Annotated in this window: 53 protein-coding genes (1 of these 53 running past the window's edge); 30 read left to right on the top strand and 23 right to left on the bottom strand. The window is 73.9% G+C overall.

Going from position 1 to position 49597, the window contains the following annotated elements; genetic code table 11:
* Positions 1–305: 305 nt before the first annotated feature.
* Positions 306–2453 (bottom strand): restriction endonuclease, encoded by a 2148-nt coding sequence (locus ACIO5E_RS32885; protein WP_400674961.1) that lies wholly within the window; start codon positions 2451–2453, stop codon positions 306–308.
* Positions 2454–2862: 409 nt separating this feature from the next.
* Between ACIO5E_RS32885 and ACIO5E_RS32880 the strand changes: the two genes are divergently transcribed.
* Both ACIO5E_RS32880 and ACIO5E_RS32875 read left to right on the top strand, forming a co-directional pair.
* Positions 2863–3798, top strand: a complete 936-nt coding sequence (locus ACIO5E_RS32880) for a DUF2797 domain-containing protein (RefSeq protein WP_400674958.1) — start codon at positions 2863–2865, stop codon at positions 3796–3798.
* A gap of 52 nt (positions 3799–3850) precedes the next feature.
* Positions 3851–4432: an alpha/beta fold hydrolase gene (locus ACIO5E_RS32875; RefSeq protein WP_400674955.1), complete on the top strand. Its 582-nt coding sequence runs from the start codon at positions 3851–3853 to the stop codon at positions 4430–4432.
* Between the two features lie 37 nt (positions 4433–4469).
* Here the strand turns inward: ACIO5E_RS32875 and ACIO5E_RS32870 are convergent, their stop codons facing one another.
* The 4 genes from ACIO5E_RS32870 to ACIO5E_RS32855 form a co-directional block, all read right to left on the bottom strand.
* Positions 4470–4772, bottom strand: coding sequence for a hypothetical protein (locus ACIO5E_RS32870; protein WP_400674953.1), 303 nt, complete (start codon positions 4770–4772; stop codon positions 4470–4472).
* A 379-nt stretch (positions 4773–5151) separates the two neighbouring features.
* Positions 5152–5889: a succinate dehydrogenase/fumarate reductase iron-sulfur subunit gene (locus ACIO5E_RS32865; protein ID WP_280686227.1), complete on the bottom strand. Its 738-nt coding sequence runs from the start codon at positions 5887–5889 to the stop codon at positions 5152–5154.
* Positions 5886–7829 (bottom strand): fumarate reductase/succinate dehydrogenase flavoprotein subunit, encoded by a 1944-nt coding sequence (locus ACIO5E_RS32860; RefSeq protein ID WP_400674949.1) that lies wholly within the window; start codon positions 7827–7829, stop codon positions 5886–5888. Before ACIO5E_RS32860 ends, ACIO5E_RS32865 begins: the two co-directional genes overlap by 4 nt.
* Positions 7826–8530, bottom strand: coding sequence for a succinate dehydrogenase cytochrome b subunit (locus tag ACIO5E_RS32855; RefSeq protein ID WP_400674946.1), 705 nt, complete (start codon positions 8528–8530; stop codon positions 7826–7828). The genes ACIO5E_RS32860 and ACIO5E_RS32855 overlap by 4 nt, the downstream gene beginning before the upstream one ends.
* A gap of 96 nt (positions 8531–8626) precedes the next feature.
* Between ACIO5E_RS32855 and ACIO5E_RS32850 the strand changes: the two genes are divergently transcribed.
* Positions 8627–9547 carry a LysR family transcriptional regulator gene (locus tag ACIO5E_RS32850; protein WP_400674944.1) on the top strand — a complete coding sequence of 307 codons (921 nt, stop codon included), beginning with the start codon at positions 8627–8629 and terminating at the stop codon, positions 9545–9547.
* A gap of 249 nt (positions 9548–9796) precedes the next feature.
* Here ACIO5E_RS32850 and ACIO5E_RS32845 read toward each other — a convergent pair whose 3' ends face one another.
* From ACIO5E_RS32845 to ACIO5E_RS32835, 3 genes are read right to left on the bottom strand one after another with little or no spacing between them, the layout of a single operon-like run.
* Complete coding sequence (locus ACIO5E_RS32845) at positions 9797–10414, bottom strand: methylated-DNA--[protein]-cysteine S-methyltransferase (RefSeq protein ID WP_400674942.1); 618 nt, start codon at positions 10412–10414, stop codon at positions 9797–9799.
* Positions 10411–10896, bottom strand: a complete 486-nt coding sequence (locus tag ACIO5E_RS32840) for an RNA polymerase sigma factor (protein ID WP_400674939.1) — start codon at positions 10894–10896, stop codon at positions 10411–10413. Before ACIO5E_RS32840 ends, ACIO5E_RS32845 begins: the two co-directional genes overlap by 4 nt.
* 23 nt (positions 10897–10919) lie before the next feature.
* The gene (locus ACIO5E_RS32835; RefSeq protein WP_400674937.1) at positions 10920–11435 is read right to left on the bottom strand and encodes a methylated-DNA--[protein]-cysteine S-methyltransferase; all 516 of its coding nucleotides are present in this window, start codon (positions 11433–11435) and stop codon (positions 10920–10922) included.
* Positions 11436–11784: 349 nt separating this feature from the next.
* Between ACIO5E_RS32835 and ACIO5E_RS32830 the strand changes: the two genes are divergently transcribed.
* The 5 genes from ACIO5E_RS32830 to ACIO5E_RS32810 all read left to right on the top strand — a co-directional run bounded on the left by ACIO5E_RS32830 (position 11785) and on the right by ACIO5E_RS32810 (position 15049).
* Positions 11785–12540, top strand: coding sequence for a 2OG-Fe(II) oxygenase (locus ACIO5E_RS32830; protein ID WP_400674935.1), 756 nt, complete (start codon positions 11785–11787; stop codon positions 12538–12540).
* A 186-nt stretch (positions 12541–12726) separates the two neighbouring features.
* Entirely contained in the window at positions 12727–13452 is a 726-nt protein-coding gene (locus tag ACIO5E_RS32825) for a 2OG-Fe(II) oxygenase (protein WP_400674932.1), read from the top strand.
* Between the two features lie 12 nt (positions 13453–13464).
* On the top strand, positions 13465–13782 hold the full coding sequence (locus ACIO5E_RS32820; protein WP_400674929.1) for an Ada metal-binding domain-containing protein: 318 nt from the start codon (positions 13465–13467) through the stop codon (positions 13780–13782).
* Positions 13779–14339 (top strand): hypothetical protein, encoded by a 561-nt coding sequence (locus ACIO5E_RS32815; protein ID WP_400674927.1) that lies wholly within the window; start codon positions 13779–13781, stop codon positions 14337–14339. The genes ACIO5E_RS32820 and ACIO5E_RS32815 overlap by 4 nt, the downstream gene beginning before the upstream one ends.
* Complete coding sequence (locus tag ACIO5E_RS32810) at positions 14336–15049, top strand: alpha-ketoglutarate-dependent dioxygenase AlkB family protein (protein WP_400674924.1); 714 nt, start codon at positions 14336–14338, stop codon at positions 15047–15049. The genes ACIO5E_RS32815 and ACIO5E_RS32810 overlap by 4 nt, the downstream gene beginning before the upstream one ends.
* Positions 15050–15559: 510 nt before the next feature.
* Here the strand turns inward: ACIO5E_RS32810 and ACIO5E_RS32805 are convergent.
* Both ACIO5E_RS32805 and gcl read right to left on the bottom strand, forming a co-directional pair.
* Positions 15560–16048, bottom strand: coding sequence for a glutathione peroxidase (locus ACIO5E_RS32805; protein ID WP_400674923.1), 489 nt, complete (start codon positions 16046–16048; stop codon positions 15560–15562).
* Between the two features lie 144 nt (positions 16049–16192).
* Complete coding sequence (gene gcl, locus ACIO5E_RS32800) at positions 16193–17965, bottom strand: glyoxylate carboligase (RefSeq protein ID WP_400674984.1); 1773 nt, start codon at positions 17963–17965, stop codon at positions 16193–16195.
* Positions 17966–18989: 1024 nt separating this feature from the next.
* Here gcl and ACIO5E_RS32795 point away from each other — a divergent pair.
* Together ACIO5E_RS32795 and ACIO5E_RS32790 are read left to right on the top strand one after the other, a co-directional pair.
* Positions 18990–20471 (top strand): SulP family inorganic anion transporter, encoded by a 1482-nt coding sequence (locus tag ACIO5E_RS32795; protein WP_400674982.1) that lies wholly within the window; start codon positions 18990–18992, stop codon positions 20469–20471.
* Positions 20472–20722: 251 nt separating this feature from the next.
* Positions 20723–21019, top strand: coding sequence for an MTH1187 family thiamine-binding protein (locus ACIO5E_RS32790; RefSeq protein ID WP_280686235.1), 297 nt, complete (start codon positions 20723–20725; stop codon positions 21017–21019).
* A 51-nt stretch (positions 21020–21070) separates the two neighbouring features.
* Here ACIO5E_RS32790 and ACIO5E_RS32785 read toward each other — a convergent pair whose 3' ends face one another.
* Complete coding sequence (locus tag ACIO5E_RS32785) at positions 21071–21568, bottom strand: DoxX family protein (RefSeq protein ID WP_400674920.1); 498 nt, start codon at positions 21566–21568, stop codon at positions 21071–21073.
* 149 nt (positions 21569–21717) lie between these two features.
* Here ACIO5E_RS32785 and ACIO5E_RS32780 point away from each other — a divergent pair, with 149 nt between their 5' ends.
* The 3 genes from ACIO5E_RS32780 to ACIO5E_RS32770 all read left to right on the top strand — a co-directional run bounded on the left by ACIO5E_RS32780 (position 21718) and on the right by ACIO5E_RS32770 (position 24592).
* Positions 21718–22299, top strand: a complete 582-nt coding sequence (locus ACIO5E_RS32780) for a TetR/AcrR family transcriptional regulator (protein ID WP_400674917.1) — start codon at positions 21718–21720, stop codon at positions 22297–22299.
* 83 nt (positions 22300–22382) lie between these two features.
* Entirely contained in the window at positions 22383–23834 is a 1452-nt protein-coding gene (locus ACIO5E_RS32775; protein ID WP_400674915.1) for an MFS transporter, read from the top strand.
* Positions 23831–24592 carry an SDR family NAD(P)-dependent oxidoreductase gene (locus ACIO5E_RS32770; RefSeq protein ID WP_400674913.1) on the top strand — a complete coding sequence of 254 codons (762 nt, stop codon included), beginning with the start codon at positions 23831–23833 and terminating at the stop codon, positions 24590–24592. Before ACIO5E_RS32775 ends, ACIO5E_RS32770 begins: the two co-directional genes overlap by 4 nt.
* Positions 24593–24643: 51 nt before the next feature.
* Here the strand turns inward: ACIO5E_RS32770 and ACIO5E_RS32765 are convergent, their stop codons facing one another.
* The gene (locus ACIO5E_RS32765) at positions 24644–25318 is read right to left on the bottom strand and encodes an SMI1/KNR4 family protein (protein ID WP_400674911.1); all 675 of its coding nucleotides are present in this window, start codon (positions 25316–25318) and stop codon (positions 24644–24646) included.
* Positions 25319–25557: 239 nt separating this feature from the next.
* Between ACIO5E_RS32765 and ACIO5E_RS32760 the strand changes: the two genes are divergently transcribed.
* From ACIO5E_RS32760 to ACIO5E_RS32750, 3 genes are all read left to right on the top strand, one after another.
* Positions 25558–26478 carry a carbohydrate ABC transporter permease gene (locus ACIO5E_RS32760; RefSeq protein WP_400674908.1) on the top strand — a complete coding sequence of 307 codons (921 nt, stop codon included), beginning with the start codon at positions 25558–25560 and terminating at the stop codon, positions 26476–26478.
* Positions 26475–27386, top strand: coding sequence for a carbohydrate ABC transporter permease (locus tag ACIO5E_RS32755; protein ID WP_400674905.1), 912 nt, complete (start codon positions 26475–26477; stop codon positions 27384–27386). The genes ACIO5E_RS32760 and ACIO5E_RS32755 overlap by 4 nt, the downstream gene beginning before the upstream one ends.
* Positions 27387–27472: 86 nt before the next feature.
* Positions 27473–28870 (top strand): ABC transporter substrate-binding protein, encoded by a 1398-nt coding sequence (locus ACIO5E_RS32750; protein ID WP_400674902.1) that lies wholly within the window; start codon positions 27473–27475, stop codon positions 28868–28870.
* Between the two features lie 82 nt (positions 28871–28952).
* Here the strand turns inward: ACIO5E_RS32750 and ACIO5E_RS32745 are convergent, their stop codons facing one another.
* Complete coding sequence (locus ACIO5E_RS32745) at positions 28953–29222, bottom strand: helix-turn-helix domain-containing protein (RefSeq protein ID WP_400674900.1); 270 nt, start codon at positions 29220–29222, stop codon at positions 28953–28955.
* A gap of 224 nt (positions 29223–29446) precedes the next feature.
* Here ACIO5E_RS32745 and map point away from each other — a divergent pair, with 224 nt between their 5' ends.
* The 4 genes from map (at position 29447) to ACIO5E_RS32725 (ending at position 35089) form a co-directional block, all read left to right on the top strand.
* Positions 29447–30214, top strand: coding sequence for a type I methionyl aminopeptidase (map, locus tag ACIO5E_RS32740; protein ID WP_400674898.1), 768 nt, complete (start codon positions 29447–29449; stop codon positions 30212–30214).
* A gap of 68 nt (positions 30215–30282) precedes the next feature.
* Positions 30283–30975: an HAD-IA family hydrolase gene (locus ACIO5E_RS32735; protein ID WP_400674895.1), complete on the top strand. Its 693-nt coding sequence runs from the start codon at positions 30283–30285 to the stop codon at positions 30973–30975.
* 152 nt (positions 30976–31127) lie between these two features.
* The gene (locus ACIO5E_RS32730; protein WP_400674893.1) at positions 31128–32624 is read left to right on the top strand and encodes an alpha/beta hydrolase; all 1497 of its coding nucleotides are present in this window, start codon (positions 31128–31130) and stop codon (positions 32622–32624) included.
* A 176-nt stretch (positions 32625–32800) separates the two neighbouring features.
* Positions 32801–35089: a transglycosylase domain-containing protein gene (locus ACIO5E_RS32725; protein WP_400674890.1), complete on the top strand. Its 2289-nt coding sequence runs from the start codon at positions 32801–32803 to the stop codon at positions 35087–35089.
* A gap of 124 nt (positions 35090–35213) precedes the next feature.
* Here ACIO5E_RS32725 and ACIO5E_RS32720 read toward each other — a convergent pair whose 3' ends face one another.
* Together ACIO5E_RS32720 and ACIO5E_RS32715 are read right to left on the bottom strand one after the other, a co-directional pair.
* Entirely contained in the window at positions 35214–35798 is a 585-nt protein-coding gene (locus ACIO5E_RS32720; RefSeq protein ID WP_400674887.1) for a hypothetical protein, read from the bottom strand.
* 31 nt (positions 35799–35829) lie between these two features.
* Positions 35830–36378, bottom strand: a complete 549-nt coding sequence (locus tag ACIO5E_RS32715) for an RBBP9/YdeN family alpha/beta hydrolase (RefSeq protein WP_400674885.1) — start codon at positions 36376–36378, stop codon at positions 35830–35832.
* A gap of 258 nt (positions 36379–36636) precedes the next feature.
* Here ACIO5E_RS32715 and ACIO5E_RS32710 point away from each other — a divergent pair, with 258 nt between their 5' ends.
* Together ACIO5E_RS32710 and ACIO5E_RS32705 are read left to right on the top strand one after the other, a co-directional pair.
* Positions 36637–37203, top strand: coding sequence for a DJ-1/PfpI family protein (locus ACIO5E_RS32710; RefSeq protein WP_400674883.1), 567 nt, complete (start codon positions 36637–36639; stop codon positions 37201–37203).
* A 206-nt stretch (positions 37204–37409) separates the two neighbouring features.
* Entirely contained in the window at positions 37410–37943 is a 534-nt protein-coding gene (locus ACIO5E_RS32705) for a gamma carbonic anhydrase family protein (RefSeq protein ID WP_400674881.1), read from the top strand.
* Here ACIO5E_RS32705 and ACIO5E_RS32700 read toward each other — a convergent pair.
* A complete protein-coding gene (locus tag ACIO5E_RS32700; protein ID WP_400674879.1) occupies positions 37940–39163 on the bottom strand; it encodes an MFS transporter in 1224 nt (407 codons plus the stop codon). The two genes, ACIO5E_RS32705 and ACIO5E_RS32700, sit on opposite strands and share 4 nt — an antisense overlap.
* 153 nt (positions 39164–39316) lie before the next feature.
* Between ACIO5E_RS32700 and ACIO5E_RS32695 the strand changes: the two genes are divergently transcribed.
* The 4 genes from ACIO5E_RS32695 to ACIO5E_RS32680 all read left to right on the top strand — a co-directional run bounded on the left by ACIO5E_RS32695 (position 39317) and on the right by ACIO5E_RS32680 (position 41220).
* Positions 39317–39553, top strand: a complete 237-nt coding sequence (locus ACIO5E_RS32695; protein WP_400674876.1) for a DUF2277 domain-containing protein — start codon at positions 39317–39319, stop codon at positions 39551–39553.
* A 73-nt stretch (positions 39554–39626) separates the two neighbouring features.
* Positions 39627–39863, top strand: coding sequence for a DUF6296 family protein (locus ACIO5E_RS32690; protein WP_400674873.1), 237 nt, complete (start codon positions 39627–39629; stop codon positions 39861–39863).
* 136 nt (positions 39864–39999) lie between these two features.
* Positions 40000–40284 carry a DUF427 domain-containing protein gene (locus ACIO5E_RS32685; RefSeq protein ID WP_400674871.1) on the top strand — a complete coding sequence of 95 codons (285 nt, stop codon included), beginning with the start codon at positions 40000–40002 and terminating at the stop codon, positions 40282–40284.
* 36 nt (positions 40285–40320) lie between these two features.
* On the top strand, positions 40321–41220 hold the full coding sequence (locus tag ACIO5E_RS32680; RefSeq protein WP_400674868.1) for a hypothetical protein: 900 nt from the start codon (positions 40321–40323) through the stop codon (positions 41218–41220).
* 53 nt (positions 41221–41273) lie between these two features.
* Here the strand turns inward: ACIO5E_RS32680 and ACIO5E_RS32675 are convergent, their stop codons facing one another.
* From ACIO5E_RS32675 to ACIO5E_RS32655, 5 genes are all read right to left on the bottom strand, one after another.
* On the bottom strand, positions 41274–41612 hold the full coding sequence (locus tag ACIO5E_RS32675; RefSeq protein WP_400674866.1) for a hypothetical protein: 339 nt from the start codon (positions 41610–41612) through the stop codon (positions 41274–41276).
* Positions 41613–41712: 100 nt separating this feature from the next.
* The gene (locus ACIO5E_RS32670) at positions 41713–41877 is read right to left on the bottom strand and encodes a hypothetical protein (protein ID WP_280683469.1); all 165 of its coding nucleotides are present in this window, start codon (positions 41875–41877) and stop codon (positions 41713–41715) included.
* A 161-nt stretch (positions 41878–42038) separates the two neighbouring features.
* Positions 42039–43253 (bottom strand): cytochrome P450, encoded by a 1215-nt coding sequence (locus ACIO5E_RS32665; RefSeq protein ID WP_400674864.1) that lies wholly within the window; start codon positions 43251–43253, stop codon positions 42039–42041.
* 115 nt (positions 43254–43368) lie between these two features.
* Positions 43369–43602, bottom strand: a complete 234-nt coding sequence (locus tag ACIO5E_RS32660; protein ID WP_400674862.1) for a ferredoxin — start codon at positions 43600–43602, stop codon at positions 43369–43371.
* A gap of 196 nt (positions 43603–43798) precedes the next feature.
* Positions 43799–44104: a hypothetical protein gene (locus ACIO5E_RS32655; RefSeq protein WP_400674859.1), complete on the bottom strand. Its 306-nt coding sequence runs from the start codon at positions 44102–44104 to the stop codon at positions 43799–43801.
* 58 nt (positions 44105–44162) lie between these two features.
* On the opposite strand from ACIO5E_RS32655, the gene ACIO5E_RS32650 reads away from it, so the two are divergent.
* From ACIO5E_RS32650 to ACIO5E_RS32640, 3 genes are all read left to right on the top strand, one after another.
* Positions 44163–44630 carry a GNAT family N-acetyltransferase gene (locus ACIO5E_RS32650; protein ID WP_400674856.1) on the top strand — a complete coding sequence of 156 codons (468 nt, stop codon included), beginning with the start codon at positions 44163–44165 and terminating at the stop codon, positions 44628–44630.
* A 140-nt stretch (positions 44631–44770) separates the two neighbouring features.
* Positions 44771–45784, top strand: a complete 1014-nt coding sequence (locus ACIO5E_RS32645; protein ID WP_400674853.1) for a CAP domain-containing protein — start codon at positions 44771–44773, stop codon at positions 45782–45784.
* Between the two features lie 118 nt (positions 45785–45902).
* On the top strand, positions 45903–47423 hold the full coding sequence (locus ACIO5E_RS32640; protein ID WP_400674850.1) for a sigma-70 family RNA polymerase sigma factor: 1521 nt from the start codon (positions 45903–45905) through the stop codon (positions 47421–47423).
* A 28-nt stretch (positions 47424–47451) separates the two neighbouring features.
* Here the strand turns inward: ACIO5E_RS32640 and ACIO5E_RS32635 are convergent, their stop codons facing one another.
* Entirely contained in the window at positions 47452–47688 is a 237-nt protein-coding gene (locus ACIO5E_RS32635; RefSeq protein WP_400674848.1) for a hypothetical protein, read from the bottom strand.
* 188 nt (positions 47689–47876) lie between these two features.
* Here ACIO5E_RS32635 and ACIO5E_RS32630 point away from each other — a divergent pair, with 188 nt between their 5' ends.
* The gene (locus ACIO5E_RS32630) at positions 47877–48977 is read left to right on the top strand and encodes a chemotaxis protein (protein WP_400674845.1); all 1101 of its coding nucleotides are present in this window, start codon (positions 47877–47879) and stop codon (positions 48975–48977) included.
* 75 nt (positions 48978–49052) lie between these two features.
* Here the strand turns inward: ACIO5E_RS32630 and ACIO5E_RS32625 are convergent, their stop codons facing one another.
* Positions 49053–49597, bottom strand: the 3' portion of a protein-coding gene (locus ACIO5E_RS32625; RefSeq protein ID WP_400674842.1) for a hypothetical protein. It continues 295 nt past the right edge of the window; only the last 545 of its 840 coding nucleotides appear in the window; the start codon falls outside the window, past its right edge — the gene reads right to left on this strand; it ends in the stop codon at positions 49053–49055.

Below are 49597 nucleotides of genomic sequence, written 5' to 3'. Positions count from 1 at the left end.
GCCCTGGGGGAAGGTCACGGTGACGTTGTCGAGGGCGACGACGCGGGTCTCCCCGTCCCCGTAGACCTTGTTCAGGCCGGTGGCGCGGGCGGCCGTCAGGCCGGTACGGGCGGCGGTTGCGGGGATCGTCACGGAGGTGCTCCTGAGGGCGGGAACGGACATTCGGGTTCCGTTCCATCCTCCCAATCCGTTCGAACGCGATGCGTATGTCCCGAGGAGGGTCGACCCCCGCCGTCCCGGCGGCGCGGCGGGGGCCTTCTCCTTCTCAGGTATGACACCGATCCCTGAGGACCATGGTCCCCGCGCTACTCCACCGCGACGCCGAACGCGCCCGCCAGCCCGAGCAGACCGTTCGTCACCGCCCGGCCCGACGGGCTGAACTGCCAGCCCCCGCCGGCGCGTTGGAACGAGCCGACGAGCATCGCGCTGTCCGGCACGCCGCCGGTGCCGGCCGCCCACTGCGCCGGCCCGGCCGCGCCCGGACCGTACGTCGCCGCCAGGGCGACGCCGTGCACGTAGCCGAGCGGCAGGGCCGGCGGCTCCTCCTCCTCGGTGGAGACGGCGACCACCACCTCGTCGACCTTCGGGGTCAACCGCTCCAGGTCCAGGGTCAGCCGGACCGCCCGGGAGGGCTCGCCCGGCACCGAGTGGGTGGGGTGCAGCCGTACGGCGCCGTCCGGGTCCTGCGGGTTGTTGAAGAACACGAAGTGCTCGTCGCTCAGCACCCGCCCGGCGGCGCAGAGGAACGCGGTGACGTCCAGCTCCACCGCGTCCCCGCCGGCCGTCCGGCTCTGCCAGCTGACCGTCAGGCTGCTGTGACGGTCCGTCGGCGCGGCGGCCGCCGCCGCGGGCTTGCCGTCGTTCGCGGCGCCCCCGCCGAGCCGCCCGCGCAGCCCCTGTTCGGCCAGCAGATCGACCAGCTCCGGCCCGCTGACCAGCGTCAGCGGCTTGCCCTCGATGTAGCTGTACGAGCCCCGGCCGAAGCCGGCGGTGGTCACCAGGATGCCCTTGTTCGCCCCGTGGTGGCGGACCGTCGACTCCAGGTCGCGCACCGCCGTCGGGGGGACCGTCTTCCGGTAGCGCTTGGCCTGGATCACGATCTTGCCGCCGGTCACCGGGTCCAGGTCCTCGGCCACCACGTCCACCCCGACGTCGCCGCTGCGGGCGGTGGTCATCACCCGGAAGCCGCGCAGCCGGAACAGCTCGGCGATCAGCTCCTCGAACTCGATCGGGTCCATCTCGAACAGGTCCGGGTCCTCCTCGCCGCCGTGCCCGGCCAGGCTTCCGCCGACCGCCTCCGGCAGCCGGTCCGGCCGCACCTCGTCCAGCCGCTCCGGGCGCGCGGACAGCTTGCCGCCCAGGCCCTGGAAGCACTCCACCGGCACCACCCGGTCCAGCGCCAGCCCGGCGAACTCGGCCCGGGAGGCGGTCAGGGTGGACAGGAAGCGCTCCGCCTCCCGGCCGGTCGCCGGGTCGATGCCGAGGACGAAGCCGTTCAGCACCACCGAGTCCAGCATCCCGTCCCGGTCCGCCCGGAACAGCTCCGCCGCCAGGCGCAGCGCGGACTGTGCCAGCACCTCCCGGTACAGCGCCTTGCGCTCCGTCGCCGGGCGGGCCACCTCGGCCTCGCGGTCGTCCGTCTTCACGTACCGCACCCGGGAGGCGGCCGGCACCACGTCCGGGCCGGGCAGCTCCCAGTTCACCACCAGCTGCCGGGCCGACGCCTCCCAGGCCGCCACCAGCCGGTGCGGGAAGCCCTCCGGCCAGGCCGCCGAGGCGTACAGGCCGGCGGTGAAGTACTCCTGCACCGCCTCCGGCTCGCCCGCGCGCAGCCGGCGCAGCAACTCCTCGGTCCGGGCGGCGCGTTCCTCGTCCTGGCGGCGGAACTGCGCCGCCCAGGCCAGGTACTCCTGGTGGTAGACGGCCAGTCGGCGCTGCCGGTCCGCCTCCTGCGCCTGGGCGGCGTACCAGTCCTGCTCGAACCGGGCCCGGGCCTGCGCCAGGTACTGCTCGTACTGCCGCCGCACCCCCGGATTGCGCGCCTGCACCTGGTCCGGCGGCGGCACGTGGTACTTCGGGCCGCCCTGATCGGGCATCGCCACCGCCTGGCCCAGCGGGCCCGGGTCGAACGGCGGCACCGGGCGCGGTGCCAGCAGCGCCTGCGGGCCGAACGCCGGCGCCCGCAGCCCGGCGGCCAGCAGCCCGCGCAACTCCTCGACCCGGGAGTCCAGTTCGGCCGTCAGCCGGGCCGCCTCCGCCTCCCGGGACTGCTGGTACGCCCGCTGGGCCTCCCGCTCGTTGCGGGCCGCCGCCCGCTGCGCCTCGCGCTGTTCGCGCTCCCGCTGGCGCTCCTGCGCCGCCTCGGCCCGCCAGCGGGCCTCCTCCCGGCGCTGCTGCTGCCGCTGCGCCTCCGCCCAGATCGCCAGCACTCCGTCGTTCCGCCGCCCCGCCACCGTCCACCCCTTCATTGCACGCCGGACCGGTCGCGCCGCCCGCCTCCCGGCCGTGGCGCCCACCGCGCCCGCAACAATAGAACGTGAACACCCCACCGGGCCAAGCCCCGGCGACCTGCACCGCGGCCGGATTTCGGCCGGCGCGGCCGGGGGCGGCCCTGGGGCCCGTCCTCGAACCCCCGTCCGCATGGCGATGCTCCCCCAGCCTTCGGCCGGGAGGTATCCCCATCCCACGCACCGAACCGCCGCGAGGCCCGCCCGCCGGGCGGACGGCGGGGGTTCGAAGACCGGCCCTCGGGGCTCCCGCGGCGCCCGCCCCGGGGCCCGGCGGGAGTGCGGTGAGGCGGCCGGGGCGGGCGTTGTCGGTGGGGGCGGGTACCCTCGCTGGTTCGAGAGGGAGGGTTTGCCCGTGACGATCGCACCGCAGCACCCGGACCGGCCCGGCGGCTGGGTCTCCACCGGGCTGAGCTGGCACGAGGGCCGCGCCCTGCTCGGCGCCGTACGCGGCGGCCGGGCGCACGAGCGGGCCGTCACGCCCGGCGCGGAGGTCGGCTGGCTGCTGGGCGGGCCGCGCCGCTGCACCGGCGCCTGGCTCGCCGGGGCGACGGAGCGCACCCCGTGCCCGCACCGCGCGGAGATCGCCCCGGACGGCGGCGCGGTGCAGTGCCCGGCCTGCCAGAGCGTCGACCGGGGCCTCGCCCTCGCCCGGGACCAGATCCTCGACGACGGCCGGACGTACCTGCTCTACCTCGCCTGGTTCGGCGACGGCCTGCTGAAGGTCGGCCTGACCGCCGAGCAGCGCGGTGACAGCCGGTTGCTCGAACAGGGGGCGCTGGCCTATGCGTTCACCGCCCGGGGTGGTCTCCCGGCGATCCGGCGCGCCGAACTGACCGTCGCCGCCTCGGGGTTGGCCCGCGAGCGGTTCAAGGTCCGGCTCAAGACGGAGCACTGGTGGGCGCACGGCGATGAGCCGCACCGCCGGGCCGTGCTCGCCGAGGCCCGGGCCCGGGCACACCGCCTGCTGGACGGCCACGCCCTGGAGCTGCTCGCCGACCGTCCGGTGGTCGACCACGTGGTGCGGTTCGGGCTGTCCGGCGGAGCCCCGGAGGCGTACCGGCAGATCGGCGGCCTGGCTGCCGGGGCGGTGATCGCGGGCATCCTGCGGGCGCCGGTCGGCCGTCACCTCTTCCTGGACCAGGCCGACGGCTCCGGCCCGCTGCTGCTGGACACCCGACTGCTCACCGGCTGGACGCTCACCGCGGTCACGGGGCGCGCCACGGCGGGCGTCGCCCTGGAGGAGCGGGTCCGCCCGCCGGAGCCGGACACCCAGGAGGCGCTGTTCTGACCTCAGCCGGTTGCTTGTTGAAACCATAGGGCTTAATCTCGGCCCGGTCGGCATGGGTCTGGCCGCCCGTCACCCCGAGCTGATCGCCCGGGTGGTCAGCCTCAACGGGCCGACGCCGTTCGGCCAGCCCGGCCTCGGCGACGCGCTGGCGGCCAACGCCGCCGAGTCCCCGTGGTTCCGCTGGATCGTCCGGGCGCACGCCGACGGCACCCTCGACGCCGTCCTCGGCGAACTCGGCTACACGATCCTGAGCATCCTGAAGCTCAACGGCTTCCAGAACAACGCCCTGATCACCGACACCTGGCTGACCGCCTACGGTTCGGCCTTCCCCACCCGGGCGGAGGCGGCCGGGGCGCTCGGCTGGGCGAAGGGCTTCGCGGTCGGGGCGCACGCGTTCGAGACCCCGACCGTCGAGGCCCGGACCGCCCTGGCGGCGCTGCCCGCCCTCGCGCTCTGGGGTGCGGCCGACCGGACGCTGGCCGCCCGGCACTTCCTGCCGCTGTTCACCGAGGCGTTCCCGCGCGGCCGGGCCGTCGAGCTGCCGGGCGTCGGGCACTACAGCCCCGAGGACGCCCCGGACACCGTCGCGGCCGTGCTGGAGCAGTTCCTCGCGACCACGTCCAGCCGGGGCTGACGCCTACGCGGAGCCGACGCCGGCTCGGCGTCGACGTTCAGCCCAGCCTGCTGCGGACCCCGCCCGGGCCGGACCGGGCCCGGCGGGACAGCGGCGGCCGGGACGGGCGGACGTCGCCGCGCGCGGTCGGCTCGCCGTCCGCCGCCCGGCGGGCCAGCGCGGCCCGGGCGGCGGCCAGGGCGACACGGGCGAGCAGCGGGTCCTCCTGGACACCGGCGGCGTGCTTGGCCGACTGGCAGCGCGAGCACCAGACCGGCGAGGCCGGTCCGTCCGGGTAGGCCATGCTCTCGGGCGGCAGGTAGTGCCCGCCGCACTCGACGCACTCGAAGACCAACCTCATCCGACGATCACCGTCCCGGATCCGTGGCACCGACCGCAGGGCGACCAGAAGGTGTGGATCCTCGGCACCGTGTTTCCTTCCTCGTCCCGCTCGACCGTGGCTTCGGTCTTCTCGGTCCCCCCGGACCCTCCGCACCCGGAACAGGACTGAACCTCGGGCATATGCCGTCCTTCCGTGATGGAGGACCACCGTAGCGCGATTCTCCGGACGGGAGCGCCGGTCCTGACGATCCGCCACTCCGATGGGGAGCGCGCGAACGCCCCGCGCGCCCCGTCACGCGCCGTCGGCCCCGCGCCTGAGGACGCGGGGCCGGGGACACGGGGCCGGGGACACGGGGCCAGGGTCGGGGACGAGCGGCCGGGGACGTGGGGCAGGCCGGTCAGCCGCGTGCGGCCCGCAGGAACTCCCGGTTCATCGCGGCGATGCTGGGGAGCGGGATGCCCTTGGGGCAGGCGGTGGCGCACTCACCGGTGTTGGTGCAGCCGCCGAAGCCCTCGGCGTCCATCGCCGTGACCATGTTCCGCACCCGGGACGCGCGCTCCGGCGCGCCCTGGGGGAGCACGTTGAGGTGGACCACCTTGGCGGAGGTGAACAGCATCGCCGAGCCGTTCGGGCAGGCCGCCACGCAGGCGCCGCAGCCGATGCACTCGGCGTGCTCGAAGGCGGTGTCGGCGGCCTCCTTGGGGACGGGCGTGGCGTGCGCGTCGGGGGCGCTGCCGGTGGGGGCGGAGATGTAGCCGCCGGAGCCGATGATCCGGTCGAAGGCGGAGCGGTCCACCACCAGGTCCTTGACCACCGGGAAGGCCGCCGCCCGCCACGGCTCGACGTCGATGGTGTCGCCGTCCTGGAAGTGCCGCATGTGCAGCTGGCAGGTGGTGGTCCGCTCGGGGCCGTGGGCCTGGCCGTTGATGACCATGCCGCAGGCGCCGCAGATGCCCTCGCGGCAGTCGTGGTCGAAGGCGACGGGCTGGTCCCCGAGGGTGATCAGCTCCTCGTTGAGGGTGTCGAGCATCTCCAGGAAGGACATGTCGGGGCTGATGCCGCCGACCTGGTAGGTGGTCATCGACCCGGGTGCGTCCGGGCCCGCCTGGCGCCAGATGCGCAGGGTGAGGTTCATGCGTAGCTCCGCTGGGTGGGGTGGACGTGCTCGAAGTCGAGGGCCTCGCGGTGGAGGACGGGGGCGGCGCCGGTGCCGGTGAACTCCCAGGCGGCGGCGTAGCCGTACTCCTCGTCGCGCCGGGCGGCCTCGCCGTCGGGGGTCTGGCTCTCGGTGCGGAAGTGGCCGCCGCAGGACTCGGCGCGGTGCAGGGCGTCCAGGCACATGAGTTCGGCGAGCTCGAAGTAGTCGACGAGCCGGTTGGCCTTCTCCAGCGCCTGGTTGAGCTCCTGCCCGGTGCCGGGCACCTTGATCCGGCGCCAGAACTCCTCGCGCAGCTGCGGGATGCGCGCCAGCGCGCGGCGCAGCCCCGCCTCGTCGCGGGCCATGCCGCACTCGTCCCAGAGGAGTTCGCCCAGCTCGCGGTGGAAGGAGTCGGGAGTGCGGTCGCCGTCCACCGAGAGGATGAGGTTGAGGCGGTCCTCGACCTCGGCCTCGGCCTCGGTGACCGACGGGTGGTCGGTGGGCACGGCGGGCAGCGGGTTGCGGGCCAGGTAGTCGTTGAGGGTGGGCGGCAGCACGAAGTAGCCGTCGGCGAGGCCCTGCATGAGCGCGCTGGCGCCGAGTCGGTTGGCGCCGTGGTCGGAGAAGTTGGCCTCCCCGACGGCGAACAGGCCGGGGACGGTGGTCTGCAGGTCGTAGTCGACCCAGAGTCCGCCCATCGTGTAGTGGATCGCGGGGTAGATCCGCATCGGCACCCGGTACGGGTCCTCGGCGGTGATCCGCTCGTACATGTCGAACAGGTTGCCGTACTTGGCGGCGACGGCGTCCCGGCCCAGCCGGCGGATGGCGTCGGCGAAATCGAGGTAGACGCCCTGCCCGCCGGGGCCGACGCCGCGGCCCTCGTCGCAGACGTTCTTGGCGGCGCGGGAGGCGATGTCGCGCGGCACCAGGTTGCCGAAGGCGGGGTAGATCCGCTCCAGGTAGTAGTCCCGCTCGTCCTCGGGGATCTCGGTCGGCGGCCGGGTGTCGCCCTGGGCCTTGGGCACCCAGATCCGGCCGTCGTTGCGCAGCGACTCGCTCATCAGGGTGAGCTTGGACTGGTGGTCGCCGGAGCGCGGGATGCAGGTGGGGTGGATCTGGGTGAAGCACGGGTTGGCGAAGTAGGCGCCGCGCCGGTGGGCCCGCCAGATCGCGGTGGCGTTGGAGTTCTTGGCGTTGGTGGAGAGGTAGAAGACGTTGCCGTAGCCGCCGGTGGCGAGCACCACGGCGTCCGCGGTGTAGGTGCTGATCGCGCCGGTGACCAGGTCGCGGGCGACGATGCCCCGGGCCCGGCCGTCGACCACGAGCAGGTCGAGCATCTCGGTGCGCGGGTGGATCTCCACGTTCCCGGCGGCGATCTGCCGGGACAGCGCCTGGTAGGCGCCGAGCAGCAGCTGCTGGCCGGTCTGGCCCCGGGCGTAGAAGGTGCGGGAGACCTGCACGCCGCCGAAGGAGCGGGTGTCCAGCAGACCGCCGTACTCGCGGGCGAACGGGACGCCCTGGGCCACGCACTGGTCGATGATCTCCACCGACACCTGGGCGAGCCGGTGCACGTTGGACTCGCGGGCGCGGAAGTCGCCGCCCTTGACGGTGTCGTAGAACAGCCGGCGGATCGAGTCGCCGTCGTTGCGGTAGTTCTTGGCCGCGTTGATGCCGCCCTGGGCGGCGATCGAGTGGGCGCGCCGGGGGGAGTCCTGGAAGCAGAACTGGACGACGTGGTAGCCCTGTTCGGCCAGCGTGGCGCCGGCCGCGCCGCCGGCCAGGCCGGTGCCGACCACGATCACGGTGTGCTTGCGCCGGTTGGCCGGGTTGACCAGCTTGGCGTCGAACCGCCGCTGGTCCCAGCGCTGTTCGATCGGCCCGGTGGGGGCCTTGGTGTCGGCGATCGGCTGGCCGACGGTGTACTCCAGGTAGCTCACTTCACCACTCCGGTCATCACGGCCACGGGGACGGACAGGAAGCCGGCGGTCAGCACGAGCGCCAGGCCGTTGGCGGTCAGCTTCAGCACGCGGTCGCGGCGGGCGTTGTTGGCGCCGAGGGTCTGCGCGGCGCTCCAGAAGCCGTGCCGGATGTGGAAGCCGAGGGCCAGCATCGCGACGATGTAGAACACGTCGACGTACCAGCGGCCGAAGGAGGCCACGATGTTCTGGTACGGGTGGCCCTCCTCGGCGGCCGGGTTCACGGTCAGCGTGGTGAGGTCGAGGACGTGCCAGACGATGAACAGCGCCAGGATCACCCCGCCCCAGCGCATCGTCCGGGTCGCGTAGCTCGCGCGCCGGCGCCGGTGCACGTACTTGCTGGGCCGGGCGGCGAGGTCGCGGCGGCTGAGCTGGTACGCCGAGACGCCGTGCAGCACGACGGAGGCCAGCAGGGCGGTCCGGGCGATCCAGAGGAACCACTCGTGGCCCAGGAACGGCTGGCCGATGGTGCGCAGCCAGGCCGCGTAGCCGTTGATGTCGTCGGGGCCGGAGAACACCTTGAGGTTGCCCAGCATGTGCGCGACCAGGTACAGCAGCATGACCAGTCCGGTGACGGCCATGACCGCCTTCTTGCCGACGGTCGACCGCCACAGCGTCGCCAGGGTGGACGGATGCCGGGCCGTCCGAGTCGCGGTTGTCATGGCTGCAACGGTAGGGACGGACGCCAGGGTGCGTCCAAGACATGCTGCGGCTCATGACGATAGGCACCGGCTATCGTCCCGGCCTATCCTGGGTGTGTGCAGCTCCAGCAACTCCGCTACTTCCTCGCCGTCGCCGAGACCCGCCACTTCACCCGGGCGGCCGAGGCGGCACACGTGGCGCAGCCGTCCCTCTCGCAACAGATCCGGTCGCTGGAGAGGGAGTTGGGGGCCGAGCTGTTCCACCGCACCCGGGGAAACATCGCCCTGACCGACGCCGGGGACGCCCTGCTGCCGCTGGCCCGGCGCATCCTCGTGGACACCGAGAGCGCCCGCCTGGCCGTCCAGGAGACGGTGCAGCTGCGCCGCGGCCGGGTCCGGCTGGGCGCGCCGCCGAGCCTGTGCACCAGCCTGGTGCCGGACGTGCTGCGGGTGTTCCGGGACCGCTACCCGGGGGTGGCGCTGGTGGTCCGCGAGGGCGGCTCGCGCGATCTGGTCCGCTCGCTGGCGGCGGGGGAGCTGGACCTCGCGCTGATCATCACCCCGCCGAGCGGCGAGCAGGCGCCCGCCCTCGCCGTCACCGAGCTGCTGCACGAGGAGCTGGTGCTGGTCTCCGCCGAGCGGCGGGCCCGGCGCAAGGTCCGGGTGGCGGAGCTGCGGGGGCGGCCGCTGGTGATGTTCCGGGAGGGCTACGACCTGCGGGAGGCGACCCTCGCGGCCTGCCGGGCGGCCGGGTTCGAGCCGGAGTTCGCGGTGGAGGGCGGCGAGATGGACGCGGTGCTGGGCTTCGTCCGGGCCGGACTCGGCCCGGCCGTGCTGCCCGGCATGGTGGCGGCCCGCTCGGGCCTGTCCGTCACCCCGTTCGCCAAACCGGGCCTGGGCCGCACCATCGCCGTCGCCCACGGCCACGAGGTGCCGCTCACCCGCGCCGCCGAGGCGCTGCACACCACCCTGCTGGCGCACCTGCGCGACGCCGCCGAGGACGGCGAACTCCCGCCGGGGACACGGCTGTTGCTGTGACGATGAGGGTGGGTCTGCGTGATTGTCGCCCGTCGAGGCGATTTCTCCGGGTGCGAACCCCATCGTGCGAACCGGCTTGATTGTCCATCGATAAGCGTGCGCGGCTGGTGGGGTCGGCATGCCGCTCTGGACCGTTTCCGGATGTTTTGCGGTGTTTCTGATCCTGGCGCGGGCTCCGGCCGGGTGCTGGCGGTATTCGGACCGGACGTTCACGGCTGCGGGAGCGTCCGTCCGGCTGGATCGCGGTGGTCAGGCCGCTGCTTCGAGGTCGAGTAGGGCGGTCTTGGCGTCGAGGCCGCCGATGTAGCCGCCGAGGGTGCCGTCGGTGCGCAGGACGCGGTGGCAGGGGATGACGACGGGCAGCGGGTTGGTGGCGCAGGCGGTGCCGACGGCGCGGACGGCCTTGGGGTTGCCGACGAGTTCGGCGACCTGCCGGTAGCTGCGGGTCTGGCCGTAGGCGATCTCGGGGAGGTGCTGCTGGACGGTGCGGCGGAAGCCGTGGGAGAGGGAGAGGTCGAGGGGGAGGTCGAAGGTCTTGCGGCGGCGGGTGAAGTACTCGTCGAGTTCGCGGGCGGCGGCGTCCAGGCGGCTGGGGGCGCGCAGGATGCGGGGGCTGAGCTTGTGGCCGAGGGTGTCCAGGACGCGGTCGTGGTCCTCGCTGGCGTAGGCGACGCGGACCAGGCCCTTGGGGGTGGCGGCGAGCAGCAGGCTGCCGAGCGGGGAGTCGACGGTGGTGTAGGCGACGTCGACGAGGCCGGCGCTGTCGGCCTCGTTCTCGAGGCGGCGGTGCAGCCGTTCCAGGATGGCGGTGTCCCCGGGGGTGGAGAGCATGGCGATGACGTTGTCGCCGGTGCGGGTGCCGCTCATGGTGCTTCTCCTTCTTTCCCGTTCTTCGGGTAACGCTTTCTGAGGGTCTTGATCCCGTCGGCGGCGGCTCTGCGGGCCGCTTCGACGGTACCGCCGAGGATCTGCGCGATCTCGGCGTAGGGCAGGCCGACGACGTAGCGGTAGGCGAAGGCTCGGCGCTGTTTGGGCGGCAGGAGCCTGACCGCCGCCCACAGGTTGTCGCCGGTGCCGGGGGCGGTGGCGGGCGGCGGTTCCGGTACCTCGTCGACGGGCAGGGGGTTGCGTCCGGCGGCGCGGTGGACGTCGATGGCCTTGCGGTGGGCGATGGTCACCAGCCATGCCTCGACGTTGGCGTCGTCGGGGAGGTCGGGGTAGGCGCGCATCGCGGCCAGGAAGGTCTCCGACCAGGCGTCCTCGGCGTCCTGCGGGCCGAGGACGGCCCGGCAGACGCGGAGCACGGTGGGGCCGTGCTCGGCGACGATCTTCTCGAAGGGCTGTTTCACGGGGGTCTCTCGCTGGTGGCGGGTCAGAACAGGCGCGAGGCGGAGACCTCGGCCGGCTCCTCGAGTTCGAGGAGTTCCTGCTTGCGCCGCAGGCCGCCGGCGTAGCCGGTGAGGGAGCCGTCGGCGCCGACCACGCGGTGGCAGGGCACGAGGATGCACAGCGGGTTCGCGCCGACGGCTTGACCGACCTTCTGCGCGAGGCTGCGGTCGCCGAGCTGTTCGGCCAGGCGCCCGTAGGTGGTGGTGGTTCCGTAGGGGATGGCCTTCAGCGCGGCCCAGACCTTCTCCTGGAAGTCGTCGCCGCCGGTACGCAGCGGCAGGTCGAAGCCGGTGCGGCGGCGGTCGAGGTAGTCGTGGAGCTGTTCGGCGGCCTCGGCCAGCAGCGGGTCCTCGGCCGGCTCGACCGCGGGGCCGAAGGTCTGCTGGTCGGGGCGGCGGACGTGGTGGCGGAAGTACAGGCCGGTGACGGCGCCGCCGTCGGTGACGAGGGTGATCGCGCCGAGCCGGGTGCCGGCGACGGTGTGCCGGGTGGTGTCCATGGTCGCTTCTCCTGTCCGTTCCTTCTTCCTCACCCCGTAGACGGTCCGGGTCGGCGGAACGTGAGATCCGGTCCGGAAAAACCTTCCGGCCGTCCTCGTGCGACCCCCGTCCCGGACGCGGCAGCGGGCCCTGGTGGGGCCCGTGTGCGGAAAGCAGCCTTGTCTGCGCCCCGCTCCGGAGTCGCTGAGCTTCTCCGGCCAGAGCTGCGCTCCCGCCTGACACCGCCCCGCCCGGACGCGACGTCCGAATGCCGCCAGCACCCGGCCCCCGGCCGGGCGACGATCGAAACCCTCGAGCAGTCCGCCACCCTGCCCCTGCACATCCCCCCGCACGCCGAAGGACCCTCCAGTGAACGACACCCTCTTCGCCCCCGCCCCGGCCCCCGTCGTCCCGGCCCCCGTCGTGCTGCCCGCGCTCGCCGCGGTCGACTGGCAGGACGTGCAGGAGCAACTGGACCGGGACGGCGTCGCGCTGACCGGCCCGCTGCTGTCGCCCGAGCAGTGCCGCCAGGTTGCCGACACCATCGACGACGACGGCCTGTTCCGCTCCACCGTGGTGATGCAGCGCCACGGCTTCGGCCGGGGCACCTACCGGTACTACGCCGACCCGGCGGCGGTGCCGGCGGTCCGGGAGCTGCGCGAGCTGCTGTACCCGCCGCTGGCGCGGATCGCCAATGAGTGGGCGCGGCGCCTGGGCGAACGGACCTTCCCCGCGACGCTCGCCGAACTGCACGCCCAGTGCGCGGCGGCCGGGCAGCACCGGCCGACCCCGCTGGTGCTGCGCTACGGGCCGGGCGACTACGCCTGCCTGCACCAGGACGTGTACGGCGACCTGGTGTTCCCGCTGCAGGCGACGATCATGCTGGAGCAGCCGGGTACGGACTTCACCGGCGGCGAGAACGTCTTCGTCGAGCAGCGGCCCCGATCCCAGTCCCGCGCGAGCGTGGTGCGCCCGCAGCTGGGCCAGGCCGTCATCTTCCCCGTCCAGCACCGCCCGGCCCAGGGCAGCCGCGGCTACCGGCGCCACCCGATGCGCCACGGCACCAACGCCGTCGAGGCGGGACGGCGCACCACCCTCGGCGTGATCTTCCACAACGCCCGCTGACCGAAGCGCCCCTTCCCCGCCCGAACCCCTCCTCCACCGATAGACGCCGTGAACACCGTGATGACCGAGGACAGCCGCCACCAGGCGGTGTGCAGCCGCGACGCGAACCGACGCCGAGCAGTGGCTCCTCGGCCACGAACACACCCACGCCCGCGCCGCCGCCTGACCCGCACCCGAGGACACCCCGTGACCACAGCCACCGCCCCGACCGCCGCCGAGCGCGCACTCGACACCGCCGACTGGAACGCCCTGACCGGCGAACTCGACGCCCACGGATGCGCCCTGACACCCCGCCTGCTCGACCCCGACCAGTGCCGCGAGATCGCCGCCCTCCACGAGCGGCCCGAACTGTTCCGCACCACCGTCGACATGGCCCGCCACCGCTTCGGCTCCGGCCAGTACCGCTACTTCACCCACGACCTGCCCGAGCCCGTCGCCGCCCTGCGCGAGGCCCTCTACCCCCGCCTGCTGACCGTCGCCCGCACCTGGGCCGACAGGCTCGGCCGTCCCGCGCCCTGGCCCGACACCCTCGCCGAGTGGACCGCCATGTGCCACGCCGCCGGTCAGGACAAGAGCTCCCAGATCCTGCTGCGCTACGGTCCGGGCGACTGGAACGCCCTGCACCGCGACGTCTTCGGCGACCTCCTCTTCCCGCTCCAGGTCGTCATCGGCCTCGACGCCCACGGCACCGACTACACCGGCGGCGAGTTCCTCCTCGTCGAACAGCGCCCCCGCGCCCAGTCCCGCGGCACCACCACCGTCCTGCCCCAGGGCCACGGCCTGATCTTCACCACCCGCGACCGGCCCGTCCCCTCCGCCCGCGGCCACTACGCCGCACCCGTGCGCCACGGCGTCAGCACCGTGCGCACCGGCCGCCGCCACGCCCTCGGCCTCGTCTTCCACGACGCCTGACACACCGGCACCGTGATCACCGACGGCATACCCGCCCCCGCCGACAGCACCACCCCGGCGCCGCCGCGCACCTACACCCTCACCGGACCCGACAACCGCCCCTACCCCAGCACCACCCCCGGTACCCTCGGCGGCCACCGCCCCGGCCGCCTCTACGGCCGCCTCGACTGCCCCTCTGCCCTGCGCGCCATCGCCGCCGGCCACTACGTCCGCCACCGCGTCTTCTTCCCGGACGAAACCACCGCGATCGCCGCCGGCTACCGGCCCTGCGCCGTGTGCCTGCCCGAGAAGTACCGGCAGTGGAAAACCCGAAGGACCACCACCCCGTGAACACCCGCCCTGTCCCCTCCCCTTTGCTCCCCGCCCCCGCGGCCACCGCCTACGGGCCCCTGCCCGCGCCCGCCCCGCACACCGCCGCCGAACTCGCCTCCCTGCTGCGCCTGCTCACCGACCACCGCCGCCCGCGCCTGCACAGCGTCACGATCGGACACAGCCGCGACACCGCCTCCCGCGACGCCGCCACCGCGTTCGCCGACGCCTGGCGCACCGCCGGCCACACCGTCCTCGCCGTCGTCGACTGGCCCGAGCAGGCCGCCTCCTGGCTGCGCCCCGCCCACCGCCTCACCGACCGCGAACCCGACGCCCTCGTGATCGCCGCCGCCCCGCTCGGCTGGGCGCAGCTCGCCCGCCGCCTCGCCCACAGCACGCCCTGGCGCCCCGACCGCACCTTCGGCTTCGCCTCTCTCGCCGAGCCGGCCGCCGTCGCGCTCGCCGGGGACGGCGTCCTGGACGGCGTGCGCGGCGCGAGCGCGGACGGCGGCACCTGGCGCATCGAACGCGGCTGGACCGACTCCTTCCCGCCCATCGAGCCCGGCGGCGCCGCGTGAACACCACCCCCGCCCTGTTCGGCCCGCCGCCCGCCGACTACGAACGCCGCGAGATCGCGCCGGGCGCCGTCCACCTGCCCGGCTGGCTCACCCCCGACCAGCAGCGCGAGTTGGTCACCGCCTGCCGTGCCTGGGCCACCGGGCCGGTCCCGATCCGGCACACCCGGCTGCCGCGCGGCGGCGTCATGTCCGTACAGACGGTGTGCCTGGGCTGGCACTGGCAGCCCTACGCCTACACCCGCACCGCCGACGACGTGAACGGCCGCCGCGTCGCCCCGTTCCCCAGCTGGCTCGCCGACCTCGGACGGCGGGCCGTCGCCGACGCCTACCGGGACCCCGAGCAGGGCGCCGCGTACGAACCCGACGCCGCGCTGGTCAACTTCTACGACGCCGACGCCCGGCTCGGCATGCACCAGGACAAGGACGAGAAGTCCCTCGCCCCGGTGGTCTCCCTCAGCATCGGCGACTCCTGCGTCTTCCGCCTCGGCAACACCGACCACCGCAACCGGCCCTGGACCGACCTCACCCTCGCCTCCGGCGACCTGCTGGTCTTCGGCGGCCCCTCCCGCCTCGTGTACCACGCCGTGCCGAAAGTCCTGCCCGGCACCGGCGACCCCGCCACCGGCCTCACCGCCGGCCGCCTCAACCTCACCCTGCGCGTCACCGGCCTCACCGACCCCACGCCCGAACCGCCCGGAGCCACCCGATGACCGCCCTGCCCGCCGCCGGCCTCGGCACCGTCACCGAGCCCCGCACCGCTGCCGACATCCCCACCGCCACCGACGACTCCCGCGCCCTCGCCGCCGCCCTCCGCGCCCAAGGCTTCACCTGCACCGGCCCCACCGGCATGTTTCGCCCTCATGGAAGCCACCGGCATGACCGACACCCACCTCGCCGCCTGCCACCGCCGCGGCACGGCCCCCGCACCCTGGAAGCAGCGCGAGTTGGTGATGTCGGCCGGGCCGGGCGCGGTCGGTGGGCGGCCAGGCCTGTGAAGCCGCTGCTGCCGCACCGGCACCAGCAGCTCGGGTTTTTCCACGGCCCTTTCGACGGTCCGGTCGACGAACCCCCCATGCGAACGGACATGAGTGGTGCGCAGGTCTGTCGGCTCCGTTCAGTCGAAGACCGACTCGGCAATCGAGAGGGGCTGCTCGACGGACCCTGGGAATGACGGACCGGCCCCAGGGCGGGTGCCCGGGGCCGGTCCGTCGGCGGTCGGGTCAGGCCGGCAGCACGGCCTCGATCGCGGCGGTCAGCTCGTCCGCCTCCGGGTCGACCCGCGGCCGGATCCGGGCCGCCACGGTGCCGTCCGGGGAGACCAGGAACTTCTCGAAGTTCCAGGCGACGTCGCCGGCCTGGCCCTCGGCGTCGGCGACCTGCGTCAGCTGCTGGTACAGCGGGTGCCGGTCCTCGCCGTTGACGTCGATCTTCTCGAACAGCGGGAAGGTCACGCCGTAGGTGGTGGAGCAGAAGGTCTGGATCTCCTCGGCGCTGCCCGGCTCCTGCCCGGCGAACTGGTTGCAGGGGAAGCCCAGCACGGTGAAGCCGCGCCCGGCGTAGCGCTCCTGGAGCCGCTCAAGACCGGCGTACTGCGGGGTCAGGCCGCATTTGGAGGCGACGTTGACGATCAGCAGGGCCTTGCCCTTGTGGTCGGCCAGCGAGGTGGGCTCGCCGGCGAGGGTGCGCAGCGGGATGTCGTACAGGCTCACGGTGGTGGTCCTTTCGGCAGGTTGGCAGCGGGTTTTCGCCCGGGCACACGGTAGCGGCCCCGGACGGCTCAACCGTGCCGGCGCCGCCGGTGTTCCGGGTGCGAGGGGGCGTACGGAGCGGCTCGTACGCTCCCTCGCAGCCGGTCAGAGCGCCAGCGGCTTGATGGCGGTCGGCGCGTGCTCGGGGAGGGCGGCGACCTCCTCCCACTCGTTGACCTTGTCGATGTCGGCCGCAGCCATCGAGATGTTGGTGACCCGCTCCAGGATCGCCTCGACGACGACCGGGACGCGGAACTCGGCGGCCAGCTTCTTGGCCTCCTCGAAGGCCGGCAGCAGGCCCTCGGGCTCGGTGACCCGGATCGCCTTGCAGCCCAGGCCCTCGGCGACCTTGACGTGGTCCACGCCGTAGACGCCCAGCTCCGGCGTGTTGATGTTCTCGAACTCCAGCTTGACCTGGAAGTCGATGTCGAAGTTGCGCTGCGCCTGGCGGATCAGGCCCAGGTACGAGTTGTTCACCAGCACGTGGACGTACGGGATCCGGTGCTGGGCGCCGACCGCCAGCTCCTCGACCATGAACTGGAAGTCGTAGTCGCCGGAGAGCGCGACGATCTGGCCCTCGGGGTCGGCGGTGGCGACGCCCAGCGCGGCCGGGATGGTCCAGCCGAGCGGGCCGGCCTGGCCGCAGTTGATCCAGTGCCGCGGCTGGTAGACGTGCAGCATCTGCGCGCCGGCGATCTGGGAGAGGCCGATCGTGGTGACGTAGCGGGTCTCCGGGCCGAAGGCCCTGTTCATCTCCTCGTAGACGCGCTGCGGCTTGATCGGCACGTTGTCGAAGTGGGTGCGGCGCTGCAGCTGCGCCTTGCGGGCCTGGGTGGAGGCGGCCCACTCGCTGCGGTCCTTGAGTCGGCCGGCGGCCTTGAGCTCCCCGGCCACCTGGACGAAGAGCTCCAGCGCGGCCTTGGCGTCGGAGGCGATGCCGAGGTCGGGCGCGAAGATCTTGCCGATCTGGGTGGGCTCGACGTCGACGTGGACGAACTTCCGGCCCGCGGTGTAGACGTCCAGGCCGCCGGTGTGGCGGTTGGCCCAGCGGTTGCCGATGCCCAGGACGAAGTCCGAGGCGAGGAAGTTCTCGTTCCCGTAGCGGTGCGAGGTCTGCAGGCCGACCATGCCGGCGTTCAGCTCGTGGTCGTCGGGGACGATGCCCCAGCCCATCAGGGTCGGGACGACCGGGACGCCGGTCAGCTCGGCGAACTCCCGCAGCAGGTCGGCGGCGTCGGCGTTGATGACGCCGCCGCCGGCGACGATCAGCGGGCGCTCGGACTCCTGGAGCAGCGCGAGGGCCTTCTCGATCTGGATCCGGTTGGCGGTCGGCTTGTAGACCGGGAGCGGCTGGTAGGCCTCGGGGTCGAAGTCGATCTCGGTCAGCTGGACGTCGATCGGCAGGTCGATCAGAACCGGGCCCGGACGGCCGGAGCGCATCAGGTGGAAGGCCTGCTGGAACACGCCGGGGACCTGCGCGGCCTCCAGCACGGTGGTGGCGGCCTTGGTGACGGGCTTGGCGATCGAGGCGATGTCGACGGCCTGGAAGTCCTCCTTGTGCAGGCGGGCGACCGGGGCCTGACCGGTGATGCACAGGATCGGGACGGAGTCGGCGATCGCCGAGTACAGGCCGGTGATCATGTCGGTGCCGGCCGGGCCCGAGGTGCCGATGCAGACGCCGATGTTGCCGGCCTTGGCGCGGGTGTAGCCCTCGGCCATGTGGGAGGCGCCCTCGACGTGCCGGGCCAGCGTGTGCCTGATCCCGCCGGAGGCCTTGAGCGCGGCGTAGAACGGGTTGATGGCCGCGCCCGGCACGCCGAACGCGACGTCAACGCCTTCGAGCTTGAGGATCTCCACTGCCGCGCGGGCGGCTGTCATACGAGGCATCGGGTTTCTCCTGCGTCGGCCCGCAGTGGGTCGGAGGGCTCATCTCCAGAATTCCACCATACGGAAGAACGGTTTCTGTATGCGGAAACACGGTACGGCGGGGCCTGCCAGGGCGTCAAGGGGAGCTTCAACAGAATGTGGAAGTCGACTCCGGGGCGCGAAACCGCAGGTCGCCGCGGGTGCGGGGGTGCGGCGTCCGGGTATCGGGCCGGGCTGCCACGGTGGCTCCGGCCGGGCCATGGCCGCTTCCTCCAGTGCCGGGCGCCCTCCGGGTCGGCCGGCTCGTCGCTTGCTGCAAACGGTGCTGCGCGGGCCTGCTTCGTACACCTGGCCGCCGATCGTGCTGGTGTGCCCGGGGAAGCGGCCGTTCCGGGCCGGAAAGCGCGGCCGGTGTGCAGTGCGGGTGAAGGGACGGTGTTCGAGGTCGGCTCGCCCCGCGCCGCTGGGTACCGTCGGTGCCACGCCGGGCCCGTGACGTCCAACTGAGGCCGCGGCAGGGGGATTTGGGGGCGTCCGGGAGCGGGGGAGCTCCAGCGGCCGGTCCCGTCCAGGACCAGCGCGCCCGGTCCGCCGCACCCGAGCGAGGGACGCACCCCCTGACCGCACCGACCCGACACCCGCCGCCGTCGTCCGGTCCGTCCGGACCCGCGGTCGTACCGCTGTCGCCTGCACCGTGCGGTCCACCGCCCGCTCCGCCGCGCCCGCCCTGCCACACCCCGCTACCTCCGCCCGGCCGCCGCCGATCCGGTGGCCCGCCGGTGACCGCCCGCCGCCGGTGCCCCCTGCCGTCGGCGACCCTCTGCCTCCGGAGATACCCCCTGCCCAGCGACCTCCTGCCCAGCGACAGCGCGCCCGCAGCGGCGGGCGCGCGAAAGGAACGTGTCCCCATGTGCTGTCTCCCTGCCCGCCCCCCGGTGGTGACCGGGTGAGCCGACCGCCCCGCCGCCGCAAGGACCCACCCGGCCGCCCCCGCGGGGCCGCCCCGCCGGGCCGCCGCCGGCTCCCGCTCGCCGCGCTGCGCGCCGTCCCCTGGCGCCACGACCTGCCCGCCTCGGTGGTGGTGTTCCTGGTCGCCCTGCCGCTCTGCGTCGGGGTGGCGGTCGCCTCCGGTGTCCCGGCCGAGCTGGGGCTGGTCACCGGCATCGTCGGCGGCCTGGCGGTCGGACTCCTGCCCGGCAGCAGCCTGCAGGTCAGCGGTCCGGCCGCCGGCCTGACCGTCCTGGTCTACGACGCCGTCCAGCGCTTCGGTGTCGGCGCGCTCGGCCTGCTCGTCCTCGGCACCGGGCTGCTCCAGATCGCGATGGGGGCCTTACGGCTCGGCCGCTGGTTCCGGGCGATGTCCGCCTCGGTGGTGCACGGCATGCTGGCCGGCATCGGACTGACGCTGCTGTTCGGCCAGGTGTACGCGCTCGCCGACCGCCGCGCCCCGGCCACCGGGCCGGAGAAGATCGCCGGACTGCCCGCCCTGCTGGCGGACGCGGTCACCGGCGCGGCCACTCCGAGCGCGGTCGCCCTGGGGCTGGCCACCCTGCTGGTGCTGGTCGCCTGGAAGTACCTGCCCGGGCGCGTCGCCCGCAGCGTCCCCGCACCGCTGGCCGCGGTCGGGTTGGCCGCCGCCGTCACGGCCCTCGCCGACCTGCCGGTGGCGAGGGTCCGAGTGTCCGGCCTGCTCGACGTCGTCCACCTGCCGGACCGCGCCGCACTGGGTGCGCTGGTCGGCACCGCCGGCCTCGGCACGGTCGTCGCCTTCACCCTGATCGCCTCCGCCGAGACGCTGTTCAGCGCCGCCGCCGTCGACCGGATGCACCACGGCCGGCGCACCGACTACGACCGCGAGCTGACCGCGCAGGGCGTCGGCAACACCGTCTGCGGGCTGTTCGGCGCCCTGCCGATGACCGCGGTGATCGTCCGCAGCGCGGCCAACGTCCAGGCGGGGGCGCGGACCAAGGCCTCGCGCACCCTGCACGGGGCCTGGCTGCTGCTGTTCACCGCGCTGCTGCCCGGCGTGCTCGGGCTCGTCCCGCTCACCGCGCTGGCCGCCGTCCTGGTCCACGCCGGCGCGAAGCTCGTCCCGTTGCGGCGGATCGCCGCGCTCTGCCGCGGCCACCGGGGTGAGGCGCTGGTGCTCGGGGTGACGGCGACCGCCGTCATCGCCACCGACCTGTTCGAGGGGGTGCTGATCGGCATCGGCCTGGCCGTGGTCAAGTCCGCCTGGCAGACCTCGCACCTGCAGATCGGCGTGGAGGAGCCGGTCCTGCCGTCCGGCGAGGAACTGCTGCGCGTCCGGCTGAGCGGGAACGCGACCTTCCTGCGGCTGCCCCGGCTGCTGGACACCCTGGAGCGGCTGCCGGCCGACCGGCCGGTGGAGCTCGACTGGTCCGGGCTGCGCCACCTGGACCACGCCTGCACGCTGGCCCTCACCTCGTGGGCCGCCCAGCACCGGGCCCGCTCCACCGCCCCGCTCGCGGTCGAGCCGCCGCTGCCGACCGTCGTGTGAACGCCCGCGTGTGGTTAGCCTGGTGGGGGGGGGGGGGCGGGGGGGCCCCGCCCCCGGGGGGGGGGGGGGGGGGGGGGGGGGGGGGGGGGGGCGGGGGGGGGGGGGGCGGCCCCCCCCCCGCGGGGGGCCGCCCCCCGGCCCCCCCCGGGGGTGTCACCGCCGGGGTGGGTTTCGCGGGGGCGGGGCCGGCCCGGGCCCGCCCCGCGACCAGTGCCGCCGGCGAGGGCCGTCGGCGGAAGGAGCGCAGAGTCGTGATCGCAGCCTTTTCGGTGACCCCGCTGGGGATCGGCGAGGACGTGGGGGAGGCGGTGGCCGCCGCCGTCCGGGTGGTCCGGGCGAGCGGGCTGCCCAACCGGACCGACGCGATGTTCACCAGCATCGAGGGGGAGTGGGACGAGGTGATGCCGGTGATCCGGGAGGCGATCGAGGCGGTGAAGGCCTACAGCGGCCGGGTGAGCACGGTCATCAAGATCGACGACCGGGCCGGGGTCACCGACGGGCTCACCGCCAAGGTCGCCTCGGTGGAGCGGCACCTGTCCGAGCACTGACCCCGCACAGTCGGTCGCTCGGCCGGGGGCCGCCTGGGGCCTGCGGGCCGATCAGCCGGTCGGGCCGGGCTGCACGCCGGCCGGTGCGGGTTCCGTCGCCGGCTCGGTCACCGGCTCGGCCGCGGCGCGCCGGACCAGCAGCCGGTCCAGGGCGTACGGGCCGGAGCCGAGCACCGCGATGGCGAGGAAGGCCCAGCAGAACATGACGGAGGGCTCGCCGCCGTTCTGCAGCGGCAGCAGCGAGTGCTCCTGGTGGACGGTGAAGTAGGCGTACGCCATCGAGCCGGAGCAGAGTAGGGCGGCCGTCCGGGTGCCGATGCCGAGCAGCACCAGGGCGCCGCCGAGCAGCTGGATCAGTGCGGCCCACCAGCCGGGCCACTGGCCGAGCGGGACGGTGCCGCCGCCCTTGGCCCCGCCGAGGACGCCGAAGAGCGAGGCGGCGCCGTGGCAGGCGAAGAGCAGGCCGACGACGACCCGGAAGGCCGTCAGGACGAGGGGGCGCGCGGCGTCGGCCGCCTGCCGGGGGATGGTGGGAAGGTTCGCGGGCACGGGGAAACGCCTCCTGTGGGGGAAGGAGGTACGGGGGCGGCAAGGGTAGCTTTGGTCTAGTCCACTTGGCAATGCTCCGTCAGTTTTCTCGGCGTCAACCCCTGGGGCATTTCTTGACCGTTCGGTCTGGAAAGGGTTAGCGTTCTCTCATGGCGCGAACGAAGGAATTCGACCCGGACGCCGTGCTCCAGGCGGCGCTTGAGCTGTTCTGGCGGCGCGGCTACGAGGCCACCTCGATGGCCGACTTGGTCGAGGAGCTCGGGATCGCCCGGGCGAGCATCTACGCCACCTTCGGCAGCAAGCACGAACTGTTCCTGCGGGCGCTGGAGCGGTATGGCGAGCAGGCCGACCCGAGGCTGCTGGTCGAGCTGTCCCAGCCCGGCCCGGTGCTGCCGGCCGTGCGCGCGGTGGTCCGCCGGTACGCGGAGGGTTCGGCCCAGGACGGGCTGAAGCGCGGCTGCTTCGTCACCAACACCGCGGTCGAACTCGCCCCGCACGACCCCGCGGCGGCTCGTCGGGTGGAGGCCAGTCTCAGTCACGTGGAGACGGCGCTGACCGCGGCCCTGGTGCGCGCCGAAGCCCAGGGCGAACTGCCCGCCGGGCGGGACCCGAGGGCGCTGGCCCGGATGCTGCTGGTGCTGATGCAGGGCATGCGGGTGCTGGGCCGGACCGCCGACGGCGCGGCCCGGGTGCGGGACGCCGCCGAGCAGGCGCTGGTGCTGCTCGACTGACGCATCGAAAGGCGGTGGGGGTGTCGCCGTCTTTTGCTGTCCTGATACTGGACCGAACGGTCAATTTAGGGAGGGGGGTTTCCATGAGCGTCGCCACGGCGGACCGGCCAGGCTTCGCCCTGCTCGGTGGCGTGCAGGCCACGCTGATCTTCACGATCATGATCCTGTCCGTGCCGCTGCCCCTGGTGGCCCGGGAGTTCGGGCTCGGCCCGTCCGGCGTCCTGCTGCTGAGCGCCGCGTACGGGCTCTCCTTCAGCGCCCTGTTGCTCCTCGGTGGCCGGCTCACCGACCGCCACGGCGGCCGGCGGATGCTGCGGGTCGGGCTGGTCCTGCTCGCCGCCGCCTCGCTCGCCTGCGCTCTCGCGCCCGGTTACCCCGTCCTGCTGGCGAGCCGCTTCGCCCAGGGCGTCGGCGCGGCCCTGGCCGCCCCGGCGGCGGTCGCCGTGGTCCGGGCGCTGCATCCCGAACCCGCGCACTACCGGCGGGCGATGGCCACCTGGGGAGGCCTCTCGGTGCTCGGTGCCACCGCCGGGAACCTGCTCTCCGGGGCGGTCGCCGCCTGCGTCTCCTGGCGCTGGCTGTTCGCCGTCCCCGTCCTGGTCGCCCTCGTCGGCCTCGCCCGCTCCGGCTCGCTGCCGACCGCCGAACCGGCGGGCCGCCGCCGCCCGGGCCTGGACCTGCCCGGCGCCGCCCTGGCCACCGCCGGTGTCTGCGCGGCCAGTTACGGCCTGGTGGCATCCACCGAGCACGGCTGGCGAGGCCCCGAGGCGGTCGCGCCGCTGGCCGCCGGGCTGTTCCTGTTGCTCGCCTTCGCCGCCGCCGAGCGGCGCACCGCAGACCCGCTGCTGCCACCCGGCTTCCTCGCCGACCGGCACCGGGCCACCGCGCTCGCCGCCGTCACGGCGACCGCCGCCGGCACCGCGCTGACCTCCCTGCTGCTCGCGCTGTACCTCCAACAGGTCCGTGGCTGGGGAGTGTTGGCCACCTCCGCGGCCTTCCTGCCGTACGCGGGGGCGCTGCTGGCGGCCGGCCGCCTGGCCGGGCCGTTGACCGCCCGGTACGGCCCCGTCGCGGTCACCGCCGGCGGGCTCGCCGTGGCGGGCGCCGGGCTCGGCCTGCTGGCCCGGCTCGCACCCGGGAGCGGGTACGTCGGCGGGCTGCTGCCCGGGCTGCTCCTGCTGCCCGCCGGGGCCGCGGCGGCCTTCGCCGGCGCGGCCGTGCTCGCCACCGGCGGCGTGCCGCCCGAGCGGACCGGCCTCGCCGCAGGCGTGCTCAACACCGCCATGGAGCTCGGCCCCACCGCCGGCGTCGCCGCCCTGATGGCGCTCGCCGCCACCCGTCCGACCGTGGTCGGCGGCTATGCCGCGGCCTTCACGGCGGCCGCCGTCGGGCTGGCGCTCACCGCCCTCGCGGTCGCCACCCTCGCCCGCCGATCGAACGGGCCCGTCGAGGCCGGGAGCACCGAGGGCGCCGACACCACCAAGACCACCTCCGCACCAGCACGCACCAACCGAACCGAGGAGTACTCATCATGACCACGCGTTTCGCCGACACGTCCGTCCTGGTCACCGGCGGCGGCAGCGGCATCGGCCGGGCCATCGCCCTCGCCTTCGCCGGGGAGGGCGCGCGGGTCGCGGTGGCCGGCCGCAGCGCCGGCCCGCTCGCCGAGACGGTCGAGCTGATCGAGCGGGCCGGCGGCAAGGCCGTCGCGCTCGCCGGCGACGTGACGAACGGTCAGGACGCCGCCCGGCTGGTCCGGGAGACCGTCGAGCTGTTCGGCGGGCTGGACGTCGCCGTCAACAACGCCGGGGTGCTCGGCGCCCTCGGCCCGGTCGCCGACATCGACGAGGACGAGTGGCACCGGGTCATCGGCAACAACGTGACCGGCACCTTGCTCGCCATGAAGCACCAGATCTCCCACATGCGGGCCCACGGCGGCGGCGCGATCGTCAACGTCTCCTCGAACCTGGGCGCCCACGTGCGGATCGGGGGCCTCGGCGCCTACTCGGCCAGCAAGGCCGCCGTCACCGCGCTGACCCGCAGCGCCGCCCGCGACCACATCGCCGACGGCGTCCGGATCAACACGGTGAGCCCCGGCCCGGTGGACACCGCCATGTCCTCCCGGCCGGGCGAGGACGGCTCCGGCAAGGCCGAGCGGATGAAGGACACCGTGCCGGTCGGCCGGGCCGGTGCGGTGGAGGAGATCGCGGCCGCCGTGCTGTACCTCGCCTCGCCCGAGGCGGGCTTCACCGTCGGCGCCGACCTCGTCCTGGACGGCGGCATCGGCGCCTGACCGTCCTTCGCCGGGAATGACTCGACGGCCGTGTCCAGCACGGCCGTCGAGTCATTCCCCGGGCTCCTCCCCGTGCAGCGCGTCCAGTGCCTCCGCGCTGCGGCCCCGGGCCAGCATCCAGGCGCCGTCGACCCGCACCACCAGCACGCCCGGCCCCTCGAACCAGCGGCAGCCCCGGCCGATGGCGGGCAACTCCCGGAGGGCCGAGGGGAGTTCGTCCTCCGGCTCCAGGAAGTCGGTCAGCTCGTGGTCCTCCAGCAGTTTCTCCATCATCGCCATCACCACGGCGGCCGTCGAGAAGCGCTCCTCCCACGGCTCCCACCGCTCCTGCGACTTGTCCGCGAGGTCCGGCCGGATCACCGTCGGCGGGTCCTCCTGGTCGAGGTCGGCCAGCAGGACGCCCCAGTGCGCGCAGGCCTGGTTCTCCGCCCGGTACGCCAGCGCGCCGTCCTGGACGAACAACTCCTCCGGCGTCAGCAGCACGTCCTGGTTGCTGGTGAGGTCCGCCCGGCGGCCGAACAGCCGGTACGCCTCGCGCAGCGCGACGGGCAGCCGCAGGCCGAGCCGCCGCTCCGCCGCGTCGAGCTCGGCGTCGGTGAAGCCGTCGCCGGGTCGCAGCGGCTCGCCCCAGAGCGCCGCGAAGCCCTCGACGAGTGCCCAGGCGCCCGCACGGCCCCGCAGGGATTCGGCCATGGCGGCCCGCAGATCGAAGTCGGTGTCGTTCACCCGGGAACCGTACGACGCCCCACTGACACCTCGTGACACGCCCGTCCATCACCCCGGGACGAGCCCCCGACGCGCTTTCGAGACCTGCCCCAACGCCCGTCCGCGCACGACCGGCCGAATATGACGCGAACGCGTAAGCCCGCCGACACTCACTGCTCACCGTGGGGTTTCCAGCCCGTCGTGTGGGCAGGACACGGTTTCGGCCGGAACCGACGCAACGAAAGGCGGACGCGCACCCCATGCCGACCGCACCGCACGCCGCGCCCCCACCGGGTCGCCGAAACCGCTGGGGCGAGCACGGGCTCGCCTGGGCCTTCCTGCTGCCCTCCCTGGTGGTGTTCGTCCTCTTCATCGGCTACCCGCTGGGACGGACGATCTACCTGAGCGGGCACGCGAACGACCTGTTCGGCGCGCCCTCCCGCTACGTCGGGATGAAGCACTACACCGACCTGCTGACCTCGGCGGACTTCCGGCGCACCCTCGTCACCACCGCCCTGTTCACGGTGCTGACGGTGGTGCCCGGCGTCCTCGGCGCGCTGGCGCTGGTGCTGCTCCTGGAGAACCGGATCCGGGGCGTGCGGTTGCTGCGCTCCGCCTTCGCGCTGCCCTTCGCCTTCTCGGTGGCCAGCGCGTCCGTGGTCTTCGCGGTGTTCTTCAACCCCGCCAGCGGGGTGCTCAACGGCCTGCTCTCGCACCTCGGGCTCGGCCCGATCGGCTGGCTGACCGACTCCCGCTACGCGCTGCTCTCGGTCGCCGTCACCACGATCTGGATGAGTCTCGGCTACAACGTCCTGGTGCTCTCCGCCGGCATCGGCTCGATCCCCGCCGAGATCCTGGAGGCGGCCAGGATCGACGGCGCCTCAGGCCTGCGGCTGGCCCGCTCGATCACCGTGCCGATGCTCGGCCCGAACCTGTTCTTCCTGACCGTGGTCTCCACCGTCCACGCGCTGCAGAGTTTCGGCCAGATCCACATCCTCACCAAGGGCGGCCCGGACGGTGCCACCCGGACCCTCGTCTACTCCGTCTACGAGAAGGCCTTCGCCTACGGCTCCAGCGACTTCGGCACCGCGAGTGCCCAGGCCGTGGTGCTGCTCGTGGTCGTCCTCGCCTGCACGGCCGTCCAGTTCGGCGTCCTGGAGCGGAAGGTGCACTACGCATGACCGTGACCGCCACCGAGGCCGGAACCGGGCCCCAGGGCGGGGCCGAGGCACCACGCCGCCCGCGCACCCGCATCCTGGCCGGACGCTCGCCACGCGACCTGCTCGGCCGCGCCGCCGTCTACCTGCTGCTCGCCGTCGCCGTCGTCACCGTGGCCTTCCCGGTGTACTACGCGATCGCCGGCGCCTTCATGGGCCCGTCCGAACTCTCCTCCTACCCGCCGGCGTTGGTGCCCCACTCGGTCACCGGTCGGAACTTCGCCGGCGCCGTCGACACCATCCCGCTGGCCCGGCAGTACGCCAACTCGGCGATCGTGGCGACCGTCATCACGTTCGCCCAGCTGTTCACCTCGATCCTGGCCGCGTACGCCTTCGTCTTCCTGCCGCTCAGGGCGCGGGCCGTGGTGTTCGGGGTGTTCCTGGCGACGCTGATGGTCCCGTGGGAGGCCATCATCATCCCCAACTACCTGACGCTGTCGGGCTGGGGGCTCGGAAACACCTACTTCGGCCTGGTGCTGCCCTTCCTCGCCTCCGGCTTCGGCACCTTCATGCTGCGGCAGTCCTTCCGGCAACTTCCCGGCGAACTGCGCGACGCCGCGCGGATCGACGGCGCGGGCCACTGGCGGTTCCTGTGGCGGATCGTGGTCCCGCTCAACAAGCCCGCCCTGGCGGCACTGTCGATCTACGTCTTCCTGTCCGCCTGGAACCAGTACTTCTGGCCGCTCATCATCACCCGCACGGCGAACATGCAGACCCTGCAGATCGGTCTGACCTCGCTGCGCGACTCCGAGATGGCCGACCCGGGCCTGATCCTGGCCGGTGTCGTGCTCTCGCTGCTGCCCACCCTCGCCCTGGTGGTCTTCGGCCAGCGCTTCATCGTCCGCGGCCTCACCGCGGGCGCCGTCCGCTGACCGGCTCCGCTGACCGGCTCCGCGCCCTCCGCTCCGCTCCTCCCGCTCTCCCGAGCACGTCCCTCCCGACAGAGAGAGAACCTCCCGTGAAGAAGAGTGCCCGCGCGCTCGCGGCCCTGCTGGTGGCCGGCCTGTCCCTGACCGCCTGTAGCTCCGGCGGTTCCAGCTCCAGCTCCGGCTCCGGCGGCTCCTCCGACGCCGCCCCCGGCGCCCAGGCGCTCGACCAGGCCTCCGGCGTCACCGGCGTCGAGTTCTGGCACTCGATGACCGGCAAGAACGCCGAGGTCCTGACCGGGCTGGTCAACCAGTTCAACGCCGCCCACCAGGGCAAGATCGAGGTCAAGCCGCAGTTCCAGGGCAAGTACGACGACCTGGTCGCCAAGTACAAGGCCGCGGTGCAGCAGAAGGGCACCCCCGCCCTGGTGCAGGTCTACGACATCGGCACCCGGTTCATGATCGACTCCAAGCAGACCGTCCCGGCCCAGGCCTTCGCCGACAAGGACGGCTACGCGCTCGACGACCTCGACCCGAACATCCGCAACTACTACTCCGTCGGCGGCAAGCTCGCCTCGATGCCGTTCAACTCCTCGATGCCGCTGCTCTACCTCAACACCGACGCCTTCAAGGAGGCCGGTGTCGACCCGGCCCGGCCGCCCAAGGACCTCGCCGAACTCGGCGAACTGGCGAAGAAGCTGACCAAGAAGGACGCCGACGGCAAGACCGTCCGCTACGGCTTCGGCGCCGCCATCTACGGCTGGTTCGTCGAGCAGCTGCTCGCCGAGTCCGGCACCATGTACTGCGACCAGGACAACGGCCGCAGCAACAAGGCCGGCAAGGCCGTCTTCGACTCCGCCCAGGGCGCGCAGATCGTCCAGTGGTGGGCCGACCTGGTCAAGGGCGGCTACGCGGCCAACACCGGCCGTAACACCGACGACGCCCAGGCCGCGTTCAAGGCCGGCACCGTCGCCATGCACCTGGAGTCCACCGGCGTGCTGCGCGGCTACACCGAGGCCGCCAAGTTCACCGTCGGCACCGCGGCCTTCCCCAAGGTCGCCGCCGCGGACCAGGGCGGCCCCGTCATCGGCGGCGCCTCGCTGTGGATCAGCGGCCCGGGCCACTCCGATGCCGAGAAGCGCGCGGCCTGGGAGTTCGAGAAGTTCGTCACCGCCCCCGAGCAGCAGGCCGTCTGGCACACCGGCACCGGCTACTTCCCGGTCAACCGCAAGTCCCTGGACGACCCCAAGGACAAGGAGTGGGTGGCCCAGTACCCGCAGTTCCAGACCGCCATCGACCAGCTCAAGGCCACCAAGCCGTCCCCGGCCACCGCGGGCTGCCTGCTCGGCGTGATGCCGCAGGCCCGTAAGGGTGTGGAGACCGCCATCGAGCAGACCATCGCCGGCTCCAAGGCCGCTCAGCAGGCCCTCGCCGACGCGGCCAAGGAGCTCCAGCCCGCGATCGAGAGCTACAACAGCTCCGTGAGCTGACCCGCCCGCTCCACGACGGCCCGCCCGGCGCAGCACCGCCCGGGCGGGCCGTCGTGCGTCACGCCGAGCGTCATCCGGAGCGTCACGCCGAGAGCGCTTCGCCGTCCTCGGGAAGCACGCAGGCGGCCGCCAGCTCGTCCAGCGAGAGATCCAGCGCGAACGCCAGCGCCGCGATGGTGAAGAACGACGGCGTCGGCGCCCGCCCCGTCTCGATCTTGCGCAACGTCTCCGCCGAGACACCGGCCACCGCCGCCACCTCGACCATGCTGCGCTCGCCACGCGCCTCGCGCAGCAGCGCCCCGAAGCGCTCCCCACGCTCGCGCTCCCACGGGGTCAGCGGAGTCCTCACCATGAGGTCGATACTACGGCCTGCCCCGTACGGTCCGGGCGCCATCGCCATCCCCGGCCGACCGGCCACCCCGGGGCCCAGCTCCGAGGCCGCGCCGCCCGCCCCGCCCTCCCCGTCGTCCGGCCGACGCGGGGCCGCGCTCCTCCGCTCGGCCCGGCGGCCTCCCCATCCCGCAGACCGTGATACAAATACCGGTATAAGAATTGGATCGAGGGAGACGAGTCACCATGGTCGAGATCAAGTCGGACGCCGCACTGGACGCGATGCGCGAGGCCGGGCGGGTGGTGGCGGACGCGCTGGCCGCCGTGCGCGACGCGGCGGCGGTGGGGGTGAGCCTGCTGGAACTGGATGAGGTGGCGCGCGGCGTGCTGCGGGCGGCCGGGGCCACCTCGCCGTTCCTCGGCTACCGCCCGTCCTTCGCCCCCGTGCCGTTCCCGGCCGTCATCTGCGCCTCCGTGAACGACGCCGTCGTGCACGGCATCCCGAACGGCTACCGGCTGTGCGACGGCGATCTGGTGAGCATCGACTGCGGCGCCGTCCTGGACGGCTGGGCCGGCGACTCCGCCGTGAGCTTCATCGTCGGTACCGCCCGGCCCGAGGACACGGCCCTGATCGACGCCACCCGGCGCGCCCTGGAGGCCGGCATCGCCGCCGCGGTGGTCGGCAACCGGATCGGTGACATCGCCCACGCCGTCGGCAGCGCCGCCCGCGCCGGGCGCTACGGCCTGCTCGAGGGCTTCGGCGGACACGGCATCGGGCGCCGCATGCACGAGGACCCGCACCTGCCCAACGAGGGCCGGCCGGGCCGGGGTTACCGGCTACGGCCGGGCCTGGTGCTGGCGATCGAGCCGATGCTCATCGCCGGCGGCCGGGACGACTACGACACCGATCCGGACGGCTGGACGCTGCGCACCACCGACGGCAGCCGCGCCGCGCACATCGAGCACACCGTCGCGATCACCGAGGACGGCCCGCGCATCCTGACCCTGCGGTAGGGCCCGTCCGGCCGGTGGCATGCCGGCCCCCACCCTGGTGTTCACCTCGGCCCGGTACGCTCGGCGGTGTGACCAAAGGCGTGATGTTCGACTTCTCCGGCACCCTCTTCCGGGTCGCCTCGACCGCCCAGTGGCTGGACGCCTTCGCGGCGTCCACCGGCCTCGGCCTGCCCGCTTCCGAGCGGGCCGAACTGGTCCGGAGGCTGGAGGAGTTCGGTGCCCTGCCGGGCGGCGTGCCGCCCCGCCGCATCCCGGCGGACGTGCAGGAGGCCTGGCAGGAGCGGGACTTGACCCCGCAGCTGCACCGGACGGCGTACACCGCGCTGGCGCGCGCGGCCGAGCCGCCCGCCGCCCTCGACGTGGACGCCCTCTACGACACGCACACGGCACCCGCGAGCTGGCGGCCGTACCCGGACGCCGGGCCGGTGCTGCGGGAGCTGCGCCGCCGGGGCGTGCCCGTGGCGGTGGTGAGCAACATCGGCTGGGACCTGCGGCCGATCTTCCGGGAGCACGGGCTCGACGAGCTCGTCGACGCCTACGTGCTGTCCTTCGAGCTCGGCGCGCAGAAGCCCGACCCGGTGATCTTCGAGGCGGCCTGCGAGCGGCTGGGCCTGCCCCCGGCCGACGTGCTGATGGTCGGCGACGACCGGACCTGCGACGGCGGGGCGACGGCCCTGGGCTGCGCCTTCCACCCGGTGGACCACCTGCCGGTCGAGCAGCGCCCCGCCGCCCTGACGCCCCTGCTCGACCTGCTGTCCTGACCGCCCGGCGCTCGCCACCGGCCCCGAACCAGCCGGAGCTGCCAGGATTGTGACCTCCCATCAGTAACGGCCGGGAGTGGGGGTTTACCCCACCCCCGGTCGACCCGCTGCCCGGATGGGACCACGTCCCCGGCGCCAGCAGACTTCTGGGCATGCCGAACCCCAACCGCACCCTCGCCGCCGCGACCGCGGCCGCCGCGCTCGCCGTCACCGTCCTCGCCGCCCAGCCCGCCGCAGCGGCGGGCCCGGGCGCCGCCGGGAAGAGCCGCCTCGCCTGGTCGGCCTGCCCGGGCCAGGCAGACACCCGCCAGCAGTGCACCACCCTCGCCATCCCGCTCGACTACGCGGACCCGGACGGACCGCAGATCACCCTCGCCGTCTCCCGGATCGCGGCCGCCAAACCGGGTCTGCGCCACGGTGTCCTGCTGATCATCCCCGGCGGGCCCGGCGACAACGGCCTCGACCGGCCCGCCGGCGCGGCCAAACGGCTTCCGCAGTCCGTCCTGGACCGCTACGACCTGGTCGGCTTCGACCCGCGCGGTGTCGGTCGTTCGACGCCGGTCAGCTGCGGTCTGGAGAAGTCGGACCTGGCGATGGTCAAGCTCCGGCCCTGGCCCGCCGCCGACGGCTCGATCGATGAGAACCTCGCCACCGCCCGCCGGGTCGCCGAGACCTGCGCCCGCAACGGCGGCCCGGTGCTGCGCAGCCTCAGTACCCGCAACGAGGCCCGTGACATCGACCGGATCCGCCAGGCCCTCGGCGAGCGCCGCCTCTCGGCCTGGGGCACCTCGTACGGCACGTACGCGGGCGCCGTCTACGCCACGATGTTCCCCCGGCAGACCGACCGGATCGTGCTCGACAGCAACGACGATCCGGACCCGTCGCGGGTGGGGCGCGGCTGGCTCGCCGCCTTCGGCCAGGGCGCCGAGGACCGCTTCCCGGACTTCGCCGAGTGGGCCGCGGCGCCCGGCAATCCGGACCGGGTCGCGGACACCCCGGAGGAGGTCCGCCCGCTCTTCCTGGACCTCGCCGCCCGTCTGGACGCCGCGCCGCTGCCCTGGCCGGGCGCCAACCCGGCGGAGCTGAGCGGCAACGTGCTGCGCGAGTCCATGCTGCAGAGCCTGTACGCGGACGGCGCGTTCCCCGATCTCGCCCGGTTGATGCTGGCCGGCCTCGGCCGCCGCCCGCTGCCCGCGCCGGTGGTGCCGCCGGAGGAGGTGCTGCAGAACCACATCGCGGCCTCCGCCGGCACCCTCTGCAACGACGTCGCCTGGCCCGCCGATCCGGCCGCCTACGGGAAGGACGTCGCCGCCGAGCGTGCCGCCCGTCCGCTCACCGCGGGCATGCCGGTGAACGTGATGCCGTGCGCCTTCTGGCCGTTCGCGCCGGCCGAGCCGCCGGTCCGGGTTACCGGCCGCGGCCCGGCGAACATCCTGCTGGCGCAGAACCTGCGCGACCCCGCCACCCCGTACCCGGGCGCGCTCAAGCTCCGCGCGGCGCTGGGGGATCGGGCCCGGATGGTCACGGTGGACTCCGGCGGGCACGACGTCTACCTGGCCAACGGGAACGCCTGCGGCGACGCGGTGGTGACGGACTTCCTGGTCACCGGCCGCCGACCGGCCGAGGACGTCCGCTGCCCGGCCGGCTGAGCCGGGTCGAACGGGCCCGACCGGCGAGGGGGCAACGGGCCGTGGACGAACGGTCCTTGCCCTCGAACGGGCACCCGTTTGACCCGACGGAATGAGCCGAATCTGTGGCGGATTTGTGACAAAGCTTCGCCAACACCCTGCCCTGGCAGGGCATTCGCGGCCTTAGTGTTCCAGCTATGTCACCGAAGAGCCGCATACCTGCCCCGGACGCGGGCGACACCTGGGTGCCGCGCCCGCGGCGCCGTGAGACCCCGCTCGGATTCCTGGGTCACACGGTCACGTTCCTCGGCTGCTGCACTCTCGGCGGCGTCCTGCTGGCCGGCCTCGTCCTTCCCGCGGCGGGCGCCGTCGGGCTCGGGGCGAAGAGCGGCGCCGAGGGCTTCGAGAGCATCCCCGACGACTTCAAGACCCCGCCGCTGACGCAGGCGACGCAGATCTTCGACGCCAAGGGCGGCCTGATCGCCAAGGTCTACGAGCGGGACCGCACGGTGATACCCGCCGAGCAGATGTCGCCCCTGATGCGCCAGGCGCAGGTGGACATCGAGGACGCGCGGTTCTACGAGCACGGCGCCGTCGACCTCAAGGGCATCCTGCGGGCGATCACCAAGAACGCGGAGAGCGGCGCCGCCGTCCAGGGCGCGTCCACCCTGACCCAGCAGTACGTGAAGAACGTCAACGTCGAGAAGGCCGGCGACGACCCGGCGGCCGTCCTGGAGGCGCAGCGCAAGACGCTCGGCCGCAAGATCCAGGAACTCCGGTACGCCATCAAGCTGGAGGAGGATCTGACGAAGGATCAGATCCTCACCAACTACCTGAACATCACCTTCTACGGCCACCAGGCGTACGGCATACAGGCGGCCGCGCAGCGGTACTTCAGCAAGGACGCCAAGGACCTCGCCCTCCCCGAGGCGGCCATGCTCGCCGGGCTGGTGCAGAACCCCTCCCAGTACGACCCGAAGCTGCACCCGGTGGCCGCGCAGAAGCGCCGGGACACCGTCATCGACAAGATGGTCGAGAACAAGCACATCACCGCCGACCAGGCCAAGGAGGCCAAAGCCGCCCCGCTGGGCCTGAAGTACAAGGACCCGCAGAACGGCTGCATCACCGCCCAGGCCGGCATGGGCTTCTTCTGCGACTACGTGCGCCACGTGGTCAAGCAGGACCCGGTGTTCGGCAAGAGCGCCGCCGAGCGCAAGAAGCTGTGGGACACCGGCGGTCTGAACATCTACACCACGCTGGATCCGGACAAGCAGGCCGCCGCGCAGAACGCCGTCTCCCGGCAGGTGTACGTCACCGACCCGGTCTCGGCGGCGATGACGATGGTCGAGCCCGGCACCGGCAAGATCCTGGCGATGGCGCAGACCCGCCCCTACGGTCTGGCGAAGGAGAAGAACGAGACCGTCGTCAACTACAACGTGGACGCGGCGATGGGCGGCGGCATCGGCTTCCAGCCCGGCTCCAACTTCAAGCCGATCGTGGCCGCCGCGGGCCTGGAGGCCGGTCTGTCGCCCACCCAGCGGTACGACTCGCCCAACCGCATGGACTGGCCGACGATGAAGACCTGCGACGGCACCTGGAGGAACCTGAGCAAGGGCAAGAAGGAGGGCAGCGTCCCCAACGAGAGCGCGTCCGAGGTCGGCCCGTACGAGCTCAAGGAGGCGATGGCCCGCTCGGTCAACACCTACTTCGTGCAGATGGAGCAGGAGATCGGCCTCTGCGCCGTCAAGCAGATGGCCAACAAGCTGGGCGTGACCGGCAAGGCGAGCGGCGACCCGCTCCAGGAGCTGCCCGCCCTCGGCCTCGGTACCCAGGAGGTGAGCCCGCTGACCATGGCCAACGTGTACGCGAGCTTCGCCGCCCGGGGCACCTACTGCGCGCCGCTGGCGATCAACAAGATCTCCACGGTGGACGGCAAGGACGTCCCGGTGAGCCCGGCCAAGTGCGGCGAGGTGATGTCCGAGAGCACCGCGGACGTGATCAACAGCGTGCTGCTGGGGGTGACCGAGAAGGGCACCGCGAAGGAACTCGGCCTGGACGACGGCCGCCAGATCGCCGGCAAGACCGGGACCACGGACGAGAAGAAGTCGGCCTGGTTCACCGGTTACACGGGCAACCTGGCCGCCTCGGTCTGGCTGGGCAGCCCGGGCATCAAGGTGCCGATGAAGAACATCCGGATCGGCGGCCACTACCAGAAGGAGGTGTTCGGGGCGACCGGCCCCGGGCCGATCTGGCAGGAGGCGATGAACGACGCCGTCCGGAACCTGCCCGAGCAGGACTTCCGGACCGTCTACATCCCGGACCCGCCCAAGCGCGACCCGGGTTGCGCCACCCCCAGCGGCTCGCCGAGCGCCTCCTGCACCGGCGGCGCCGGTCCGGGCAAGCAGCGGCCGAGCAGTCCGGGTAGCCCGAGCAGCCCGGTCGGCCGCTCCGAGCCCTCCGCCCCGGCCGACAACCAGGACCAGTGAGCCGCCCGGCCCCGCCTGAGTACCCGTGCTCAGGCGGGGCCGGGGCCCGGCGGCGGACGACGACGCCATGCCACCCGGCATCCTCGGCGTCCCCGCCGTGGGCCCAGGGCTTGTCTGACAATTCCTAGCGCGCCTCGACCGGCTCGCCGCTGTCCTGGTCGAGGTTGAAGACCCGCCGGTAGGAGTCGGTGACCACGGTGATCTGGTCCCGGCCCGTCCAACTCGCCTCCACCAGCCGGGCGTCGTCCGGAGCCCGGCCGATCTGGGCCAGCGACCAGCGCCGCGCGGACCAGCCCGCACCGGCCTCCAGCAGCACCTGCCAGTCGTCGCCGCTCTTCGGTCCGACGCCGTACGAGCGGTGCACCACGACCAGGGCCCGCTCGGGCTGAGCCGGGGCGGTCTCCCGGCTGCGGGTCTCGGCGGCCGCGACCTTGTGCGCGGCCAGTACGCCGAGCAGGAACACCACGCCGGCGGTCACCGTGACCGCGCGGGTGGCCGTCCGTACGGCGGTGCGCCGGTCGCCCAGCCAGGCGGCGGCGATCAGCGCGGCCAGCGCCGCACCGAGCAGCAGCTCGGGCTGGTTCAGCAGGTCGGCGACCAGCATCAGCCCGCCCGAACGGCTCTCCCACTGCCCCTCGGTGTAGAGCAGCACGGCGGTCACCCCGGCCGCCAGCAGCAGCCGGACCAGGACGCGCCTGGCCTTCGGCATCCGGTTCCTCATCGTCCCCCCGTCCGATGTGTCACAGCTCAGCGAGCAGCTTGCGGCCCTCCGGCCAGTCGCCCAGCCCGGAGTCCGAGTTGAGGTGTCCGTGCGCGCCCGGTTCGACGTACCGGGCGCCCCAGGCCCCGGCGAACAGCCGGGACCGCTCGGGGGTGGCCCACGGGTCGTCGGTGCTGGCGACGACCACGGTCGGGAACGGGAAGGGAGCCAGGGCCACCGGGCGGAAGCCGGCCAGCTCCGGGACCTCGGCGGTGTCGATGTCGGCGGGGGCGACCAGCAACGCGCCGCGCACCGCGGCGGTCCGCTCGGCGGGCGCGGTGGCCACCCAGCGGGCCACCGTGATGCAGCCGAGGCTGTGGGCGACCAGCACCACCGACCCGTCGGCGGCGGCCTCGGCCACCGCCGCGTCCACCCCGGCCACCCAGTCCGGCTGGTCGGGGTGGTCCCAGTCGGCCTGCTGCACCCGGCGGAACGCGTCCGGCTCGGCGCTCTCCCAGCGGGTCTGCCAGTGCTCGGGGCCCGAGTTCTGGTAGCCGGGCAGGACGAGGTAGGTGGTGCGGTCCGGCATGGGCTCCTCCGGGAGTGCGGTCGTGGCGGCAGCAGGAGTCTAGGACGCGCGCCGCCGCCGCCCGCCGCCGGGCGGTGACCCGGCGCACACGGCCGGCAGCGGGCTCGCACCGACGGTCACGCGCCGCAGTCCGGCCGGTGCGCCCTGTTGCCAACGGCCCGGCCGGTGCGGGAGGTTGGACCGGGCCCGCGCCGCCGGTGGCCACCGGACCGGGCCCGCGCCATGTCGGACGCTCGACCATGTGGAGGGATGTCGGCGATGACATCGAAGATCCTGCTCGTCACCGGGGACGCCGCCGAGTCGCTGGAGGTGTTCTACCCCTACCAACGGCTGCGCGAGGAGGGCTACCAGGTCGACATCGCCGCCCCGACCAAGAAGCGCCTCCAGTTCGTCGTCCACGACTTCGTCGACGGCTACGACACCTACACCGAGAAGCCCGGCTATACCTGGCCCGCCGACCTCGCCTTCGCCGACGTCGACCCGGCCGACTACGTCGCGCTGGTCATCCCCGGCGGTCGCGCCCCCGAGTACCTGCGGAACAACGCCGACCTGCAGCGGATCGTCCAGCACTTCTTCGCCGGCGACAAGCCGGTCGCGCAGATCTGCCACGGCCCGCTGATCACCGCCGCGGCCGGGGTGCTGTCCGGCCGCCGCAGCTCCGCCTATCCGGCGCTGGAGCCGGACGTGCAGGCGGCGGGGGCCGAGTTCGTCGACGGCGAGGCGGTGGTGGACGGCGTCGTCGTCTCGGCCCGTGCCTGGCCCGACCACCCGGCCTGGCTGCGCGCGTTCATCGAGATCCTGCGCACCAAGGCCCCGGCCTCCTGACTCTCCCCGGCCCGCCGCGCCCCCGACCCGTCTCAGGGGCGCGGCTCCACCACGGCGGACCCGGCGACGTTCAGCCGCGCCCCGCTCGGCGGCCGACTGCTGCGCCCCGCAGGGCCAGGGTCCGGCTGCGGACGGCCACCCCCTACGCTGACCGGCGACACGTAACGGCCCACCGTCACGAGGAACCGTCACCAGGAGGACGAGACATGGCAGAGCCGCTGATCGCCGCAGTCGGGGGCAAGGTGCCCGCCGTCGACCCGAGCGCCTTCCTCGCACCGAACGCCGTCGTGGTCGGGGACGTGACGATCGGCCGGGGCGCGGGCGTCTGGTACGGGGCGGTGCTGCGCGGCGACGCCGAGTCCATCACCGTCGGCCCGGACAGCAACATCCAGGACAACTGCACCCTGCACGCCGACCCAGGCTTCCCGCTGGTGGTCGGCCAGCGGATCTCGGTCGGGCACAACGCGGTGCTGCACGGCTGCGTGGTCGAGGACGACGCCCTGGTCGGGATGAACGCCACCGTGCTGAACGGCGCCCGGATCGGCGCCGGGTCGCTGGTCGCGGCCGGCGCGGTGGTGCCGCAGGGGATGCGGGTGCCGCCCGGCTCGCTGGTCGCGGGCGTCCCGGCCAAGGTCCGCCGCGAGCTGACCGAGGACGAGAAGGCCGGCATCAAGGCCAACGGCGAGGGCTACCTGCTGCTGGCCGCCGCCCACCGCGAGATCGAGCCCCTCGGGCCTTAGAGCTTGTGGGACAAGCCCTGGCCCCCGACGCCGAGAGGCGTCACGGCCGCGGCCGGCTCCGGTGCGACGGGGGCCGGTCGGCGCCGGTCGGCGGCCCAGGCGAGCACCGCGATCAGCGCGCCCGACCCGGCCAGGCCGGCACCCACCAGGGTCGGTGCGGTCCAGCCGAGCCGGGCGTCCAGCGCCAGCCCGCCGAAGTAGGCCCCCTGTGCGTTGGCCAGGTTGAACGCGCCCTGCACCGTCGCCGAGGCCAGCGTCGGCGCGCTGCGCGCCTGCTGCAGGACCAGGGTCTGCACCGCCGGCACGATCGCGAAGCCGAACAGCCCGATCAGCACCACCGTGACGGCGGCCGACCAGCGGGCGTGCGCGGTCACGGCGAACAGCGCCAGGGTGGCGGCCAGCAGCACGAAGGCCGTGCAGACCGTCGGGCGCAGCGCCCGGTCGGCCGCGAACCCGCCGAGCACGTTGCCGATCGTCATCCCGACCCCGAACAGCGCCAGCACCAGCGTCACCGAGCCGGTCGCGTACCCGGAGACCTCGGTGAGCAGCGGCGCGATGTAGCTGTAGCAGGCGAAGAAGCCGCCGCAGCCGAACACCACGGTGGCCAGGGCCAGCCACAGCTGCCCGTTGCGGAAGGCCCGCAGCTCGTGCCGGAGCCCGGCCTGCCCGGGGGAGGGCAGCGGCGGCACCAGCCGCGCGATGGCGAGTGTCCCGGCGGCGGCGATCAGGACGACCACCAGCATGGTCGCCCGCCAGCCCAGGTGTTGGCCGAGCAGGGTGGCGGCCGGTACGCCGACGATGTTGGCGACGGTCAGGCCGGAGAACATCACGGCCACCGCCCGGGCCCGCCGGTTCGGGGCGACGAGCTCGGCCGCGGCCACCGCACCGGCCCCGAAGAACGCGCCGTGCGGAAGCCCGGTGACCAGCCGGGCGGCGGCCAGCGTCCAGAAGTCCGGCGCGAGCGCGCACAGCAGGTTTCCGGTGGCGAACAGCCCGGCGAGCGCCACCAGCACCGTCTTGCGCGGACGCCGGGCGGCCAGCGCGGTCAGCAGCGGGGCGCCGACGACCACGCCCAGCGCGTACGCCGAGATCAGCCAGCCCGCCTGCGAGATGGAGACCCGCAGGTCGTCGGCGACCTGGGGGAGCAGCCCCATGGCGGCGAATTCGGTGGTGCCGATGGCGAACGCGGTGACGGCCAGCGCGAGCAGCGCGAGAGGCAAGGGGGTGACTCCGGGGTGACGCCCGCACACGGGGAGGCGGCGGGAAGGGGGATTCGTTCGTCCGGCATCCTCATCCGGCCGGATGACGCCGCCGTGAGGTCCGTGTGACGGGCGGAGGTCGCCAGAGCGGCGTCCACGCGCGAGACTGGGTGCATGTGCCGCAACATCAAGACGCTGCGACCGCCGGTGACGCCCGACGCCGACGAGGACGACTTCCGCGCCGCCGCGCTGCAGTACGTCCGGAAGGTGTCCGGCTTCCGTGCCCCGGCGGCGCACAACCGCGAGGCCTTCGAGCGGGCGGTGGACGCGGTCGCCGAGGCGACCGCCCGGCTGCTCGCCGAACTCGAGGTCCGCGGCACGCCCGCCTGGGCCACCGAGGCCACCGCGTAGGCACTCCCGCCGCGGGACGGGCCTATCGGTCGGCCCGGCACCGGGGCCACGAGACCGGGATCAGGAGACGGAGATGAACCCAGCCAACCGTTACGTGCTCACCTTCCCCGGCACCCCCGGAACCCAGGCCCCGCAGGACGTGGTCGTGGTCACCCGCACCAGCGGGACGGGCCCCGGTGGACACCCCGTGTACGAGGACGCCAGCGGCATCGTCCGGGCCGAGATCAGCGACGCCGGCGAGGTTCGGATGCTCGCCAGCGGCGGCCACCAGTCCCCGCACCTGCCCGTCCACGCCGAGCCGCTGCCCTGACCGCCCGGCTGCCGCCCGGCCCGACCGCCCGCTCCGGCCGCCGGATCTCCGCTCAGCCCGGCCCGACCGCCGCTCCGACCGCCCGATTTCCGTGAACCGCCCGGTCACCGCCCGTCCCTGGGGCAGAATCGCGGGCATGACCACAGCACGCTGGCAGGGCACCGTCATCGCCGAGAGCGACGAGACCGTCGTCGTCGAGGGCAACCACTACTTTCCGGCCGATTCGGTCCGGACCGAGTTCCTGCGCCCGTCCGGGACCACCACCGTGTGCAGCTGGAAGGGCACCGCCGGCTACTACACGCTGGACGTGGACGGGCAGACCAACCCCGACGCGGCCTGGTTCTACGCCGACCCGAAGCCGGAGGCCGAGGAGATCCGCGACCGGGTGGCGTTCTGGCGCGGGGTGGAGATCGCCGACTAGCGCGTACCGCCGGGGCCGAGGGGGTACCGGATATCCATGGCAGTCTTCCGTAAACGCGGACATTCCAGACGCGCCCCCGCCCCCACCCCGGCCCCGGCCCCCACCCCGGCCCCCGCCCCCGACGTCGGCCTGGCCGGCGAGCTCGCCGAACTGGTCGAGGAGGCCGAGCAGCCCGTCGGGGACTGGCAGGTCGCCGAGTACCGCGCCGAGCGCGTCCGGGGCCGGGCCCTGGTGGGGAACGCGGCCCGCCTGCTCGGCGCCGGCGGCCGGGCCGCCGCCCGGGGCGCCGCGTTCGGCGGCCGGGCCCTGACCGAGCAGCTGGTGCAGACCGCGCCCCGGATCCCGGTGCGCGACCTCGCCACGCTGCGCGCCCAGCACCCCGGCGCGACCGACCCCGAGGCGCTGGCCGACCTGATGGTCGCCGGCGCGGTCCGGGCCTCCGGTGCGCTGGGCGCGGGCGTGGGGGCGGCGGCGATGATGCCGGTGCCACCCGCGATGCCGGTGGAGATCGCGGCCGAGACGCTCGCCGTGGCGGCCGTGGAGATCAAGCTGATCGCCGAGCTGCACGAGGTCTACGGCGCCCGGCCCCCGGGCAGCGTCACCCAGCGGGCCGGGGCCTACCTGGGAGCTTGGGCCCACCGCCGGGGGATCGACGCGGGACTGCTGACCCGGCCGGCCGGGTTCGCCGCGCTGGCGCTCGGCGCGGAGGTGCGCCAGCAGGTCCGCCGCCGGCTCACCCGCAGTTCGCTGCGCCGGCTGCCGTCGCTGACCCCGCTACTGGTCGGCGCCGGCATCGGGGCCACCGTCAACCGGCGCGACACCCGCCGGCTGGCCGGCGAGGTCCGGACGGACCTGCGCTCGCGCCCCCCGGCCGACCGCGCCTACTGGGCCGCGGCGGCGCCGGTGGTGAAGGGCGAGGTCGTCCCGGGGGAGTGAGCAAGACGTGCCAGGGGTCCTGCCGAGCCCGGCAGGACCCCCGGACAGGGACGTTAGGCCCCCGGTGGCGCCGGGGCGGCCGCGCCGCGGCCGGCCTTGACGCCGTTCACCATCGCCTGGTGGATCGCTCGCGCGGTGGTCTCGTCGGCCGCCGGCACGGGGCTGCCGGCCACCGTGTACCAGTCCAGCGCGCCGGTGTACTGGACGGTCAGCCGGGTCTCGCCGTCGACCCAGGTGGTGTGCACCGTGAGGTCGCCGGAGATGGGGCCGACCTCGGTGGTGGTCACCCCGCCGGGTCCGCTGATGATCGACTGCGTGGTCCAGGTCGCCCACGACGTGCGCGGGTCGACGGGCGGTCGGGCCTGCCTGCCGTTGTGATCGTGTTCGGTCATGCGCCTATCCTCCCCCGCCGGTGAGCCGCCACCCGGGCGACGACACCTGCGGTCGCGAAGGCCGCCCGGTGCCACCGGGCGGCCGGCTGCTCACAGATGTTCAGCGGTCCGGACCGGACTCCTCCAGGGTGGGCGCACCCTCCGCCTGGGAGGTGTCCTGCGCGTGCAGGTTCTGCATCGAGGTGATGCCTTCTTCGGGATCCGCGGCGCGGACGTCCTCGTCGCGGTCGGCGCTCACCTCGGACCGTTCGCTCATGTCGGTCATCGCGGACTCCGTCTCCTCGGCCGGTCCGGGCGCGCCCGGACCAGGGGCGCAGCAGGGCCGGGTCTGTCCCTCGCCCTTCCAGCCTGCCCCCGCCCCGGCGTCGGGGCCAGCCGGACCACCGGTCCGCCGGCCGGCCCCGCCCGTTCGTCGACCGGGCGCCGTCACCAGGTGACGGGCAGTGACCGCATTCCGTAGATGAGCGATTCCGAGCGGAACTCCAGCTTGTCCGGTGCGGCCGCCAGCCGCAGGCCGGGCAGCCGCCGGAACAGCGTGGACAGGGCGATCTGGAGCTCGGCCCGGGCCAGCGGCTGACCGAGGCACTGGTGCACGCCGAAGCCGAAGGCCATGTGCCGCCGGGCGTCCCGGCCGAGGTCGAGTTCGGCGGCCGGCCGCCGGTCGGCACCGCCGAACAGCTTCTCGTCCTGGTTGGCGGTGGAGATCAGCGCGATCACGCCCTCCCCGGCCTTGATCACGGTGCCGCCCAGCTCGACGTCCTCCAGCGCCACCCGCGGCAGCCCGGTGTCCACGATGGTCAGGTGGCGCAGCAGCTCCTCGATGGCGCCGGGCAGGGTCGCCGGGTCGGCCAGCAGGGCGATCTGCTCGGGCTGTTCGAGCAGCAGGGCGGTGGAGAGCGAGATCATGTTCGCGGTCGTCTCGTGCCCGGCGATCAGCAGCAGGATGCCGGTCGCGGCGACGTCGTCGAGCGTGAGGTCGTCCCGGGCGGCGAGGCGGCTGAGTATGTCGTCGCCCGGCTGCTCCCGCTTGCCGGCCGCGAGGCCGCCGAGGTACTCGCGCAGCTCGTCGAAGGCGGCCCGGACCTCCTCGGCCGAGCTGCGCTTGCTGAGCGCGGTCCGGCTCAGACCCTGGAAGCGGTCCCGGTCCTCGTACGGGACGCCGAGCAGCAGGCAGATCACCAGCGAGGGGACCGGCAGCGCGAACTCGGCGACCAGGTCGGCCTCGGTCCTGCCGTCGGTCATCCGGTCGAGTGCCTCGTCGACGATCTGCTGGATGTCGGGGCGCATCGCCTCGACCCGCTTGACCAGGAAATCGCCGGTGACCATCCGGCGCTGCCGGGCGTGCTCGGGGTCGTCGAGCCGGATGAAGCTCGGGTTCTCGATGACGAGCTCCCGGCGGTTGGCCACCAGCATCGGGAAGGCCGGGTGGCGGGCGTCGGCGCTGAACCGGCGGTCGGACAGGATGGCGCGGACCTCGGCGTAGCCGGTGGCCAGCCAGCAGGACTCGCCGTCGGGCAGGCTGGCGCGGGTGAGCGCCGCCGTCGCGGCGGCCTCGGTGTAGGCGGGCGGCGGGCTGAACGGGCAGCCGACGGCGCGTGGGGCCGGCATCGGCACGGCCTGGGTGGTGGGTGTGCTCGTCAAGGCGGGGTCTCCTTGCGTCGCGATGTCCTCGGTTGGGTGGGTCGGTGGTGCCGGGGCTGACGGTCCGCGCGGCGGTCGGGAACGGTCAGCGATCGTCGGAATCCGGTCGGGTGCCTCAGCCGGCGTCCTCGGCGGGCGCCGCCTCGACGGCGTCCTCCTCGGTGACGCTGATCGCGCCGCCCGGGCAGAGATCGGCGGCGAGTCTCAGTACGGCGAACTGCGCGGGCTCGAATTGGGTCTGACGGAGCCTCACCAGGCTGTCCTGGTCGTCCTGTTCGAAGATGTCCGGGGCGTTCATGACGCACATGCCGGAGCTGCAGCAGCGGTCCCGGTCGACGCTCACCTGCATGGTCGAGCACCTCTCACCAGTGCGGCGCCGGGCGTCCGGCGGCCGCCTCTCGTTGTCATTGCCAACCTAACCGTCACCTCTGCGTCCACGGAGGGTGCGATGCCGGGATCGCCCAGAATGGCCGATTCGATCGGGGTCCGGAGCAGTCCCGCCGCGTAGGAGGTTTGAAATTGACGTTACTCCGCCAACACGTGACTCACAGCCCCTCGGTGGCGGCGATCTCCCGCACGGTGGCGCCGGTGTCGGCCTCCGCCACCCGGCCGGGCCGGTCCTGCGGTTCGCCCGGCCGGGTGGCGGAGACCGAGCTGGAGCCGTCGGAGGCGATCTCGACGACCAGTTCCGGCCGGACCCGTGCCGCCCGGGAGTCCTGCCCGATCCCGCGGGTGCAGACCGGTCCGCGCGCAGGCCGGTCCGGGAGCAGCCCGCACTGCGCCGGAGTGGAGTGCGTGGACGGCCGCTCTTGGCCGTGGTGGAGATCGGCGCGGGGCCGACGGCCCGTCATGCTGGCGCCACACCGCGGCCCGGCGACCCCGGGGCCCGCCCGACCGAGGGAGACCGAGTTGACCACCACGACCCGCTGGAGCGTCGGCGCACCGGAGCGCGCCGACTACCCCGCCTGGCGCGAACTCTTCCGCGGCTACTGCGAGTTCTACCGGGTGCCGATGCCGGAGGAGAAGGCCGAACTGGTCTGGTCCTGGCTCACGGACCCGGACCACGAACTGGAGGGCCTGCTGGTCCGTGCCGGCGACGGGACGCCGGTCGGCCTCGCCCACTACCGCCCCTTCTCCCGCCCGCTGCACGGCGCCGTCGGCGGCTTCCTCGACGACCTGTTCGTCGCGCCCGAGGTACGTGGCGGCGGCGCGGTGGACCTACTGCTGGCCAGGCTGCGGACGATCGCCGCCGAACGCGGCTGGAACACCGTCCGCTGGATCACCTCCGACGACAACCACCGCGCCCGAAGCAAGTACGACCAGGTCGCCACTCGGACCATGTTCGTCACGTACGACATGGCCCCCGACGCCCCCTGAGCCGGATCCGGGAGGCCCCTGAGCCGGGCCCGTGACCCGCCTCCGGACATTCGTTCGGACTTTCTGTTATCGGCGCGCCGCCGGGAGGTCTCCCAGGTGTCGGCACCCGACCCGCCGACCCGGACAGAAAGCGTGGCCACGTGAACAGCGACGACAGGACGACCATCCTCCCGGCGAGCGGTGCCGAGAGCGGCGCACGGAGCGGAGCCCCCGGCCGGACGGGCGGCCGCGCCGCGCGCCGGGCCGCCCAGCGGCACGCGGAACGCCACGGAGGCCGGGGCCGACGGGCCCGAAGGCGCGGCCCGCTCGGCCCGGTCTCCGCCGTCGTCGCCGCCGTGGCCGGCACCGGCCTGCTCGCCGCCCTGGCCGGGGCCGGCTACGCGGCCTACGCCGGCAAGTCGACCGACCGGGACGCCGCCGGCCAGGCGCTGGCCGCGGACAACCTGATAGCCGCCGAGGCCGGCACCCACGACGGCATCCAGGTCCCCGGAGCCGGGGCAGCGGCCCCCACCGTCGCCCTGCCGCCGGTCGACCTGGCCGCCACCGACCCGGCGGCGGCCCCGACCAGCGCCGCCCCGACCACCGCCTCGGCCTCGCCGACCACCTCGCCGACCACCAGCGCGACCCCGACGGCCACCGCGAAGCCGAGCCCGATCGCGACGGCCACCACGCCCGCCCCCACCAAGTCCGCCGGCACCCCCTCCGCCGCGCAGCGCACCGTCGCCCCCGCGAGCACCTCGGCGCCCGCCCCGGCCGGCGGCGGCGCGGCTTCCGGTTACGCCCAGCAGGTCGTCGACCTGGTCAACGTCGAACGCGCCAAGGCCGGCTGCGGCCCGGTCACCGCCGAACCCCGACTGGCGAGCGCGGCCCAGTCGCACAGCGACGACATGGCGGACCGCAACTACTTCGACCACGCCAGCCCCGACGGCTACCACGCCGACCACCGCATCGAGGCGGCCGGCTACCGCTGGAGTACCTGGGGCGAGAACATCGCCCGCGGCCAGAAGGACCCGGCCGCCGTGATGGACTCCTGGATGAACAGCCCCGGCCACCGCGCGAACATCCTGAACTGCGCGTTCAAGCAGCTCGGGGTGGGCGTGCGGAGCGGTTCCGGCGGCCCCTGGTGGACCCAGGTCTTCGCCGCTCCGGCCTGACCGGCCCCTCGTCAGGGCCCGTTTTCCGATTCCGCGCAAATTGTTGTTATCTGATCACTCCCTGCAGGTCTCCGAGGAGGCAGCGGAGGACGGAACACGGCAAGACGGAGTGCGGACCATGAACGCTGACGTGCAGAACGGGACCGGGACCACCCTGGTACGCGCAGCCCAGGCGGGCGACCGGCAGGCCCAGGAGGCGCTGGTCGCCGCCTGGCTGCCGCTCGTCTACAACGTCGCCGGACGCGCCCTGGACGGTCACGCCGACGTCGACGACGTCGCCCAGGAGACCATGATCCGCGCCTTGGACGGCCTCGTCGGGCTGCGCGAACCGGAGTCCTTCCGCTCCTGGCTGGTGGCCATCACCATGAACCAGGTCCGCCGCCGCCACACCGCCGGCCTGCAGCAGCCGACCGTCGGCGGCCTCGACGAGACCTGGGAACTCGTCGACCCCAGGGCCGACTTCACCGACCTCACCATCCTGCGCCTCGGCCTCTCCGGCCAGCGCCGGGAAGTCGCCGAGGCCACCCGCTGGCTCGACCCCGACGACCGTGAACTCCTCGCCCTCTGGTGGCTGGAGGCCGGCGGCGAACTCACCCGCGCCGAACTCGCCGAAGCACTCGACCTGACCCCACAGCACGCCGCCGTCCGCGTCCAGCGGATGAAGAAGCAACTCGAAGCCGGCCGGGTCGTCGTCCGCGCCCTCGGCGCCTACCCCCGCTGCCCCGAACTCACCGAGGTCACGGCCGGCTTCGACGGCACCCCCAACTCGGTGTGGCGCAAGCGCATCGCCCGCCACATCCGCGGCTGCGCCACCTGCGACCGCCTCGGCCGTGACCTCTTCCCCGCCGAGGGGCTGCTGGCCGGACTCGCCCTGGTGCCGATCCCACTCGGCTCGCCCGCGCTGCTGCACTTCCAGCACACCGCGGCCACCGTCGCCACCGCCACCCCGACCGCGGCCGGCACCCACGGCGGCTGGGCCGGGACGGCGGCGCGCAAGGCCGTCCTGGCGAGCGGCACGGCGGCGGTGGTGGCCGTCACCACCCTCGCCCTGGTCTGGTCGCACCCCGCCGAATCCCCGCGGGCGGCGGCCCCCGAACCCACCACCCCGTCCGCCGCGCCCGACATCCCGACGGCCGGCGCGACCCCGGCCGCCGCCCCGGTCACCCTCGCGGCCACGCCCACCGAGACCCCCACCGGGACGCCGACGCCGACCCCGTCACCCACCGCGACCCGGCCCAGTGCCCCGCCACCGCCCAGCCCCGAACGCCAGCTCGTGGACCTCGTCAACGCCGAACGCGCCAAGGCGGGCTGCGCCCCCCTGCGGATCGACCCCCGACTGCACGCCGCCGCCCAGAAGCACGCCGACGACATGGTGGCCCGCGGCTTCTTCGACCACGTCAACCCCGACGGCGTCCGCACCGACGCCCGGTTCACCGCCGCCGGCTACCGCTGGTCCCAGTGGGGCGAGAACCTCGACCGGGGCCCGACCGCCCCCGCCACGGTGTTCACCCGCTGGATGGACGGCGGCATCCACCAGTCCAACATGCTGGACTGCGGCTTCAAGGACGTCGGCATCGGCCTGGCCACCGGCCCCGGCGGCGCCTACTGGACCCAGGACCTCGGCGCCCCGCTGTCCTGACGCCTCGCGGTCCCGACGCCGCCCCGACCTACGCCGGGGTGATCTCGACCAGCCCGTCCGCCGCCCCCGTCGTGAAACCCGTCGCCTCGCCGACCACGCCGCCCGCGTCCCCGACCTGCCCCGGCAACGCGTCCGGCGCACTCGTCACCGACCCGGACGCCCCGTCCTGGCCCCCGACGGCACTGGCGTGCGCACTCGGCGCGGTGAGCGAGGCCACGACACCCACGGCGAGCGAGGCGACGGCGAGCATGCTGCGCTTCTTCATGGCGGGTCCAACGACGATACGCCGGGCGGGTTACGGCGGCGCCAGCCGATTCCCTCTCCCGTGGCGGGAGGCGTAGGAGGGCGGTGGGATGGGGAGGGGACGGGAATGAGTCCGGCAAATCGGTCGAATCGCCGCGCAGTCGGACTCGTCGCCCCCCGACCCACCCACCGCGACACGAAGGGCACCCGATGTACGCAGCCGAGCTCACGCCAGCCGTCCTCGCCGAGCTGCGCCGCCCCCGGCGCTACCCGGCCGTCTCCGTTCTGCTGCCCACCCACCGCAGCGAGCCCGACAACACCCAGGACCCGGTCCGCCTGCGCAACCTCGTCGCCGAGGCGAAGAGCCGGCTGCACGCCGACGAGGCGGTCAGCCGGGCCGACCGGCTGGACGTCGTCGAGCAGCTGGACCGCGCGCTCACCGAGGTCGACCTCGTGCACGCCGAGGACGGCCTGGTGATCTACGCGGCCCCCGGCGAGCACCAGGTGTGGTACCTACCGCGCCCGGTGCCCGCCCGGGTCGTGCTGTCCGAGACCTTCCTGACCCGCAACCTGGTCTCCGCCTACACCGCCGGTGCACCCTACTGGGTGCTGACCGTCGCCGCCGACCGGGTCGCCCTGTTCAGCGGCAGCGGGCCGCGCCTGGTCGAGCACACGGCCGCCGGCTTCCCGCTCGACCAGGTCCCGCCGGACTGGGACGTCGAGCGCAAGGAGCGGATCGGGGACGTGCCGAGCACGTTCCGCGACGAGGAGACCCGCCGCTTCCTGCGTTCGGCCGACACCGCGCTGGCCGCCGTGCTGGAGGCCGACGGCCGCCCGCTCTACGTGCTCGGCGAGGCTGCCGCGATCTCCCTGCTCGACGAGGTCGGCACCGTGGCCAAGCGGGCCGCCGCCCAGGTCTCGCGGGGCGGCCTCGGCCACGCGTCGGCCGCCGCGGTGGCCGAGGCCGTCCGGGCCACCGTCGCCGAGCAGGGCGGCAAGGCCGTCACCGAGCTGCACGAGCGCCTCGACCAGGCCCAGGGCGTCAAGGGCCTGGCCGCCGGCATCGACGAGGTCTGGCAGTCCGTCGCCGAGGGCCGGGCCGCGCTGGTCGCGGTGGAGGAGGACTACTGGCAGCCCGTCCGGGTGACCGACAACCACCTCGTCCCGGCGGCGGCCGGTGAGCCGGACGTCCGCGAGGACATGGTCGACGAGATCGTCGAGCGCGCCCTCGACACCGGTGCCAAGGTGCAGTTCGTCCCCACCGGCGAACTCACCGCCCGCGGTCACATCGCGGCCGTCCTGCGGTATTGACCCGCCTGCTGCGGGCCCGGGCACGGCCCACCGCCGAGGCCCGCAGCGCGGTCGCCGCCCGGCCGGACGGGCGGATCAGCCTCGGCCGGGACTCGGCGAGCTGGTGTCCGCGGGGTTGCCCCGGATCGAGTCGAGCACGTCGTGCACCTGCTGGAGCGTCCGGCCGGAGGGACCCCTCAGGCAGGCCGTCAGCTGGATCATCAGCGGTGTGCCGGACTGGATGACGATCCGGTGGCCCACGAGTTCGCTGTCGCCGCCGCGCAGGAAGCAGTCCTTGTCGAGTGGCGTGTTGGCGAGGCCGGCCTGCGCGTTGGTGAGCTTCTGGACGACGCCCGGGTCGTCGCCCAACCGGAGGGTGAGAAGTGCTCCGTCGACGGGCAGCCGGTCGACGGGCGGGCAGGAGCCGGCCGTCGGCGGGCAGGAGGGCGTCGGCTCGATCGGCCCGGTGGACAGGTAGCCGAAGGCCGACCGGGAGTCGGAGGAGACGGCACTCTGGCTGTACCAGCCGTTCGGGACCTCGGCCATCACGATCGGGAACCTCGAGAAGCGGATCGGTGTGCTGTGCGTCCCGGCTTCGACGGACGGTCCACCGGAGACGGTCGGCTCGGGCGCCGTCGCGG

The organism is Kitasatospora sp. NPDC087314 (assembly GCF_044744365.1).
Lineage (GTDB): Bacteria > Actinomycetota > Actinomycetes > Streptomycetales > Streptomycetaceae > Kitasatospora.
The sequence above is the reverse complement of the archived record's forward strand: the minus strand, read 5'-3'. Positions and strand labels throughout refer to the sequence as shown.

What these genes read in the sequence shown, in the direction of transcription:
- ACIO5E_RS32685 (WP_400674871.1), top strand. Translation starts at nt 40,000, where the DNA reads ATGACCACAGCACGCTGGCAGGGCACCGTCATCGCCGAGAGCGACGAG.
- ACIO5E_RS32835 (WP_400674937.1), bottom strand. Translation starts at nt 11,435, where the DNA reads ATGGACACCACCCGGCACACCGTCGCCGGCACCCGGCTCGGCGCGATC.
- ACIO5E_RS32780 (WP_400674917.1), top strand. Translation starts at nt 21,718, where the DNA reads ATGGCGCGAACGAAGGAATTCGACCCGGACGCCGTGCTCCAGGCGGCG.
- ACIO5E_RS32675 (WP_400674866.1), bottom strand. Translation starts at nt 41,612, where the DNA reads ATGACCGAACACGATCACAACGGCAGGCAGGCCCGACCGCCCGTCGAC.
- ACIO5E_RS32845 (WP_400674942.1), bottom strand. Translation starts at nt 10,414, where the DNA reads ATGAGCGGCACCCGCACCGGCGACAACGTCATCGCCATGCTCTCCACC.
- ACIO5E_RS32655 (WP_400674859.1), bottom strand. Translation starts at nt 44,104, where the DNA reads ATGACGGGCCGTCGGCCCCGCGCCGATCTCCACCACGGCCAAGAGCGG.
- ACIO5E_RS32865 (WP_280686227.1), bottom strand. Translation starts at nt 5,889, where the DNA reads ATGAACCTCACCCTGCGCATCTGGCGCCAGGCGGGCCCGGACGCACCC.
- ACIO5E_RS32760 (WP_400674908.1), top strand. Translation starts at nt 25,558, where the DNA reads ATGCCGACCGCACCGCACGCCGCGCCCCCACCGGGTCGCCGAAACCGC.
- ACIO5E_RS32630 (WP_400674845.1), top strand. Translation starts at nt 47,877, where the DNA reads ATGTACGCAGCCGAGCTCACGCCAGCCGTCCTCGCCGAGCTGCGCCGC.
- ACIO5E_RS32635 (WP_400674848.1), bottom strand. Translation starts at nt 47,688, where the DNA reads ATGAAGAAGCGCAGCATGCTCGCCGTCGCCTCGCTCGCCGTGGGTGTC.
- ACIO5E_RS32680 (WP_400674868.1), top strand. Translation starts at nt 40,321, where the DNA reads ATGGCAGTCTTCCGTAAACGCGGACATTCCAGACGCGCCCCCGCCCCC.
- ACIO5E_RS32875 (WP_400674955.1), top strand. Translation starts at nt 3,851, where the DNA reads ATGGGTCTGGCCGCCCGTCACCCCGAGCTGATCGCCCGGGTGGTCAGC.
- ACIO5E_RS32770 (WP_400674913.1), top strand. Translation starts at nt 23,831, where the DNA reads ATGACCACGCGTTTCGCCGACACGTCCGTCCTGGTCACCGGCGGCGGC.
- ACIO5E_RS32775 (WP_400674915.1), top strand. Translation starts at nt 22,383, where the DNA reads ATGAGCGTCGCCACGGCGGACCGGCCAGGCTTCGCCCTGCTCGGTGGC.
- ACIO5E_RS32705 (WP_400674881.1), top strand. Translation starts at nt 37,410, where the DNA reads ATGGCAGAGCCGCTGATCGCCGCAGTCGGGGGCAAGGTGCCCGCCGTC.
- ACIO5E_RS32640 (WP_400674850.1), top strand. Translation starts at nt 45,903, where the DNA reads ATGAACGCTGACGTGCAGAACGGGACCGGGACCACCCTGGTACGCGCA.
- map (WP_400674898.1), top strand. Translation starts at nt 29,447, where the DNA reads ATGGTCGAGATCAAGTCGGACGCCGCACTGGACGCGATGCGCGAGGCC.
- ACIO5E_RS32690 (WP_400674873.1), top strand. Translation starts at nt 39,627, where the DNA reads ATGAACCCAGCCAACCGTTACGTGCTCACCTTCCCCGGCACCCCCGGA.
- ACIO5E_RS32725 (WP_400674890.1), top strand. Translation starts at nt 32,801, where the DNA reads ATGTCACCGAAGAGCCGCATACCTGCCCCGGACGCGGGCGACACCTGG.
- ACIO5E_RS32710 (WP_400674883.1), top strand. Translation starts at nt 36,637, where the DNA reads ATGACATCGAAGATCCTGCTCGTCACCGGGGACGCCGCCGAGTCGCTG.
- ACIO5E_RS32695 (WP_400674876.1), top strand. Translation starts at nt 39,317, where the DNA reads ATGTGCCGCAACATCAAGACGCTGCGACCGCCGGTGACGCCCGACGCC.
- ACIO5E_RS32855 (WP_400674946.1), bottom strand. Translation starts at nt 8,530, where the DNA reads ATGACAACCGCGACTCGGACGGCCCGGCATCCGTCCACCCTGGCGACG.
- ACIO5E_RS32715 (WP_400674885.1), bottom strand. Translation starts at nt 36,378, where the DNA reads ATGCCGGACCGCACCACCTACCTCGTCCTGCCCGGCTACCAGAACTCG.
- gcl (WP_400674984.1), bottom strand. Translation starts at nt 17,965, where the DNA reads ATGACAGCCGCCCGCGCGGCAGTGGAGATCCTCAAGCTCGAAGGCGTT.
- ACIO5E_RS32745 (WP_400674900.1), bottom strand. Translation starts at nt 29,222, where the DNA reads ATGGTGAGGACTCCGCTGACCCCGTGGGAGCGCGAGCGTGGGGAGCGC.
- ACIO5E_RS32660 (WP_400674862.1), bottom strand. Translation starts at nt 43,602, where the DNA reads ATGCAGGTGAGCGTCGACCGGGACCGCTGCTGCAGCTCCGGCATGTGC.
- ACIO5E_RS32755 (WP_400674905.1), top strand. Translation starts at nt 26,475, where the DNA reads ATGACCGTGACCGCCACCGAGGCCGGAACCGGGCCCCAGGGCGGGGCC.
- ACIO5E_RS32870 (WP_400674953.1), bottom strand. Translation starts at nt 4,772, where the DNA reads ATGAGGTTGGTCTTCGAGTGCGTCGAGTGCGGCGGGCACTACCTGCCG.
- ACIO5E_RS32670 (WP_280683469.1), bottom strand. Translation starts at nt 41,877, where the DNA reads ATGACCGACATGAGCGAACGGTCCGAGGTGAGCGCCGACCGCGACGAG.
- ACIO5E_RS32730 (WP_400674893.1), top strand. Translation starts at nt 31,128, where the DNA reads ATGCCGAACCCCAACCGCACCCTCGCCGCCGCGACCGCGGCCGCCGCG.
- ACIO5E_RS32720 (WP_400674887.1), bottom strand. Translation starts at nt 35,798, where the DNA reads ATGCCGAAGGCCAGGCGCGTCCTGGTCCGGCTGCTGCTGGCGGCCGGG.